The sequence below is a fragment of the Aliivibrio friggae genome (genome assembly GCF_057368515.1).
Genome location: NZ_CM170649.1, coordinates 403,700 through 461,370 on the forward strand (window position 1 = coordinate 403,700; position 57,671 = coordinate 461,370).

General features: G+C 41.0%; 34 protein-coding genes and 2 pseudogenes (2 of these 36 running past the window's edge). 13 read left to right on the plus strand and 23 right to left on the minus strand.

Annotated elements, in window-relative coordinates:
* Positions 1 to 14,218: the 5' portion of a hypothetical protein gene (locus AC2INI_RS15330; RefSeq protein ID WP_486317280.1), read on the minus strand. 4,325 nt of this gene lie to the left of the window's left edge; only the first 14,218 of its 18,543 coding nucleotides appear in the window; it begins with the start codon at positions 14,216 to 14,218; its stop codon lies beyond the left edge, outside the window.
* 550 nt (positions 14,219 to 14,768) lie between these two features.
* Between AC2INI_RS15330 and AC2INI_RS15335 the strand changes: the two genes are divergently transcribed.
* The gene (locus AC2INI_RS15335; protein ID WP_174213425.1) at positions 14,769 to 16,073 is read left to right on the plus strand and encodes a TolC family outer membrane protein; all 1,305 of its coding nucleotides are present in this window, start codon (positions 14,769 to 14,771) and stop codon (positions 16,071 to 16,073) included.
* A 2-nt stretch (positions 16,074 to 16,075) separates the two neighbouring features.
* Positions 16,076 to 16,681: an OmpA family protein gene (locus AC2INI_RS15340; protein ID WP_122032311.1), complete on the plus strand. Its 606-nt coding sequence runs from the start codon at positions 16,076 to 16,078 to the stop codon at positions 16,679 to 16,681.
* A gap of 79 nt (positions 16,682 to 16,760) precedes the next feature.
* Here the strand turns inward: AC2INI_RS15340 and AC2INI_RS15345 are convergent, their stop codons facing one another.
* The 5 genes from AC2INI_RS15345 to AC2INI_RS15365 all read right to left on the minus strand — a co-directional run bounded on the left by AC2INI_RS15345 (position 16,761) and on the right by AC2INI_RS15365 (position 25,226).
* Positions 16,761 to 18,875 (minus strand): type I secretion system permease/ATPase, encoded by a 2,115-nt coding sequence (locus AC2INI_RS15345; protein WP_122032312.1) that lies wholly within the window; start codon positions 18,873 to 18,875, stop codon positions 16,761 to 16,763.
* A 1-nt stretch (position 18,876) separates the two neighbouring features.
* Positions 18,877 to 20,802, minus strand: coding sequence for a bifunctional diguanylate cyclase/phosphodiesterase (locus AC2INI_RS15350; RefSeq protein WP_486306318.1), 1,926 nt, complete (start codon positions 20,800 to 20,802; stop codon positions 18,877 to 18,879).
* A gap of 4 nt (positions 20,803 to 20,806) precedes the next feature.
* Positions 20,807 to 21,469 (minus strand): transglutaminase-like cysteine peptidase, encoded by a 663-nt coding sequence (locus AC2INI_RS15355; protein ID WP_371413423.1) that lies wholly within the window; start codon positions 21,467 to 21,469, stop codon positions 20,807 to 20,809.
* A 30-nt stretch (positions 21,470 to 21,499) separates the two neighbouring features.
* Complete coding sequence (locus tag AC2INI_RS15360; RefSeq protein WP_122032315.1) at positions 21,500 to 22,891, minus strand: HlyD family type I secretion periplasmic adaptor subunit; 1,392 nt, start codon at positions 22,889 to 22,891, stop codon at positions 21,500 to 21,502.
* Between the two features lie 208 nt (positions 22,892 to 23,099).
* A complete protein-coding gene (locus tag AC2INI_RS15365) occupies positions 23,100 to 25,226 on the minus strand; it encodes a GNAT family N-acetyltransferase (protein WP_486306319.1) in 2,127 nt (708 codons plus the stop codon).
* A gap of 133 nt (positions 25,227 to 25,359) precedes the next feature.
* Between AC2INI_RS15365 and AC2INI_RS15370 the strand changes: the two genes are divergently transcribed.
* Positions 25,360 to 25,932, plus strand: a complete 573-nt coding sequence (locus AC2INI_RS15370) for a nucleoside triphosphate pyrophosphohydrolase family protein (RefSeq protein WP_486306320.1) — start codon at positions 25,360 to 25,362, stop codon at positions 25,930 to 25,932.
* Between the two features lie 103 nt (positions 25,933 to 26,035).
* Here the strand turns inward: AC2INI_RS15370 and AC2INI_RS15375 are convergent, their stop codons facing one another.
* Together AC2INI_RS15375 and AC2INI_RS15380 are read right to left on the minus strand one after the other, a co-directional pair.
* Complete coding sequence (locus tag AC2INI_RS15375) at positions 26,036 to 27,010, minus strand: ParB/RepB/Spo0J family partition protein (RefSeq protein WP_122032318.1); 975 nt, start codon at positions 27,008 to 27,010, stop codon at positions 26,036 to 26,038.
* A gap of 3 nt (positions 27,011 to 27,013) precedes the next feature.
* Complete coding sequence (locus tag AC2INI_RS15380) at positions 27,014 to 28,237, minus strand: ParA family protein (protein WP_105056535.1); 1,224 nt, start codon at positions 28,235 to 28,237, stop codon at positions 27,014 to 27,016.
* 1,165 nt (positions 28,238 to 29,402) lie between these two features.
* Here AC2INI_RS15380 and AC2INI_RS15385 point away from each other — a divergent pair.
* From AC2INI_RS15385 to AC2INI_RS15395, 3 genes are all read left to right on the plus strand, one after another.
* A complete protein-coding gene (locus AC2INI_RS15385; RefSeq protein ID WP_122032319.1) occupies positions 29,403 to 31,388 on the plus strand; it encodes a replication initiator protein RctB domain-containing protein in 1,986 nt (661 codons plus the stop codon).
* Between the two features lie 355 nt (positions 31,389 to 31,743).
* Positions 31,744 to 32,091, plus strand: coding sequence for a RidA family protein (locus AC2INI_RS15390; RefSeq protein ID WP_130047075.1), 348 nt, complete (start codon positions 31,744 to 31,746; stop codon positions 32,089 to 32,091).
* Positions 32,092 to 32,168: 77 nt separating this feature from the next.
* On the plus strand, positions 32,169 to 33,476 hold the full coding sequence (locus tag AC2INI_RS15395; protein ID WP_486306321.1) for an alpha/beta fold hydrolase: 1,308 nt from the start codon (positions 32,169 to 32,171) through the stop codon (positions 33,474 to 33,476).
* A gap of 64 nt (positions 33,477 to 33,540) precedes the next feature.
* On the opposite strand, the gene AC2INI_RS15400 is transcribed toward AC2INI_RS15395, so the two are convergent.
* Positions 33,541 to 34,275 (minus strand): DUF4344 domain-containing metallopeptidase, encoded by a 735-nt coding sequence (locus AC2INI_RS15400; RefSeq protein WP_486306450.1) that lies wholly within the window; start codon positions 34,273 to 34,275, stop codon positions 33,541 to 33,543.
* 244 nt (positions 34,276 to 34,519) lie between these two features.
* Here AC2INI_RS15400 and AC2INI_RS15405 point away from each other — a divergent pair, with 244 nt between their 5' ends.
* Positions 34,520 to 35,983, plus strand: a complete 1,464-nt coding sequence (locus AC2INI_RS15405; protein ID WP_486306322.1) for a DUF4832 domain-containing protein — start codon at positions 34,520 to 34,522, stop codon at positions 35,981 to 35,983.
* A 39-nt stretch (positions 35,984 to 36,022) separates the two neighbouring features.
* Here the strand turns inward: AC2INI_RS15405 and AC2INI_RS15410 are convergent, their stop codons facing one another.
* From AC2INI_RS15410 to AC2INI_RS15450, 9 genes are all read right to left on the minus strand, one after another.
* Positions 36,023 to 37,186, minus strand: coding sequence for an alpha/beta hydrolase (locus tag AC2INI_RS15410; RefSeq protein ID WP_486306323.1), 1,164 nt, complete (start codon positions 37,184 to 37,186; stop codon positions 36,023 to 36,025).
* Between the two features lie 71 nt (positions 37,187 to 37,257).
* Positions 37,258 to 37,725, minus strand: a complete 468-nt coding sequence (locus AC2INI_RS15415) for a hypothetical protein (RefSeq protein ID WP_486306324.1) — start codon at positions 37,723 to 37,725, stop codon at positions 37,258 to 37,260.
* A 2-nt stretch (positions 37,726 to 37,727) separates the two neighbouring features.
* Positions 37,728 to 38,138, minus strand: a complete 411-nt coding sequence (locus tag AC2INI_RS15420; RefSeq protein ID WP_486306325.1) for a hypothetical protein — start codon at positions 38,136 to 38,138, stop codon at positions 37,728 to 37,730.
* Positions 38,139 to 38,182: 44 nt separating this feature from the next.
* A complete protein-coding gene (locus tag AC2INI_RS15425; protein ID WP_486306326.1) occupies positions 38,183 to 38,680 on the minus strand; it encodes a hypothetical protein in 498 nt (165 codons plus the stop codon).
* 2 nt (positions 38,681 to 38,682) lie between these two features.
* On the minus strand, positions 38,683 to 39,123 hold the full coding sequence (locus AC2INI_RS15430) for a hypothetical protein (RefSeq protein WP_122032327.1): 441 nt from the start codon (positions 39,121 to 39,123) through the stop codon (positions 38,683 to 38,685).
* A 2-nt stretch (positions 39,124 to 39,125) separates the two neighbouring features.
* Positions 39,126 to 39,473 (minus strand): hypothetical protein, encoded by a 348-nt coding sequence (locus AC2INI_RS15435; protein ID WP_122032328.1) that lies wholly within the window; start codon positions 39,471 to 39,473, stop codon positions 39,126 to 39,128.
* Between the two features lie 174 nt (positions 39,474 to 39,647).
* A complete protein-coding gene (gltS, locus tag AC2INI_RS15440; RefSeq protein ID WP_486306327.1) occupies positions 39,648 to 40,874 on the minus strand; it encodes a sodium/glutamate symporter in 1,227 nt (408 codons plus the stop codon).
* 145 nt (positions 40,875 to 41,019) lie between these two features.
* On the minus strand, positions 41,020 to 41,190 hold the full coding sequence (locus AC2INI_RS15445) for a hypothetical protein (RefSeq protein WP_162922423.1): 171 nt from the start codon (positions 41,188 to 41,190) through the stop codon (positions 41,020 to 41,022).
* A gap of 119 nt (positions 41,191 to 41,309) precedes the next feature.
* Positions 41,310 to 42,200: a LysR family transcriptional regulator gene (locus tag AC2INI_RS15450; protein ID WP_486306328.1), complete on the minus strand. Its 891-nt coding sequence runs from the start codon at positions 42,198 to 42,200 to the stop codon at positions 41,310 to 41,312.
* A gap of 147 nt (positions 42,201 to 42,347) precedes the next feature.
* Between AC2INI_RS15450 and AC2INI_RS15455 the strand changes: the two genes are divergently transcribed.
* Positions 42,348 to 44,258 (plus strand): amidohydrolase, encoded by a 1,911-nt coding sequence (locus AC2INI_RS15455; RefSeq protein WP_122032331.1) that lies wholly within the window; start codon positions 42,348 to 42,350, stop codon positions 44,256 to 44,258.
* A gap of 80 nt (positions 44,259 to 44,338) precedes the next feature.
* Here AC2INI_RS15455 and AC2INI_RS15460 read toward each other — a convergent pair.
* Positions 44,339 to 44,495 (minus strand): annotated as a pseudogene (locus tag AC2INI_RS15460) (peptidase M20); the annotation flags it as partial.
* A 753-nt stretch (positions 44,496 to 45,248) separates the two neighbouring features.
* Here AC2INI_RS15460 and AC2INI_RS15465 point away from each other — a divergent pair.
* Positions 45,249 to 46,013 carry a helix-turn-helix domain-containing protein gene (locus AC2INI_RS15465; protein ID WP_122032332.1) on the plus strand — a complete coding sequence of 255 codons (765 nt, stop codon included), beginning with the start codon at positions 45,249 to 45,251 and terminating at the stop codon, positions 46,011 to 46,013.
* Between the two features lie 44 nt (positions 46,014 to 46,057).
* On the opposite strand, the pseudogene AC2INI_RS15470 reads toward AC2INI_RS15465, so the two are convergent.
* Positions 46,058 to 46,675 (minus strand): annotated as a pseudogene (locus AC2INI_RS15470) (methyl-accepting chemotaxis protein); the annotation flags it as partial.
* Positions 46,676 to 48,111: 1,436 nt separating this feature from the next.
* Between AC2INI_RS15470 and AC2INI_RS15475 the strand changes: the two are divergent.
* Positions 48,112 to 48,471 (plus strand): hypothetical protein, encoded by a 360-nt coding sequence (locus AC2INI_RS15475; protein WP_162922424.1) that lies wholly within the window; start codon positions 48,112 to 48,114, stop codon positions 48,469 to 48,471.
* Between the two features lie 45 nt (positions 48,472 to 48,516).
* Here the strand turns inward: AC2INI_RS15475 and AC2INI_RS15480 are convergent, their stop codons facing one another.
* Entirely contained in the window at positions 48,517 to 49,038 is a 522-nt protein-coding gene (locus AC2INI_RS15480) for a superoxide dismutase family protein (protein WP_122032335.1), read from the minus strand.
* Entirely contained in the window at positions 49,031 to 49,234 is a 204-nt protein-coding gene (locus AC2INI_RS15485) for a hypothetical protein (RefSeq protein ID WP_122032336.1), read from the minus strand. The genes AC2INI_RS15480 and AC2INI_RS15485 overlap by 8 nt, the downstream gene beginning before the upstream one ends.
* A gap of 290 nt (positions 49,235 to 49,524) precedes the next feature.
* Between AC2INI_RS15485 and AC2INI_RS15490 the strand changes: the two genes are divergently transcribed.
* From AC2INI_RS15490 to AC2INI_RS15500, 3 genes are all read left to right on the plus strand, one after another.
* Positions 49,525 to 50,547, plus strand: a complete 1,023-nt coding sequence (locus AC2INI_RS15490; RefSeq protein WP_122032337.1) for an OmpA family protein — start codon at positions 49,525 to 49,527, stop codon at positions 50,545 to 50,547.
* Positions 50,544 to 54,626, plus strand: coding sequence for a beta strand repeat-containing protein (locus tag AC2INI_RS15495; RefSeq protein ID WP_486306329.1), 4,083 nt, complete (start codon positions 50,544 to 50,546; stop codon positions 54,624 to 54,626). The genes AC2INI_RS15490 and AC2INI_RS15495 overlap by 4 nt, the downstream gene beginning before the upstream one ends.
* A gap of 229 nt (positions 54,627 to 54,855) precedes the next feature.
* Positions 54,856 to 56,874, plus strand: coding sequence for an Ig-like domain-containing protein (locus AC2INI_RS15500; RefSeq protein ID WP_486306330.1), 2,019 nt, complete (start codon positions 54,856 to 54,858; stop codon positions 56,872 to 56,874).
* A 246-nt stretch (positions 56,875 to 57,120) separates the two neighbouring features.
* On the opposite strand, the gene AC2INI_RS15505 is transcribed toward AC2INI_RS15500, so the two are convergent.
* Positions 57,121 to 57,671, minus strand: partial view of an EAL domain-containing protein gene (locus AC2INI_RS15505; protein WP_486306331.1) — the 3' portion only. 538 nt of this gene lie beyond the right edge of the window; 551 of the gene's 1,089 nt are visible here — the last part of the coding sequence; its start codon lies off the right edge, out of view; its stop codon occupies positions 57,121 to 57,123.

Here is a 57,671-nt window from a genome sequence, read left to right on the forward strand (position 1 = left end):
CATCGTCGCCGTCTTCACCGTAAGTCGTGTCTTTCACGACCGTGTTTGTCTTATCGGTGGTGTTGCCGTCCACGTCGGTGCTGCCCGCGGTGACCGTCAACTCGCCATCGTTCAGACCACTCACGTCTACGTCCACAACGCTGTAAGTGCCATCCTCATTGATGGTGACATTGTCGCCCGTAAGGTCGATGGTGATGCTGGTGCTGCCGTCACTGATGACCAGGCTGTCCAGCGTCGCGCCGCCCTCACCGATTGTGCCGGTGATGGTCGCTTTTTCTGTCTTGTTGATGACTTCCGCGCCATCGTCGTTGACGCCACTGTTGTCCGTGATGCTCACGCTTGCTGGCGTGATTTCATCGCCAGCATCGTCGCCGTCTTCACCGTAAGTCGTGTCTTTCACGACCGTGTTTGTCTTATCGGTGGTGTTGCCGTCCACGTCGGTGCTGCCCGCGGTGACCGTCAACTCGCCATCGTTCAGACCACTCACGTCTACGTCCACAACGCTGTAAGTGCCATCCTCATTGATGGTGACATTGTCGCCCGTAAGGTCGATGGTGATGCTGGTGCTGCCGTCACTGATGACCAGGCTGTCCAGCGTCGCGCCGCCCTCACCGATTGTGCCGGTGATGGTCGCTTTTTCTGTCTTGTTGATGACTTCCGCGCCATCGTCGTTGACGCCACTGTTGTCCGTGATGCTCACGCTTGCTGGCGTGATTTCATCGCCAGCATCGTCGCCGTCTTCACCGTAAGTCGTGTCTTTCACGACCGTGTTTGTCTTATCGGTGGTGTTGCCGTCCACGTCGGTGCTGCCCGCGGTGACCGTCAACTCGCCATCGTTCAGACCACTCACGTCTACGTCCACAACGCTGTAAGTGCCATCCTCATTGATGGTGACATTGTCGCCCGTAAGGTCGATGGTGATGCTGGTGCTGCCGTCACTGATGACCAGGCTGTCCAGCGTCGCGCCGCCCTCACCGATTGTGCCGGTGATGGTCGCTTTTTCTGTCTTGTTGATGACTTCCGCGCCATCGTCGTTGACGCCACTGTTGTCCGTGATGCTCACGCTTGCTGGCGTGATTTCATCGCCAGCATCGTCGCCGTCTTCACCGTAAGTCGTGTCTTTCACGACCGTGTTTGTCTTATCGGTGGTGTTGCCGTCCACGTCGGTGCTGCCCGCGGTGACCGTCAACTCGCCATCGTTCAGACCACTCACGTCTACGTCCACAACGCTGTAAGTGCCATCCTCATTGATGGTGACATTGTCGCCCGTAAGGTCGATGGTGATGCTGGTGCTGCCGTCACTGATGACCAGGCTGTCCAGCGTCGCGCCGCCCTCACCGATTGTGCCGGTGATGGTCGCTTTTTCTGTCTTGTTGATGACTTCCGCGCCATCGTCGTTGACGCCACTGTTGTCCGTGATGCTCACGCTTGCTGGCGTGATTTCATCGCCAGCATCGTCGCCGTCTTCACCGTAAGTCGTGTCTTTCACGACCGTGTTTGTCTTATCGGTGGTGTTGCCGTCCACGTCGGTGCTGCCCGCGGTGACCGTCAACTCGCCATCGTTCAGACCACTCACGTCTACGTCCACAACGCTGTAAGTGCCATCCTCATTGATGGTGACATTGTCGCCCGTAAGGTCGATGGTGATGCTGGTGCTGCCGTCACTGATGACCAGGCTGTCCAGCGTCGCGCCGCCCTCACCGATTGTGCCGGTGATGGTCGCTTTTTCTGTCTTGTTGATGACTTCCGCGCCATCGTCGTTGACGCCACTGTTGTCCGTGATGCTCACGCTTGCTGGCGTGATTTCATCGCCAGCATCGTCGCCGTCTTCACCGTAAGTCGTGTCTTTCACGACCGTGTTTGTCTTATCGGTGGTGTTGCCGTCCACGTCGGTGCTGCCCGCGGTGACCGTCAACTCGCCATCGTTCAGACCACTCACGTCTACGTCCACAACGCTGTAAGTGCCATCCTCATTGATGGTGACATTGTCGCCCGTAAGGTCGATGGTGATGCTGGTGCTGCCGTCACTGATGACCAGGCTGTCCAGCGTCGCGCCGCCCTCACCGATTGTGCCGGTGATGGTCGCTTTTTCTGTCTTGTTGATGACTTCCGCGCCATCGTCGTTGACGCCACTGTTGTCCGTGATGCTCACGCTTGCTGGCGTGATTTCATCGCCAGCATCGTCGCCGTCTTCACCGTAAGTCGTGTCTTTCACGACCGTGTTTGTCTTATCGGTGGTGTTGCCGTCCACGTCGGTGCTGCCCGCGGTGACCGTCAACTCGCCATCGTTCAGACCACTCACGTCTACGTCCACAACGCTGTAAGTGCCATCCTCATTGATGGTGACATTGTCGCCCGTAAGGTCGATGGTGATGCTGGTGCTGCCGTCACTGATGACCAGGCTGTCCAGCGTCGCGCCGCCCTCACCGATTGTGCCGGTGATGGTCGCTTTTTCTGTCTTGTTGATGACTTCCGCGCCATCGTCGTTGACGCCACTGTTGTCCGTGATGCTCACGCTTGCTGGCGTGATTTCATCGCCAGCATCGTCGCCGTCTTCACCGTAAGTCGTGTCTTTCACGACCGTGTTTGTCTTATCGGTGGTGTTGCCGTCCACGTCGGTGCTGCCCGCGGTGACCGTCAACTCGCCATCGTTCAGACCACTCACGTCTACGTCCACAACGCTGTAAGTGCCATCCTCATTGATGGTGACATTGTCGCCCGTAAGGTCGATGGTGATGCTGGTGCTGCCGTCACTGATGACCAGGCTGTCCAGCGTCGCGCCGCCCTCACCGATTGTGCCGGTGATGGTCGCTTTTTCTGTCTTGTTGATGACTTCCGCGCCATCGTCGTTGACGCCACTGTTGTCCGTGATGCTCACGCTTGCTGGCGTGATTTCATCGCCAGCATCGTCGCCGTCTTCACCGTAAGTCGTGTCTTTCACGACCGTGTTTGTCTTATCGGTGGTGTTGCCGTCCACGTCGGTGCTGCCCGCGGTGACCGTCAACTCGCCATCGTTCAGACCACTCACGTCTACGTCCACAACGCTGTAAGTGCCATCCTCATTGATGGTGACATTGTCGCCCGTAAGGTCGATGGTGATGCTGGTGCTGCCGTCACTGATGACCAGGCTGTCCAGCGTCGCGCCGCCCTCACCGATTGTGCCGGTGATGGTCGCTTTTTCTGTCTTGTTGATGACTTCCGCGCCATCGTCGTTGACGCCACTGTTGTCCGTGATGCTCACGCTTGCTGGCGTGATTTCATCGCCAGCATCGTCGCCGTCTTCACCGTAAGTCGTGTCTTTCACGACCGTGTTTGTCTTATCGGTGGTGTTGCCGTCCACGTCGGTGCTGCCCGCGGTGACCGTCAACTCGCCATCGTTCAGACCACTCACGTCTACGTCCACAACGCTGTAAGTGCCATCCTCATTGATGGTGACATTGTCGCCCGTAAGGTCGATGGTGATGCTGGTGCTGCCGTCACTGATGACCAGGCTGTCCAGCGTCGCGCCGCCCTCACCGATTGTGCCGGTGATGGTCGCTTTTTCTGTCTTGTTGATGACTTCCGCGCCATCGTCGTTGACGCCACTGTTGTCCGTGATGCTCACGCTTGCTGGCGTGATTTCATCGCCAGCATCGTCGCCGTCTTCACCGTAAGTCGTGTCTTTCACGACCGTGTTTGTCTTATCGGTGGTGTTGCCGTCCACGTCGGTGCTGCCCGCGGTGACCGTCAACTCGCCATCGTTCAGACCACTCACGTCTACGTCCACAACGCTGTAAGTGCCATCCTCATTGATGGTGACATTGTCGCCCGTAAGGTCGATGGTGATGCTGGTGCTGCCGTCACTGATGACCAGGCTGTCCAGCGTCGCGCCGCCCTCACCGATTGTGCCGGTGATGGTCGCTTTTTCTGTCTTGTTGATGACTTCCGCGCCATCGTCGTTGACGCCACTGTTGTCCGTGATGCTCACGCTTGCTGGCGTGATTTCATCGCCAGCATCGTCGCCGTCTTCACCGTAAGTCGTGTCTTTCACGACCGTGTTTGTCTTATCGGTGGTGTTGCCGTCCACGTCGGTGCTGCCCGCGGTGACCGTCAACTCGCCATCGTTCAGACCACTCACGTCTACGTCCACAACGCTGTAAGTGCCATCCTCATTGATGGTGACATTGTCGCCCGTAAGGTCGATGGTGATGCTGGTGCTGCCGTCACTGATGACCAGGCTGTCCAGCGTCGCGCCGCCCTCACCGATTGTGCCGGTGATGGTCGCTTTTTCTGTCTTGTTGATGACTTCCGCGCCATCGTCGTTGACGCCACTGTTGTCCGTGATGCTCACGCTTGCTGGCGTGATTTCATCGCCAGCATCGTCGCCGTCTTCACCGTAAGTCGTGTCTTTCACGACCGTGTTTGTCTTATCGGTGGTGTTGCCGTCCACGTCGGTGCTGCCCGCGGTGACCGTCAACTCGCCATCGTTCAGACCACTCACGTCTACGTCCACAACGCTGTAAGTGCCATCCTCATTGATGGTGACATTGTCGCCCGTAAGGTCGATGGTGATGCTGGTGCTGCCGTCACTGATGACCAGGCTGTCCAGCGTCGCGCCGCCCTCACCGATTGTGCCGGTGATGGTCGCTTTTTCTGTCTTGTTGATGACTTCCGCGCCATCGTCGTTGACGCCACTGTTGTCCGTGATGCTCACGCTTGCTGGCGTGATTTCATCGCCAGCATCGTCGCCGTCTTCACCGTAAGTCGTGTCTTTCACGACCGTGTTTGTCTTATCGGTGGTGTTGCCGTCCACGTCGGTGCTGCCCGCGGTGACCGTCAACTCGCCATCGTTCAGACCACTCACGTCTACGTCCACAACGCTGTAAGTGCCATCCTCATTGATGGTGACATTGTCGCCCGTAAGGTCGATGGTGATGCTGGTGCTGCCGTCACTGATGACCAGGCTGTCCAGCGTCGCGCCGCCCTCACCGATTGTGCCGGTGATGGTCGCTTTTTCTGTCTTGTTGATGACTTCCGCGCCATCGTCGTTGACGCCACTGTTGTCCGTGATGCTCACGCTTGCTGGCGTGATTTCATCGCCAGCATCGTCGCCGTCTTCACCGTAAGTCGTGTCTTTCACGACCGTGTTTGTCTTATCGGTGGTGTTGCCGTCCACGTCGGTGCTGCCCGCGGTGACCGTCAACTCGCCATCGTTCAGACCACTCACGTCTACGTCCACAACGCTGTAAGTGCCATCCTCATTGATGGTGACATTGTCGCCCGTAAGGTCGATGGTGATGCTGGTGCTGCCGTCACTGATGACCAGGCTGTCCAGCGTCGCGCCGCCCTCACCGATTGTGCCGGTGATGGTCGCTTTTTCTGTCTTGTTGATGACTTCCGCGCCATCGTCGTTGACGCCACTGTTGTCCGTGATGCTCACGCTTGCTGGCGTGATTTCATCGCCAGCATCGTCGCCGTCTTCACCGTAAGTCGTGTCTTTCACGACCGTGTTTGTCTTATCGGTGGTGTTGCCGTCCACGTCGGTGCTGCCCGCGGTGACCGTCAACTCGCCATCGTTCAGACCACTCACGTCTACGTCCACAACGCTGTAAGTGCCATCCTCATTGATGGTGACATTGTCGCCCGTAAGGTCGATGGTGATGCTGGTGCTGCCGTCACTGATGACCAGGCTGTCCAGCGTCGCGCCGCCCTCACCGATTGTGCCGGTGATGGTCGCTTTTTCTGTCTTGTTGATGACTTCCGCGCCATCGTCGTTGACGCCACTGTTGTCCGTGATGCTCACGCTTGCTGGCGTGATTTCATCGCCAGCATCGTCGCCGTCTTCACCGTAAGTCGTGTCTTTCACGACCGTGTTTGTCTTATCGGTGGTGTTGCCGTCCACGTCGGTGCTGCCCGCGGTGACCGTCAACTCGCCATCGTTCAGACCACTCACGTCTACGTCCACAACGCTGTAAGTGCCATCCTCATTGATGGTGACATTGTCGCCCGTAAGGTCGATGGTGATGCTGGTGCTGCCGTCACTGATGACCAGGCTGTCCAGCGTCGCGCCGCCCTCACCGATTGTGCCGGTGATGGTCGCTTTTTCTGTCTTGTTGATGACTTCCGCGCCATCGTCGTTGACGCCACTGTTGTCCGTGATGCTCACGCTTGCTGGCGTGATTTCATCGCCAGCATCGTCGCCGTCTTCACCGTAAGTCGTGTCTTTCACGACCGTGTTTGTCTTATCGGTGGTGTTGCCGTCCACGTCGGTGCTGCCCGCGGTGACCGTCAACTCGCCATCGTTCAGACCACTCACGTCTACGTCCACAACGCTGTAAGTGCCATCCTCATTGATGGTGACATTGTCGCCCGTAAGGTCGATGGTGATGCTGGTGCTGCCGTCACTGATGACCAGGCTGTCCAGCGTCGCGCCGCCCTCACCGATTGTGCCGGTGATGGTCGCTTTTTCTGTCTTGTTGATGACTTCCGCGCCATCGTCGTTGACGCCACTGTTGTCCGTGATGCTCACGCTTGCTGGCGTGATTTCATCGCCAGCATCGTCGCCGTCTTCACCGTAAGTCGTGTCTTTCACGACCGTGTTTGTCTTATCGGTGGTGTTGCCGTCCACGTCGGTGCTGCCCGCGGTGACCGTCAACTCGCCATCGTTCAGACCACTCACGTCTACGTCCACAACGCTGTAAGTGCCATCCTCATTGATGGTGACATTGTCGCCCGTAAGGTCGATGGTGATGCTGGTGCTGCCGTCACTGATGACCAGGCTGTCCAGCGTCGCGCCGCCCTCACCGATTGTGCCGGTGATGGTCGCTTTTTCTGTCTTGTTGATGACTTCCGCGCCATCGTCGTTGACGCCACTGTTGTCCGTGATGCTCACGCTTGCTGGCGTGATTTCATCGCCAGCATCGTCGCCGTCTTCACCGTAAGTCGTGTCTTTCACGACCGTGTTTGTCTTATCGGTGGTGTTGCCGTCCACGTCGGTGCTGCCCGCGGTGACCGTCAACTCGCCATCGTTCAGACCACTCACGTCTACGTCCACAACGCTGTAAGTGCCATCCTCATTGATGGTGACATTGTCGCCCGTAAGGTCGATGGTGATGCTGGTGCTGCCGTCACTGATGACCAGGCTGTCCAGCGTCGCGCCGCCCTCACCGATTGTGCCGGTGATGGTCGCTTTTTCTGTCTTGTTGATGACTTCCGCGCCATCGTCGTTGACGCCACTGTTGTCCGTGATGCTCACGCTTGCTGGCGTGATTTCATCGCCAGCATCGTCGCCGTCTTCACCGTAAGTCGTGTCTTTCACGACCGTGTTTGTCTTATCGGTGGTGTTGCCGTCCACGTCGGTGCTGCCCGCGGTGACCGTCAACTCGCCATCGTTCAGACCACTCACGTCTACGTCCACAACGCTGTAAGTGCCATCCTCATTGATGGTGACATTGTCGCCCGTAAGGTCGATGGTGATGCTGGTGCTGCCGTCACTGATGACCAGGCTGTCCAGCGTCGCGCCGCCCTCACCGATTGTGCCGGTGATGGTCGCTTTTTCTGTCTTGTTGATGACTTCCGCGCCATCGTCGTTGACGCCACTGTTGTCCGTGATGCTCACGCTTGCTGGCGTGATTTCATCGCCAGCATCGTCGCCGTCTTCACCGTAAGTCGTGTCTTTCACGACCGTGTTTGTCTTATCGGTGGTGTTGCCGTCCACGTCGGTGCTGCCCGCGGTGACCGTCAACTCGCCATCGTTCAGACCACTCACGTCTACGTCCACAACGCTGTAAGTGCCATCCTCATTGATGGTGACATTGTCGCCCGTAAGGTCGATGGTGATGCTGGTGCTGCCGTCACTGATGACCAGGCTGTCCAGCGTCGCGCCGCCCTCACCGATTGTGCCGGTGATGGTCGCTTTTTCTGTCTTGTTGATGACTTCCGCGCCATCGTCGTTGACGCCACTGTTGTCCGTGATGCTCACGCTTGCTGGCGTGATTTCATCGCCAGCATCGTCGCCGTCTTCACCGTAAGTCGTGTCTTTCACGACCGTGTTTGTCTTATCGGTGGTGTTGCCGTCCACGTCGGTGCTGCCCGCGGTGACCGTCAACTCGCCATCGTTCAGACCACTCACGTCTACGTCCACAACGCTGTAAGTGCCATCCTCATTGATGGTGACATTGTCGCCCGTAAGGTCGATGGTGATGCTGGTGCTGCCGTCACTGATGACCAGGCTGTCCAGCGTCGCGCCGCCCTCACCGATTGTGCCGGTGATGGTCGCTTTTTCTGTCTTGTTGATGACTTCCGCGCCATCGTCGTTGACGCCACTGTTGTCCGTGATGCTCACGCTTGCTGGCGTGATTTCATCGCCAGCATCGTCGCCGTCTTCACCGTAAGTCGTGTCTTTCACGACCGTGTTTGTCTTATCGGTGGTGTTGCCGTCCACGTCGGTGCTGCCCGCGGTGACCGTCAACTCGCCATCGTTCAGACCACTCACGTCTACGTCCACAACGCTGTAAGTGCCATCCTCATTGATGGTGACATTGTCGCCCGTAAGGTCGATGGTGATGCTGGTGCTGCCGTCACTGATGACCAGGCTGTCCAGCGTCGCGCCGCCCTCACCGATTGTGCCGGTGATGGTCGCTTTTTCTGTCTTGTTGATGACTTCCGCGCCATCGTCGTTGACGCCACTGTTGTCCGTGATGCTCACGCTTGCTGGCGTGATTTCATCGCCAGCATCGTCGCCGTCTTCACCGTAAGTCGTGTCTTTCACGACCGTGTTTGTCTTATCGGTGGTGTTGCCGTCCACGTCGGTGCTGCCCGCGGTGACCGTCAACTCGCCATCGTTCAGACCACTCACGTCTACGTCCACAACGCTGTAAGTGCCATCCTCATTGATGGTGACATTGTCGCCCGTAAGGTCGATGGTGATGCTGGTGCTGCCGTCACTGATGACCAGGCTGTCCAGCGTCGCGCCGCCCTCACCGATTGTGCCGGTGATGGTCGCTTTTTCTGTCTTGTTGATGACTTCCGCGCCATCGTCGTTGACGCCACTGTTGTCCGTGATGCTCACGCTTGCTGGCGTGATTTCATCGCCAGCATCGTCGCCGTCTTCACCGTAAGTCGTGTCTTTCACGACCGTGTTTGTCTTATCGGTGGTGTTGCCGTCCACGTCGGTGCTGCCCGCGGTGACCGTCAACTCGCCATCGTTCAGACCACTCACGTCTACGTCCACAACGCTGTAAGTGCCATCCTCATTGATGGTGACATTGTCGCCCGTAAGGTCGATGGTGATGCTGGTGCTGCCGTCACTGATGACCAGGCTGTCCAGCGTCGCGCCGCCCTCACCGATTGTGCCGGTGATGGTCGCTTTTTCTGTCTTGTTGATGACTTCCGCGCCATCGTCGTTGACGCCACTGTTGTCCGTGATGCTCACGCTTGCTGGCGTGATTTCATCGCCAGCATCGTCGCCGTCTTCACCGTAAGTCGTGTCTTTCACGACCGTGTTTGTCTTATCGGTGGTGTTGCCGTCCACGTCGGTGCTGCCCGCGGTGACCGTCAACTCGCCATCGTTCAGACCACTCACGTCTACGTCCACAACGCTGTAAGTGCCATCCTCATTGATGGTGACATTGTCGCCCGTAAGGTCGATGGTGATGCTGGTGCTGCCGTCACTGATGACCAGGCTGTCCAGCGTCGCGCCGCCCTCACCGATTGTGCCGGTGATGGTCGCTTTTTCTGTCTTGTTGATGACTTCCGCGCCATCGTCGTTGACGCCACTGTTGTCCGTGATGCTCACGCTTGCTGGCGTGATTTCATCGCCAGCATCGTCGCCGTCTTCACCGTAAGTCGTGTCTTTCACGACCGTGTTTGTCTTATCGGTGGTGTTGCCGTCCACGTCGGTGCTGCCCGCGGTGACCGTCAACTCGCCATCGTTCAGACCACTCACGTCTACGTCCACAACGCTGTAAGTGCCATCCTCATTGATGGTGACATTGTCGCCCGTAAGGTCGATGGTGATGCTGGTGCTGCCGTCACTGATGACCAGGCTGTCCAGCGTCGCGCCGCCCTCACCGATTGTGCCGGTGATGGTCGCTTTTTCTGTCTTGTTGATGACTTCCGCGCCATCGTCGTTGACGCCACTGTTGTCCGTGATGCTCACGCTTGCTGGCGTGATTTCATCGCCAGCATCGTCGCCGTCTTCACCGTAAGTCGTGTCTTTCACGACCGTGTTTGTCTTATCGGTGGTGTTGCCGTCCACGTCGGTGCTGCCCGCGGTGACCGTCAACTCGCCATCGTTCAGACCACTCACGTCTACGTCCACAACGCTGTAAGTGCCATCCTCATTGATGGTGACATTGTCGCCCGTAAGGTCGATGGTGATGCTGGTGCTGCCGTCACTGATGACCAGGCTGTCCAGCGTCGCGCCGCCCTCACCGATTGTGCCGGTGATGGTCGCTTTTTCTGTCTTGTTGATGACTTCCGCGCCATCGTCGTTGACGCCACTGTTGTCCGTGATGCTCACGCTTGCTGGCGTGATTTCATCGCCAGCATCGTCGCCGTCTTCACCGTAAGTCGTGTCTTTCACGACCGTGTTTGTCTTATCGGTGGTGTTGCCGTCCACGTCGGTGCTGCCCGCGGTGACCGTCAACTCGCCATCGTTCAGACCACTCACGTCTACGTCCACAACGCTGTAAGTGCCATCCTCATTGATGGTGACATTGTCGCCCGTAAGGTCGATGGTGATGCTGGTGCTGCCGTCACTGATGACCAGGCTGTCCAGCGTCGCGCCGCCCTCACCGATTGTGCCGGTGATGGTCGCTTTTTCTGTCTTGTTGATGACTTCCGCGCCATCGTCGTTGACGCCACTGTTGTCCGTGATGCTCACGCTTGCTGGCGTGATTTCATCGCCAGCATCGTCGCCGTCTTCACCGTAAGTCGTGTCTTTCACGACCGTGTTTGTCTTATCGGTGGTGTTGCCGTCCACGTCGGTGCTGCCCGCGGTGACCGTCAACTCGCCATCGTTCAGACCACTCACGTCTACGTCCACAACGCTGTAAGTGCCATCCTCATTGATGGTGACATTGTCGCCCGTAAGGTCGATGGTGATGCTGGTGCTGCCGTCACTGATGACCAGGCTGTCCAGCGTCGCGCCGCCCTCACCGATTGTGCCGGTGATGGTCGCTTTTTCTGTCTTGTTGATGACTTCCGCGCCATCGTCGTTGACGCCACTGTTGTCCGTGATGCTCACGCTTGCTGGCGTGATTTCATCGCCAGCATCGTCGCCGTCTTCACCGTAAGTCGTGTCTTTCACGACCGTGTTTGTCTTATCGGTGGTGTTGCCGTCCACGTCGGTGCTGCCCGCGGTGACCGTCAACTCGCCATCGTTCAGACCACTCACGTCTACGTCCACAACGCTGTAAGTGCCATCCTCATTGATGGTGACATTGTCGCCCGTAAGGTCGATGGTGATGCTGGTGCTGCCGTCACTGATGACCAGGCTGTCCAGCGTCGCGCCGCCCTCACCGATTGTGCCGGTGATGGTCGCTTTTTCTGTCTTGTTGATGACTTCCGCGCCATCGTCGTTGACGCCACTGTTGTCCGTGATGCTCACGCTTGCTGGCGTGATTTCATCGCCAGCATCGTCGCCGTCTTCACCGTAAGTCGTGTCTTTCACGACCGTGTTTGTCTTATCGGTGGTGTTGCCGTCCACGTCGGTGCTGCCCGCGGTGACCGTCAACTCGCCATCGTTCAGACCACTCACGTCTACGTCCACAACGCTGTAAGTGCCATCCTCATTGATGGTGACATTGTCGCCCGTAAGGTCGATGGTGATGCTGGTGCTGCCGTCACTGATGACCAGGCTGTCCAGCGTCGCGCCGCCCTCACCGATTGTGCCGGTGATGGTCGCTTTTTCTGTCTTGTTGATGACTTCCGCGCCATCGTCGTTGACGCCACTGTTGTCCGTGATGCTCACGCTTGCTGGCGTGATTTCATCGCCAGCATCGTCGCCGTCTTCACCGTAAGTCGTGTCTTTCACGACCGTGTTTGTCTTATCGGTGGTGTTGCCGTCCACGTCGGTGCTGCCCGCGGTGACCGTCAACTCGCCATCGTTCAGACCACTCACGTCTACGTCCACAACGCTGTAAGTGCCATCCTCATTGATGGTGACATTGTCGCCCGTAAGGTCGATGGTGATGCTGGTGCTGCCGTCACTGATGACCAGGCTGTCCAGCGTCGCGCCGCCCTCACCGATTGTGCCGGTGATGGTCGCTTTTTCTGTCTTGTTGATGACTTCCGCGCCATCGTCGTTGACGCCACTGTTGTCCGTGATGCTCACGCTTGCTGGCGTGATTTCATCGCCAGCATCGTCGCCGTCTTCACCGTAAGTCGTGTCTTTCACGACCGTGTTTGTCTTATCGGTGGTGTTGCCGTCCACGTCGGTGCTGCCCGCGGTGACCGTCAACTCGCCATCGTTCAGACCACTCACGTCTACGTCCACAACGCTGTAAGTGCCATCCTCATTGATGGTGACATTGTCGCCCGTAAGGTCGATGGTGATGCTGGTGCTGCCGTCACTGATGACCAGGCTGTCCAGCGTCGCGCCGCCCTCACCGATTGTGCCGGTGATGGTCGCTTTTTCTGTCTTGTTGATGACTTCCGCGCCATCGTCGTTGACGCCACTGTTGTCCGTGATGCTCACGCTTGCTGGCGTGATTTCATCGCCAGCATCGTCGCCGTCTTCACCGTAAGTCGTGTCTTTCACGACCGTGTTTGTCTTATCGGTGGTGTTGCCGTCCACGTCGGTGCTGCCCGCGGTGACCGTCAACTCGCCATCGTTCAGACCACTCACGTCTACGTCCACAACGCTGTAAGTGCCATCCTCATTGATGGTGACATTGTCGCCCGTAAGGTCGATGGTGATGCTGGTGCTGCCGTCACTGATGACCAGGCTGTCCAGCGTCGCGCCGCCCTCACCGATTGTGCCGGTGATGGTCGCTTTTTCTGTCTTGTTGATGACTTCCGCGCCATCGTCGTTGACGCCACTGTTGTCCGTGATGCTCACGCTTGCTGGCGTGATTTCATCGCCAGCATCGTCGCCGTCTTCACCGTAAGTCGTGTCTTTCACGACCGTGTTTGTCTTATCGGTGGTGTTGCCGTCCACGTCGGTGCTGCCCGCGGTGACCGTCAACTCGCCATCGTTCAGACCACTCACGTCTACGTCCACAACGCTGTAAGTGCCATCCTCATTGATGGTGACATTGTCGCCCGTAAGGTCGATGGTGATGCTGGTGCTGCCGTCACTGATGACCAGGCTGTCCAGCGTCGCGCCGCCCTCACCGATTGTGCCGGTGATGGTCGCTTTTTCTGTCTTGTTGATGACTTCCGCGCCATCGTCGTTGACGCCACTGTTGTCCGTGATGCTCACGCTTGCTGGCGTGATTTCATCGCCAGCATCGTCGCCGTCTTCACCGTAAGTGATGTCCAACTCAAACTCAACTTTATTAGAACTTGGGCCGGTATCACCACTTGGATCAGTAATATCAGCAACATATTCATAGTCACCATCATTCTCTACCGTTGGTACGGTGATCTCCACTTTACCGCTCGTGATGTCATCTTCGGTGATTAGGTGTGTCCCTACCACATTATTTGCACCATCACGTAGCTCAATAATGTCGGCTTTCTCTGTCCCTGTAGGTAGCGTCACTTCAACTTGAATACCATTCGCAGCACTCTCTTCATTAATCACGCCATTTGCATCAATTTCAGCAATAGAAATACTTGGCGCTGTTTTAACTAGACCATTACTTGGATCAGGAACCTGAAGATCTCCAGTCTCCCTATACACCTTATATTGTTCTAGTAATGTTAAACTTTGGGTTTTTGATAAACCTATGGACTCTAGAGAAGAGGTGTCAAAACTAGTTTCAGCAACAGTGCTTTTTCCTATTCTTTCAATCTCAGTAGAAGCTGTTAAGCTTGAACCGCTGTCTTCACCGGCAGCCGGGGCCTCAGTAACTAAACTTGGGTCTTCTCCATCAGAAATCGCATCTAAAATTGCATTAACATCATCATTTTTTCCTGGAAAATCAGAAGCTTCTACTGAAAAATCACCTAATTCATTTCCAATAACGATTTCACCTGGTAAAAGCGGTTCGCCCGCATTAATCAGTTTTAAATTACCATTCTTATCAATTACAATGTTTTGTTTAGTATTTTCTGATGTTTTAGAAGCCATGACGTTAATTCCCAAATCCATTTACCAGTAGCACCACTTTGCAATGCAGACATTAATATTATCAATGAAATTTATCACATAGTTAACACTGTAGCTACATATGAGAATTACTAATAAATGGCGAAATATCGAATATCATGGCTTAAAAATCATTTTAATTTATAAAAATATTACACTCATCACAAAATGTGACATTAATTCCATAATTCGTGTATCAAAAAACAAATAAAAACAGATCTAGAAACAAATTATAAAATTTAACTTTGCACAATCTTAATTTTAAGACTTCTTTTATTCGGATTTATATTGCGAATTTCAAAAGTTCATCAAATAAACAGATTTAAAAACGTGAGAGACTATTAAATTAATAAGATTCAATAACTTGATTTTTGCTTTTTAATTAGACATGACGTAGCATTTATTTAATAAACATAAAACAAAGCACACACATTGGTTTAACGCTAAATAATTACCTATATTAATCCTGTGCATTTTAACCGTCACGTTCAGAAAAGAAGATACGATGATTAGGAGAAACACTTTGAAATGGATGAAACTTGCAACCAGTAGTTTGCTTGTTTTGAGCGTATCTACTCAAGCTCAAACGTTAGAGCAAGCAATCTCTCAAACTCTAACAACAAACCCAGAAGTAAAAAAAGCATATAATTCTTATTTGAGCTTTGTTGCGGATAGTGAGAGTGTCTCAGGTAATTACTTACCATCGATTGATTTAGATGCCGGTATTGGATTGGAAAGCATCAACCCTGCAGATGGTAGCTCTACAGATATGACCCGAAAAGATGCAACTTTATCGTTAACCCAATTAATTTGGGATGGTTCAAATACAATTAATGATATGGATCGAACAGAGGCTGAATCAGAATCAGCTCGCTTGCAACTTATCTCTCTAGCTGAAAATAAAGCACTTGATGTTTCACAAGTCTATTTAGATGCAGTAAAAGCGACCGAGATCCTCGCGCTTTCTGAAAGTAATCTCGCTATTCATAAGAAAATCTACAAAGATATTAAGAAAAGAGCAAACTCTGGTGTAGGCTCAACTGCAGATGTATCTCAAGTAGAAGCACGTATTGCTCGAGCACACGGTAATTTACTTGCTGCTCAAAACAACTTATTTGATACACATACCGTCTTTACACAAATTGTAGGCTCACCTCCTCAAAGTCTTATTTATCCTCGAGCTGATTCAAGAACCTTACCCTTGAGTTTGCAGGACGGTATTGAACGAGCTTACGAACATCATCCTGTCATCTTAACGGCTCAGTCAGATATTAAAGCCGCTAAGTTTCAATATGCTCAATCAAAAAGTGCAAATTACCCAACCTTCTCAATTGAAGCCGCCCAAACATGGCGCGATGATGCTGGTGGTATAGAGGGTAATAGTGATGAGTTTTCTGCGATGGTCAGAATGCGTTACAACCTATATAACGGTGGTAGTGACAGTGCAAGATCAGATAAAAGTGCTTATCAATTAAACATGGCAAAAGATCTTCGTGACAGTGCTTATCGTAATGTTGAAGAAGGATTTCGACTTTCTTGGAGTGCCTTAGATTTAACTCTACAACAAAAAGAATTTCTAGCCGATCATGTTGATGCAGCCTCAGATACCGTCATTGCATACGAAAAACAATATCGTATAGGAAAGCGTACACTACTTGATTTATTAAATACTGAAAATGAGTTGTTTGAAGCTCGTAAATCCTACTTAGACGCTCACTATTCAGAGCAATTTGCTAAATTCAGAGTATTACATGCAACAGGAACACTGTTACCTTCATTGTTAATCGATACACCAAAAGAATGGGATTCTACGCAATCCAAAAAAGAGGATAAATAATAATGAAAACAGTAATTTACCCTGCAATTATTGCTTCTCTCTTTTTGACTGGTTGCGTCTCAGGTGATAAAGATTACATTGAAACGCCTAAGTCAGATCAAATCGCCGATCTAAGAGATGATGATTATGATGGTGTTATTAATGCTCGAGATATTTGCCCAGGTACACCGCGTGGTGCAGAAATAGATAACGATGGTTGTGCTGAATATGTAGAACATTCGGATAAAAAAGATCTTAAGATCCTTTTTGCTAATGATTCATCAGAGATCTCTCCGATCTTTAAAACAGAGATCAGAACAATGGCTGAGTTTCTTACTGAATATTCAGACACATCCATTCAACTTCAAGGTTTTGCGAGCCAACAAGGTAACGCTGAATATAATATCCACTTATCAAAACTACGTGCAGCAGCAGTTCGCGTTGCTTTAATTGAATACGGTGTTGATCCCGATAGAATTGAAACTATTGGTTTTGGAGACACGCTATTAACCGCGAAAGGTGATTCAGCAGTAAGCCATGCATTAAACCGTCGTGTTGTTGCAACGGTTGTAGGTTTTAAAGGTGATGTAGTAAACGAGTGGAATATATTTACACGTAAAAAGAAATAACCTCTCTAAATTTACTAAATCGAGTTAATAAAAAAGGCAGTGAGTTATCACTGCCTTTTTGTTTTCCAAAAGCAAAATATTAACTAGCTGCTTTTACTTTTCCCGTTTTCAACTCATTAAGCACCTGATTTTTAGGCCCATCAGCAATTATGTGCCCTTTTTCCATCACTATAATTCTATCTACAACTTCTAACATAGATGATTTATGAGTAATTAGTATCAAGGTTTCTGATGGTTTTAGGTGAGATAACTGATTCTTAAATAACAACTCAGATCGGTTATCCATACTACTGGTTGGCTCATCCATTAGTAATACGGGTGGACGACCAATTAGAGCACGAGCAATAGCCACTGACTGACGCTGACCACCTGATAATAACAAACCACCCTCACCTACTTGACGCTCTAACCCCGCAGGATCTTGTTGAGTAAATGCGGTAACACCAGCACGGTTTGCAGCATCCATCATTTCGGCATCATCAGATAATTCTCGCCCTAAAATGATGTTTTCTCTGATTGAACCATAAAACAAAGTAATATCTTGCGGAACACAGCCTATATTACGTCGTACGTCGACATGATGAAGTTGGGATATGTCGGTATCATCTATTCGAACAGAGCCCTCTGTGGCTTGATACAGGCCCATAATTAGCCTTTCTAAAGTCGTCTTACCTGAACCAATTCGGCCAATGATCGCTACCTTTTCTCCAGGATTAATAGTAAGACTAATATCTCGAACCGCAGAGACTTGAGATTCAGGGTAGTTAAAGCTCACTTTATCTAACTCAACTTTCCCTTGAAGAATTGGACGATGAATATAGCGCTTATCTTCCTCTTGTTCATCAGGCATTGCCATTAATTGTTCAATGATAGTCATAGATGATTTAGCTTGATTATAACGTGTTGATAATAGAGAAATTTGAACGAGTGGGCCAATAGCTTTACCACTCAGCATAGTTGATGCTATCAATGCTCCCATCGTCAGATCACCATTAGCAATCAGATAAACACCAACAATGATCATACCTATATTAACGGCCTGTTGTACAAAGCCCGCCATATTCTGAATTGAATCCGTAATTCGTCGACTTTTAATACTCCAATTCGAGATATGAGTAACCGCCTCTTCCCATTTATATTGAAATTTACTTTGAGCATTGAAGATTTTTAGTGTTTCTAAGCCAACTAAGCTCTCAATTAAATTAGCGTACTTTTGAGAAGCAAGTCGTGAGCCTTCTTCAATTGTTTTCTTTAATGGTCCTTGAATAATCGCCGCATGAATAAGTAGTAATAGGATCCCAACAATCGGTACTAAGACAATTGGGCCCGCAATTAGATAAATCACGAATAAGAAAAGTAAAGCAAAGGGTAAATCAATAAGAGACGCGATGGTTGCTGACGTAAAGAATTCTCGGATCGATTCAAACTCTTGTAGGTGTCGAGCAAAAGCACCAACCGAAGGAGGACGAGCCTCCATTCTAATCCCCAATATTTTCTGAAATAATTTAGACGATATCAATACATCCGATTTTTTCCCTGCGATATCAATGAAATATCCTCGAACGTATTTAAGAATAAAATCAAAAATAAAGACAACAAAAATACCAGAAGCTAATACCCATAGAGATTCAAATGCAAGGTTAGGCACGACTTTGTCATAAACAAGACGAGTAAACATAGGTGTTGCAATCGCAAATATATTAATCAAGATAGAAGCAATAAACACATCACGATAAATATGTTTAGATTCTAATAAAGTACTCCAGAACCAGTGGCCTTCACGTTTCTTTAGTATCTCAGGGGAGCGTTCATCGTATCTAAATTGTTTTTTAAGTAAAAAGTATCGCCCAATATATTGCGATTCTAACTCTTCAATTGAGATAGAAATCGGCAACATATCTGAACTTTCAGTAATGATTTCAGCCTGCTTATTTTCAGCATCAAAGCCAATTAATACACACGACTCTCCTCCCTGAAGTAACAAAACAACAGGTAAAACTAAGCGTGGAATACTTAATAAAGGTGCTTGATTTTCCTTTGCCACTAATCCTGCGCGCTCTGCAGCACGAGAAAACAAGTAAGGGGTTAATTTACCATCTTGTAAGGGTAAACCATTAATCAATGCTTCAGGCGAGTTTACCTGGCCGTAATAGCGCCCTACGTAGCATAAAGAGTGTAATAGTGAATCTTTCATATTATTGACCCTTCACTTTTTCATTAACAAAAAATCCTTGGAAAATATCAATATTATGTTCAGCTAGTAACTCTAACTGCTGTTTGTTTTCTACTCGTGAGGCAATAGTAATGATCCCTAGATTTTGTGCTGTTCTTGAAATAGATGCCAAAATAAAACGTTGTTTTTCATCATCTAATTGGTGAGTGAATAAATAATCAAGTTTTACATATTTTGGCCTAAATAACTTAATGTATTCAAGAGATTCAAAATTACGTCCAAAATTATCAACGCCAAACTCTGCCCCTGAAGAACGGATCACATTACATAATAAAGCAGTATAATCTTCATTCTCAATAAATGATGATTCTTGAATTTCAAAATGAAGTAATGAAGCAATAGGTTTATGTTTTTTAAGTAAACTAGTTAACCAACGGACAAAGCTAGGGTTTTCAATACTGCTATTTGCCAAGTTAATTGCAACTGGTTGAGTTATTTCTTCAGCAAGAATACGTTCAACCATCGTGCGTATAACAAATTGATCAAACGAGGTAGTTTCATTTAGTTGTTCAAGTGCAAATAAGTATTGATTCGCAGAATACCGTTTGTTATCTTTTTCAATTGCTGAAAAGACTTCTTGATGGAAAATACTTCCCGATTGAGTTGTGGCTAGCTGTAATGTGAAATTAAATAAATGCTCATTAATTGCCTCATCAACAAACTGTTTCCATTGCTGTTTACCCATCAGTTCATGGGCACTTTCATCAGCAATATAACCAAATAATAACTCAGGCGTAGAGTGTGCTTGAGCTAGCGCATTATCAGCAAGTGAAAGGATCTCTGTTGATGTTTTTCTTGATTCATTAAATATAACGCCTAAGTCAGCATCAATAGGAGCCGTAGCTGTCGGATCACCTTTAATATCTTGCGTATAAGCAATGATATTTTCAGCAGTTACTTTTAACTCTTCTTCTTCAATGCTTGGGAAGATAAAACCAAATTCATAAGTATTTAATCGTGTCATTATGATGTTCGATGAAGGCAGTGTCGCTTTTAATAAATCAGATAACTCTTTAACTTTTTTATCTCCAGCTTCATACCCTTCTTCCTCATATACTTTATTAATAAAATTTACGCGAAATAAAGCAATACCACCTTTTGAAGATTCAGATAACCATGTATTTAACTGCGCCATAAAAAACGACCGGTTACCTAATCCAGAAGTTGGGTCGAGGTAGACTTTGTCTCTTAGCTTCTCAGCTTCTTTTGCTTGTGATTGGAAACTTTGCGCTATCTGTAATGACATCGTATTAATACCATTAATTACCGCTTCTAAGTCTTTCGTTTTTGGTTTAGCTAATTCATTACTAAAATTATTTTCTGCGACTTCTTTCATTTTTATAATGATCTGCTGTAAAGGTGCTAATGCTCGCTTCACAACAAACGAAATAATAATAATGCCTAATCCAATTACGATAGCAAAAGTAAACGCCAACTCAGTTAATGCCTTCCAAAGTTGTTGATAAGCATAACCTGGGTGAGTCACAATTTCGACCTCAGCCAATTGTAACCATCCACTCGTTATAACTCTGCTTTCAGAAATAGTTCTGAATAAATTAAAATCTAAAAACCATTCAGGCACAGAATCTACCGTTAATGGATAAACACGAACAATTTCATCATTAGTGTTAAACAACGTTAATCGTACTGCAGAATAGTAACTACCATCAAATAGCGCATTAATCACAGACTCTGCAGCAACCTTATCCTCATTTTCTAAATAAGGCGCAAGAGCAAGCCCTACCGTATTAATCGTATTATTCACTTCTGAACGCTGCTGGTTTTCTAGAAACGTTTGTGTACTACGAAATTCAATCGCAAAGACAGAGATCATCAATAGTAAAAAGACGGCTGTCATCCATGAAACTAGCTGTTTATATAATGTCATATCGCTACTCATCATAATTTATAATTGGGTGGTTTAATCTCAGGCCTTTGTTTCTTGCTCGTAAATCATTCCATAAACTTAATCGAGATGATTTTCCTGCCTGCTGTCCGTTTCCTTTACCTTTCATTAGCCATAGATGTTGACCATTAAAACTATAAATTGGTAATAGATCGGTACGCTCTGTTGCTGGTTTTATTTCTTTATCAATGTTATCCAAAATCAATGGTACTGAAGATGGTGTTGGGTAATAAGCAAGTACCATATGAAATTGATTCAAATCTAAAGCTTTAAGGTAAATCAATCTTAATTTTTTATCGGGGACACCAAGCTCTAATAAGGAAAAATATTTCGCAATGGTAAAGTCTTCACAATCTCCGGCGTTACTTCCTAAAAACTCCAGAGGCGTTGCCCAATAATCTTTCTTTCCCCATAACCGAATATCATCGACAAAATAAAGTTGATTGAAAAATAGATTAATTTCTTCAAGCTGTTTTCTTTCATTTTTATTATCAAGCGTTGCTATCAGCTCACGCCATGCAGTCACTCGCCTCGATGCTCTCTCACCATACTCATCTTTTACGGCTTTAATCCAACTGTTGTCTTGCTTGGTTAAAGCGATAGATGTGAGTGAGAATATGGCAAGAGGTAAAATGAACAACCATTTTATCCTCATCTGTTTTTACTCTCTCTATCCATACTATTCTTTTAATGCCGAGCTTTTTGCTTGAATAATAGGTTTAAGTAGATAATCAAGAATACTGCGCTTTCCTGTAATGATATCTACCGACGTTGTCATTCCTGGGATAATGTAGAATTGAGTTTTCTCAGCTAAGTCATCTTGTGATGTTCTAACACGAACTAAATAAAAACTGTTTCCTTCCTCATCTTGAATCGTATCCGCACTAATATGCTCTAGTGTTCCTTTTAAACCACCATAACGAGTAAAGTCATAAGCACTGAATTTAACTATCGCTGCTAACCCAGGACGAAGAAATGCAATATCTTGTGGGGCTATCTTGGCTTCAATCAATAATGTATCTTCGGTAGGAACAATCTCAATCAGATCCATACCAGGCTGAATAACCCCCCCTACCGTATTAATATAAATTTTCTTGATGGTTCCCGTCACAGGAGAAAGAACAACGGTTCGATTAACTTTATCTTTTAGGCCCACTTGTGATTCAGTTAATGCCGAAAGCTTATCTTGAATGCTGTTCAATTTTTCTTGCTGTTCAGAGCGAAACTTAAGGGCTGCATCAATTCGGTTTAACACAGCTTCTTGAATAGCAGAGCTTAACACTGGGATTTTTAATTCTGTTGAGGTTAGCTCTCGCTTAGTATCATTAACTTGACGCTGTAGTTTAAGTAACTCTATTCGAGGGACGACACCTTCATCAGCCAATGGTTTTGTTATATCAAATTCTTTTCTCGCTAAACCATAACTTGCTTTCAAGCTTCTCACTCGAGATTTAATTTCAACAAGCTCTTGCTGCTTTTGACTGACTTGCTGGTCAAATACAAAAATACGGTTTTTTAAGTTATTCATATCCGCGTTATATTCAGCTAACTGTCTTTTGACTACGATTGGATTTTCTTCCATAAACTCAGCATCAAATTTCAACTTACCTTTTGAGATAATGACAGAATCTTTCCAACGCTTACGACTATTAATATCTTGAATTAAAATACTGTCCATTGATGCTGATAATTGCATAGCGCTTGCCGTCAAATTGACGAGTTGTTTTTTACGCTCTCTAAAGTCAGAACGAAAACGAGTATCATCAATTAATAATAGCTGTTGACCTTTTTTGACTTGATCCCCTTCTTTAACCAACATCTCCTTTACTAAACCACCCTCAAGGTTTTGTACTACTTGCAATTGAGATGATGGAATTACCTTTCCTTGTCCAACGGTTACCTTATCTATTTCAGCCCATGAAGCCCAAGCAATAGCGATACAGAAAAAGACGGCAATAATCCACAGGAGAATTTTAGCGTTTGTTGGGGTGTTAAGAAGTAGCGCTGCCGTTTTGTCATCAACAAATTCCAGCTCTTCTTTATTAAGGCGATTCAATCCCTTTTCATTCATTTCCAATTCCCTAGACTACCGTGTTAATGAATAACATTTCCATTACATTAGAATATCGTATTTCACTGTAACTCACTAAGGTTTATTAGTTATATTTTGAAGCTTGAATCATTTCTGAAGAAGTAAGAAGGTATGATTTACAGTGTAAATTGAGTGTAGGTTATAAATTCAATTTACACTGTAAATTAGGACAGTAGAATGAGTGGGTTTACAATTTACACTGTAAATTATCTAACATACATTTAATGAGCTCTCTCAATTGCAACTCCGCATTTTTTCTACCAATTAAATTGCATTCTTCTATAACGACAGACCATTCTTTGGTTTGAATGATTTTGGTCACTGCCAGTTCTTTTTGAGGCTCAGATAAATCAATAAGCATTGATAGATTACTAAGAATGAATTGACGTAGTTCATATTGAAGTAATTCATATCCTAAGCCACCTAACGCAAAAGTAGTCAGTCGTTTAATAATTAAAGGTGACATAGTATCTTTGATTGAAACGCCACCTAAAAGACTAAGTACATCCTTGTATGGCAGTTCAGAAAATGTCGACATTAACTGCTCAGGGAATGAGGTATAAAAATACTCATCGCCAATAGAGACCCAATTAATACTTTTTTGACTTAATGGTTTCATTGCTAATAAAGAGTGTGTTCCACTCGCTTTGTCTTTTGTTATACCTAAACGAACAAAGTGAAAGCCAAGAGCTTGCCAAAAATAATTCAACTCCGCAGTCGAACCAAAACTGGTACTAAGGTAATCCAACCCCTCTTGTTTATATTTATTTTCTATCGCCCGAATAAATTCCGAGCCAATGCCTCGTTGTTGAAAACTTGGATCGACAGCAATTCGCATAATACGAAAACTCGATTGAATGGCTGGCTCATCAATACATAATGTTTGAGTTAGTGATATCGCAGCTAAATGCCCTTTTGGTCGTCGCTTTCCAAGTTGAGCTGCATGAATTAAATCGAGTTCTAACTCTCCCTCTTTAGACATTAAAGCACAGCACACTAACTGGCTATTGCTTCTTTCTATTCCAACCCAACAGAACAACGTTGGATCTGTTAATAAAGATATCCAATCATTTGGCGATGTTTGGTAATGAGCCGATACTAAAAGAGAAAATAAAGCCTGAGAAAGCGTACTGTCATTAACTAACTGAGACACAGATAAACAGTGATAATCAATCTTTGCTAAAGGTTCAATTGTCTGAACAGAATCTACATCTCTATTGTGGTTAAGTAAAAATACAGACGATAACCACTCTTCTAACGGATCGTTATTATTCCAGCGAATAGGTTGCTTCATTTCAATTGAACGATAATTTGGTCTTTTCTTATAAAGTTGTTTATTGAACTTAATCTCAAAACCTCGCCCGGTACCTTCATAGCCATTAATAGTGGTAGAAAAAACCATGCGAGAATATTGTTCGACTAATGAAAGTAACATTGGAGCAGGGATTGCGGCCGCTTCATCAACGCATAATAAATCCAGCGTCTGGGGATTTCGAAGTAACTCATCGGGTGCAAGATAAATAATCTGAGAGTCATTAATCATTAACTGATTTTTTTGTTTCGTTACAACAGTAAAGTTAAGCTGGGCAATACGTTCAGCATGTATAAATATTTCATCAACACTTGCACGCTGTGGTGCGGTTACGCCAATAATTAACGGTCGTTCCATCGCTAACTCAGCAATGGCTATTCCAATCGCTGATGACTTTCCTCTTCCGCGATCTGCCGTCATTACAAGTGGACGCTTTGTATGGCCAGAAACGACTTTTTGAATCGCTTTTACTGCTAATTCTTGATCCGCAGAACGATAAACCGCGTCATGCCATTTAGAGATATTATCGAGAGAAAGAGGACGCTCAGGTAATACGTAGTCAGTATCCGTTTCTTTTAAGCACACCATTTGAGTCATAAAGTGCGATAGCCACTGACTAATCGATAAAGAAAGTGAAGAGCTATCAGTACGAATAAAAAAAACGAGCCCCCCACCAACAACGGTTCCACATATTGCATTAATGGCATTCGCATTAAATTCATGGGAAATATCAATCACCAAACAATCGGTTTCTTGACCTAACTTCTTTAAAGCAGACTTAATAGGAAAAGGAACATACTCAGGAATAGTCAAATCACCGTACAACTCAACGTTGGCAAATCGTGAACTTTGCTGAGAAAAAAAAGAGTCTAATAATGATTCACACCATTGCTTTGAACCTTCAAGCAGAATGGGATAACGGATATAACCACTAGCAGCATAAGAAGATACCGAATTTAGAAATGACAGCGCAGAAAGCATTGCAGAAAAGTCCATTAACATAAGAAGATATTATGCGTAAATTGTAGCATGAGATGAATATTTTCTATCTATTAAGAAAAGAAAGTATGACGAGACAAATCGGGAGAAGGTATAATGCTTGCTACATTTAAGCCTTCATCATTTAGGAATGACCATGCATTTAAGTCAACTTACTCAACCTATCTACCAAAAGCTATATCAAGACATCGAACAATTTAGAAGTACCTTTGACTTAGCAGTAGAAGCACCTGAATCATTAGATGAAAAAAATGACTTATTACACACCTCGTTAGCGATCGAAGAGTTAACAGAATTAGCAGAAGCAGACAGCAAGATTGAACAAGCTGATGCCATTGTGGATACAGTTTATGTCTTAATGGGACGTGCGGTACATTTAGGAACGAAGAATTTAGAAGACAATCTAAGTATCTCGTACTTAATTGACCTTCTCTTAAACGTTGCAAAAAACTTAGATATCGATTTTGTACCATGTTGGGATGAAGTACATTCAAGCAACATGAGTAAAGTGTGTAAAACAGAAGATGAATACCAAGCGACAAAAACATTCTATGCAGAGCAAGGAATTGAACTGATGTCGACTGAAAAAGGTGGATTCATCATCGCTAAATGCGCTAAAAACGTAGAATTAGATAACAAAGTAATTAAGCAAGGTAAGGTTTTAAAATCAGTAAACTACCGACCGGCAGATCTTGCGCCGTTAGTATAATCTAAGAATAAAAAAAACAACGATTCAAATACAAAAAAGAGCCCGGCTTAGTTAACTAAATCGGGCTCTTTTTTATTATTATAATTAATGGCTAAAAAACGTATTAAGATACTTTTTGACTAATGTACGCCAAAATATCTTCCATTAATGCATCATCGACTTTTTTCAAATTCAGAGTCAAAGCCGAACCTTTACGTTTATATGAAGCTCGGCCTTTTACCAATTCAGTACTTAATGGCTTAGCCGCTTCTCTTTTTGGTAATAAATCTTCAACCCAAACTTCAATAAGTTCTGTCACTTCTTTCGTCATTCTACTCACGCCAAGCGCAGTAGAACGCGTCCAAACCGCTCCTTGCTCGCCAGCACATTGTCCAAGTAAGGTTTTTTGTTCCTCGTCAGACAACGTATTATAGAGCTTATGAAGCTTAACAACGGTTGGACGACCAATTTCACTCACACTTGGATACGCTTGTAGCAATTCTAAAGGTAATGTCGCCGCTTTTAATGCGCCACTCACTAATGCTTCACTGCACTGGCATACTTTCGCTAGCTCTTTTTGATCAGCTACGTCACCACGAGCAAGCATTGCATGCATCTCTTTACCACGTTCGTACAGTGATAATGGCTTATGAGCATTCGCTACATCAGAAAGAAATTTAGCGTGTTTGGTATTAATGCCTTCGGCGACATAAATTAAGAAGTCTTGTTCTGCCAAAATACATGACATACGACGACGACTACCGTCAAGAACCTCAATTTTTCCGCCTTCAACAATACGACCCACAGCTGGGTATTGCTGACCACGATCACGCAGTGTAGTTAAAATATCCGATAAAGCATGTTCGGTTAAAAATGATTGTTCACGAGCATTTTCAGCAAAAACAACCGTAGAGTTACGTACGTCTTTTGCTGGAATTTTACGTAACTCAAAAGTCACCATATCTTCACCAGCAACCGCAAGTTCAATCACTTGAGCTTGCGATTTTGCTGCTTTTTGAGCTTCAACTGGTGTTGTTGCACGGCGTTTATTTGTCTTACCAAATAGCTTTGCATTTAAATCAGAAGTTTTAATTGCCATGGATTAGTACTCCCCTTTATTTAACGAATTCCAGTGACTATGAAGAACACGCTCAAATTCTAATGCACTTTTCTTAACTGCATCTTGAGCAACAGCCAATGTCTTCTTACCACCTTCAAAATCTGCCGCTGTTAAGTCAAAAACCGTACTATAAGTATCAGCACAAATTTCAAATGCACGGCTACGTGGAATAGTCGCCATCATCACTTGATCAGCCAATAAATAATTCATTTCAGTTAATACTGAAACTTGTTTTTTATTGTCATCTTCAAACATCGTAGGCATAAGACGAACAAACTCTAATCCATGCCAATCTTCAGGGAACATTTCATACACAGTTGGTAAATGTTGGAAAAAGTTTACTGTTGATGCCCAGTCTAAACGTTTTGCAGCACATGGAATTAACAGTGAGTTTGATGCGTACATTGCGTTCCAAACTAATGGATCAACGTGCGGACCTGTATCAATCATGATCACATCAAATTGATCAGCAATTGGGTCAATAACCTTTTCTTTTAATAACTTAACAATATCAAGAGAACCATTAGTTGATAAATCCTGCCACGCTTCTGCATTAAACATCGCATCTTCAGGGAAAGCAGAAATGGTTTTTAAATTTGGATATTGCGTATTAAGAAGTACATTTTTAGCCATAAACTGACCATCAATAACTTCATTTTCAGGGACATTATCCAACATAATATCTACAGCTGAATAGATGGTGTCCTGCTCTGAAACACTAATTTGAGGGTTTAAGAAAAGGCGAAGTGACCCTTGAGGATCTAAATCGATTAAACAAATACGGTAACGCTTTTCTAAATTTAGAGCTAAACAAGCAGCAAGGTGCACAGCACTCATTGACTTACCTGTACCACCTTTTTGGTTTTGAACATTTACAACCCAAGGCTTATTGTTCACATTTTTTTTCTGTTCATGAAACGCTGGCATTCCTGCCGCATCCATCAACATATGTGCTTCTGTTAATGAAATCGAATAATGATTTGCATTATTCTTCGTAAATTGATGACCCTCAGACTCTAAACGAGTAATTGCTTCATCAAGTTTTCTTCTTGTTAAGCCAGAACGAGTTTCCATCATTGCTTTTGACATTGGAGGGAAATGTTCGTTATTTCTTTCTTCAAGAACCAGTTCGATACGGTCGGATTGTACCTGTTGGGTCTGCTCTGCCAATGCAGCTAAATTAGCAATGGTTTTTTCTCTGTTCATAATATTCGCCATTAATGTAACTATGAAATTAATTGTACAGCAATGAAGGTCAATTACAACAAATTGGTGAACGTGAATTTAATAATGTGATATACATTAAAAAGAGATAATTATACTAACAAAGCTGTCATTTATGTTAAATACAGACTTAATATTTAGGCTATAACTCGGTACGAACATCACAAAAATTAAAATGTTACAGCGTCACATAGTAGTAAATTTACAGTGTAAATTTACGGAAGCGTGAAAAATATCAAACAAATTACGGGGTATGTATTTTCAATATAAAAAGTGAAAATAATATTAAAAAACATCTTTAATTAGAAATTTTTACCGCTAATAATAAAATTAATCTACAACTTAAATTCTCACTTATTAGAAATAAAATGAATTATTACCCAAACCAGGTTAGTAGAGGCGGTCTCACGAAGGAAATAATGAAGCATGATCAAGGGCAAAATAATCGCATTGAGAAGCAATATTCCCTGTAAATTGAATTGTAATTAAAGGAAGCATGATCAAGATAAAATTAATCACGGAAGCATGATAAGAGCTATATAAATTACAGAAAATGTATATTCTATAAGGGTTAACGCAAGATCAATAAAAAAATAGAGAAATAGATCCAGTTAATGAATTACTTGATCATTCTTCTGGATCTAGATTAGCTTTAACTATGTACAAAAAAATGGTGTAAAACATCCAATAAAATAGCAAGAACACAGAAACGAACAAAAACACTCTTTAAATAAACTCAAAAATCATCATTTTAGATAAGAATAAGATCATAAACCCAATCATCAAGATCATATCTGTGGATAAGTTGTGTTTAGACCTTGATCATTCTTCACAAAAATGATGATCATTGATTCAATAGGCTTATGATCATGCTTTTAGTCGTTTTGTGATCATAGATCCGAGCCAATAATGATCATGCTTTCAAAAAAACCTTGATCATGCTTTCATTGCGCAATAAAAATAGTTCTTTATATACAATAACTTGCAAGCAAAAAACCGTTCAGATCATAGATCAATATAATCATATAGATCAGTATTAATCATAAAGATCAGTTTAAAAGAATAATAATTTTTTTCTTTCTTTAAAGATCTAATTCCTTTAATCTATACGAAAGAATGATTAAAATACAATGAATGTCAGTTGAAAATGAATCATATAAAAACAGCAGATAACGAAAAGATCTACATCCCTCTTCCAAGAGATCACAAGGGTGGACACTTATTCGAAATACCAACAAACCTTGTTGATTGGATCACTCAATATCAACATTTTAAAGGTGTTACGAAAAGTATTTTAGAATTAATGAATTTAATTTCATTAAAAGGATTCTCTTCGCCTGATGGTTTAGTTTCAACAACTGAAGTTATCGAAACAACAGATGGACATCTAACACGAGCAGCTATCCAGCAACGATTACGAACTGCCGTAAGTATCGGATTATTTGAGCAATATCCGGTTCGTTTTGAGCAAGGATTAGCTGGAAAAACAATGCTACATAAGTTTATTAATCCGTCCTCGTTAATTTCGACATTAGGTATTACAAGTTTAAAATCTGAACAAAGTCATGAACAAGAAAAACAAAAACGCTCTAAAGCACTTGCTCAGACCCAAGTAAATCGTCAATTTCTTACTGAGCATGGTTTAGGTATCCCACCAAGCATGAGGGATGAAGCTGATCAATTTGTTGTATCTCCGACGAATTGGGCAGGGATCATAGATCAAGCTTTAGCGCCACCACGTACTCGTAAGAACTATCAAAAAGCAATGGTTGCCATTTCAGGTACTAAAGCGATCATTGAAACAAGATCATCAAAAAATATTATGACTGTTGATGATCTGATGACGTTGTTTGCTCTGTTCACTCTAACAGTCCAATATCATGATCACCATCAAGATGATTATCATATTCAAACCAAAACAATGGGTAATAAAACACCGATTTATATTACCGATATCTTAACATTACGTGGTAAGAAAGATTCTGGACCTGCACGTGATTCTATCCGCGAAAGTATTGATCGTATTGAATTTACAGACTTTCAACTACATGAACTTACTGGCCGTTGGCTAAGTGAGAATATGCCTAAAGGCTTTAAAAGTGATCGATTTCGTTTCTTAGCTCGAACTATTACCGCATCTGATGAAGCGCCAAAAGAAGGCAAAGATGGCGAGATCAAAATTAAGCCTAACTTGTATATTTTGGTGTGGGAACCTTCGTTTTACGATGAATTACTAACCAAAGATTACTTCTTTTTATTCCCACCTGAGATCTTAAAGCAACATACGTTGGTATTTCAGCTCTATAGCTTCTTCAGAAGCCGTCTAGCGCGTCGAATGACTGATAACTTACTCCTAAGTGAAATAAATCAGAAACTCGCCCGTAACGTCGAATGGAGACGATTTTCATTAGATCTTATTCGTGAGTTAAAAAAATTAGCTAAAGATAAAGTCACTGATGAATTATTTATTGTGAACTTATGGGGTTATCACCTTACGATCTCGATGCTGGATAGCAATGAAAAATTACCAGATTATCAAGTAGATATTCGCTGTGATCCTGAAGAAGTGATCCGTTATTCGCGAGCAAGAACGACAAATGCTGGTAAACGTAATATGGCACCAACAATGCCAAACCCATTACGTAATGAGATCATGCCAAAACAAGCGATAGATCAACTGTCAACGATCATCGATGGTGAGTTTGAACCCATTAAACGAAATACTCTTAATAAATCAGGTCGTTTAGGTCGCAGAGTGAAGCTCCGTAAACATTCTGCTGAGATTAATGCGGATGAATTAACGATCACATTGACTAAATATACATCTGAGCAAGCATTAGAAAGAAGTATCACTGCATTATCAGCGATGACTGGCCACAGTTCTTCATCCATTTCAGAGGAGTGTAAAGAACTGTTGGAAAAATTAGATTATTTGCAGGTGGCAGGTGAGGTTTTACCTTATGAGACACTGAGTAAGACAATTGAATTCTATAATAGCCAAGATCATGGTAAGCACTTATCAATCGAGAACTTGATCGCAGGTTTAGCGGTACGAAGAAAGATCTGTAAATTAGTGTTTTCACAGAACTATGATCAAGATGTATTACGCGCATTGGACGAGATGGCAGGATAGTCAAACTATTGACAGCTTTATAGCCTTACCCTGACAAAGCGATGACAAAACAATATGCTCAAAGGTTATTATCTCTAACGAATAGACAACCTTTGTCCTTTACCAATCGAAAGATTGGCTCATATTGTTACACATCTTAACTTTTATTGGTTTCAATAATCGTATTGGCGAGCCTAGTGCTCGCCGTTTTTTTATCTGCTAATAAATCCTTACCGCACTTCCCGTATCTTATGGGACCATGATCATTCTTCCATTATGAAATAAGGCTTTAACGCGAAGAGTCCTCGTATTTTCTTTCATTTTTTATTACTCTAGCACTCTAAATTACACCTTAATATTTTAGAAGTAGGTAAGCATGATTGAACGTCAAGAAACAAAGCAGCGTATGAGTCGTATCGTTAAACATAACGGGACGGTTTATCTATGTGGTCAAGTTTGTGCAGATGCGACGAAGGGCATAGCAGAACAGACGCAAACCATGCTTGATAAAGTAGATCTACTGTTAGATCAAGCAGGCAGCTCTCGTGAGCATATGTTGTCAGCCACGATCTACATTAAAGATATGAAAGATTTTGCTGAAATGAATGCGGTTTGGGATGCATGGGTACCAGAAGGTCACGCTCCAGCGCGTGCATGTGTTGAAGCGAGCATGGCTCGTGAAGCGCTTCTTGTTGAAATATCAGTAGTTGCCGCTGAAAAATAATAAAAATAGATAACTAAAATAATAACTTACTTAGCTTATCTTTGGGTAGCTAAGTAAGCTTGATATAAGGAAGTGTCATGCTCAATCATTCAGAACCCGCGTTTTATCTTGACGGTGTAAAGTATCAATCTCATCATTTTTCTTTGCCTCTTAATTATGATGATTACACCGCTACCCCTGATCATGTTTCCGTTTATGCTCGAGAATTAGTAAAAGCAGAAAATAGCGATCTTGATCTTCCGTATTTAGTTTATTTTCAAGGTGGGCCTGGTTTTCCTGCTGCTCGTCCACTCAGTAATTCTGGTTGGTTAAAGCGTGCCTTAGAACAATATCGTGTGATCTTATTGGATCAGCGTGGTACTGGATTAAGCTCTCCGATCACAACTCAAACGATCCAACACTTAGATCCGATAAAACAAGCAGAATATTTAAGCCACTTTCGAGCAGATAACATTGTTCGTGATGCTGAAGCGATTAGAAAGCATTTTAACGTTGATAAGTGGGCGATTATTGGCCAGAGTTTTGGTGGGTTCTGCTCACTAACTTACTTATCATTATTTCCTGATAGTTTACTGGCTTCGTATATTACAGGTGGGATCCCTTCTATTACACGTAATATTGATGATGTTTACCATGCGACATATAAGCGAACGTTAGATAAAAATAGTGAATTCTTTGCTCGCTTTCCACGAGCGCAAGAGCTGTGTGATCGCATTGCGAACAGCTTACTAGATCACTCGGTTACTTTGCCTAATGGCCAGATCTTCACCGTTGAGCAATTTCAACAAATGGGGATCTGTTTTGGTATGGCGGGAGGAGCAGAAGAGCTCTATTTCCAATTAGAAACGGCTTTTGTCGATGTAAATGGCCAACAAGAGCTAGGTTATGGTTTTTTAAATTATGTACTTTCACAACAAGCGCATTTAACTAATCCACTGTATGCGATTTTACATGAGTCGATTTATTGTCAACATAATGCTTCAAAATGGTCAGCACATCGAGTGAGAGGGAGTTATCCTCAATTTAACCACCAGAAAGGCGCTCCACTGCGTTTTACCGGCGAAATGGTCTATCCATGGTTCTTTGACCAGCTTGAAACCTTAAAGCCATTAAAAGAAGCTGCAGAGCTTTTGGCGGCAAAGTCTGATTGGCCAAATTTATACAATATTGAGCAATTAGCAAAGAATACGGTTCCCATGGCTGCGGCAACGTATGTCAATGATATGTTTGTTGAGTTTGATTTCTCTCGTGAAACGTTAAAGTCTATTCCTAACTCTAGAGCATGGATGACCAGTGAGTATGAGCATAATGGCTTGCGAGTCGATGGGGAGAAGATCTTATCAACTCTAATATCAATGGCTGAAGATATTAAAGCCATTCAATAAGCTTTTTTATTGATCCAGAAGCATGATCAAGTAGGATTCGATCCCTTGATCATGCTTCTTATATTTAGTTTGTTTGCTTAAAATAATGATCCCAACTTTGACTTAATGAATCAAATTGAAACTCACAAAACTCTTTTCTATCCTTCAAATAATCGTTTTCGACTTCATCCAATAAATTACTTTGCTTTTTTGGATCACTACCATAAACAAGGCATAAGGTAGAGAAATAGCGCTGTAAATCAAAGCTGTGCTCATCTATGTACTCTCCGAAATCGTAGTAATCAGGTCTATCCTCAGACTCAAATGCAAACATATCTGCCGCACTTATCGCAATATCATCACCATTATTTACGTAGTTTAATAATAAGATGGTTGCAAAGTTATCGACGGCATCTTCTTCTTTTCCTAAAACCGGAATGTTCTGATCAGCGATAAAAGCATGACCTGCCTCATGTAATAAAGTATGAAGTAGAGTATCAAGGGCACCTAACTGCGGTGATTTATTAAAGCGTTCTTGGTATTTATTTTTTGAAAAATAATCGAGTGATTCTTGATAAAACGAATAAGGGATCTGTATCGTATGAAAGTTAGGATCATAGAGAGGCCCTTCCGTGCTTCCATATTGAATGGTGACTGTTTTATTAAATGGGAAATAGTTGTTAGAAAGAGCTATCAATGTGTCATTAATATCACTTTCTTTTATTGTTTTCTGAATTGCAATTTCTTGCTGATTTAAAGGCTTTGAATATTGTATTGATATATTAGGGTTTTCAGCAAAGCTACATAAACTGATGCCCATTAAGGTAATGAAGAGAGGGGAGTGGGTATCTGTTTTCATAGTTAGTCCATTAATCATATCTTGAGTTAGTTGTAGCATAGTATAAGTAAATTAAGGATCCAGAAGAATGCCCCCTTGATCATGCTTCTGATTTGAACTCTATTTTCTTTATTAGAAGTAAGAATAAAGGAAGATCTGACAGAGGATTTACATGTTTTATCTTTTACTTTGTAAACTTTAGTTAGTTTATCTGTTTGGTTTATTTATGTATTTCTTAAAAGTATCTCCTTTCTTATTGTCGTTATTTTTAGTGGGTTGTGGCTCTGAATCTGGGGATTCTAGTTCTTTAGGAACGACTACGATCCAACCTAAAATAAGTAATGCTGTTTTAGTTAACCCTGATATTGGTTTTAGTGATTTTCATTCAATATCGATTCATGATTATGAATACGGTGCAATCCCATCTTACCCAGAAACAAGTACTGTCTATTTTCGGTGGTATTGGTCTGAATTAGAAAAAAGTGATGGTGTTTATAATTTTGCTTTGATAGATAAGCAATTAAATGATGCTAAAGCGGCGGGTAAAAAATTAATGTTTCGAGTTATGGCCATGGGTAAGACTGATACAGGTGAAAACTCAATACCTTTATGGTTTACAGCTAAAGGACAAAGCGTAGTTGTGAATGAAGGGAAAACTGTATTTGTACCTGATTACACATCAAGTGATTTTCAAACTCAAATTCAAGATTTACTTGCTGCATTAAGCACTAAATATAATGATCCAGATGATATTACGAGTATAGATATTGGTGTTATAGGCTCTTGGGCTGAATGGCATTTAGAAGAGGCTTATCCGAATGAGCCAGCCTTAGGAGCGCATTTAAATGATAGTACTCTTTTTGAATCGCCATCTGCTTTTACTAAATATGTAACGATGCATCAATCTAGCTTTACGCGTGTTCCAACTGTGATGTTAATTGGATCTGAAGATAAGAGAGAGACATTTTTAGCTAGTGCTGTAGCAAATGGTTCAGGGTGGAGGGCTGATTGTTTAGGAGATAAAGAAGGCTATTATGGTCCAGGTTGGAATCACATGGTAGATGGCTATCCTCATGCTCTTGATAACGCCAATGCTCACGATGCATGGAAACAAGCTCCCGTTCAATTTGAAACTTGTAACGACATGACATTGTGGAAAACAGATCATAATTTTACTGAAAAAGATGTTACTGAGGTATTTGATTATGCTCTTGACCACCACGCATCCCTAATTAATGCGAAATCAAAACCTATTCCTGATGAGTTTCAGCCTGCAGTTCAAGACGTTCTTAAAAAGCTAGGCTATCGTTTTGAGCTAACCTCTTTAACGCATTCTAAAGAGGTTAATTCATCAAGTACGATGACTATTACCTCTGAATGGAAAAACAGTGGTGTAGCACCTTCTTACTACCCATATCGACTTGCTTATCGTTTTGTTGATGCATCAGGGAAAGTAGAGATAACTCAAGAGACCTCAAGAAACGTTTTAGATTGGTTACCGGCAGAGACTAGAGTAAGAGATGCTCCTGTGCTTAATATTGATGATGAAATAACCGTCCCTGCTTTAGCTGGTGAGTATGATTTACAAATTGCTTTAGTTAATGATCTTGGAGAGGCGAAAATCAAGCTCGCGATAGATATGCCACAGAAAGAAAATTGGTACACAATCTCTAATATTCAGGTAAATTAATAAAAGTAGGCCCGTATACCGATTGAATACGGGCTTATTTTATTTTTCAGACATAACATGATCTAACATTGCCATGCTTTGTTCAAAGTAAGGGTTATAAGTTAAACGTGCAAAAATCTTACCTTCTTCTTTAATTCCATAAGCAGAAAACCATACATCAGCGCCTTCTTCACAAGCAAATTCTTGTTCTTCTGTCTGCCCATTACTGCAAATTCTTACGGTTCCTTTTTCTCCGTATTCTGGGTTATTTGGAGAGAAAAGTAATCCCATATGAGAGCCATCAACTATTTTTAAATCTGGTCTATTCATACTGAATGTCGTGGTATTGGTTGAAGTCAATTCATTCTCCCCTTGCCATACTAGCTGGTTTTTAGCACTTGTGAATTTGGTTTCAAATACTGTTGTAGCAAATTTAGTATCAATAACTTTGTCGCTTTCGCTAGCAATCATAAATACAGGCTTTGTGTAATTTTTATTTTTAAGATCTTTTTGAACAATTTTGGCCGTATCATAATAAATCGCAGCACCATGCATAGGGAGTGAGTTATAACGAATAGGGTTAGTTTCAGGATCTTGATCTGCCCACGTTACAAAATAGCTTGCGATTTTTGCAAACTTAACGGTGGATGATCCCGGCTTAAACGCAGGAGAAAACAAAAGTAATCCTGCGATATTATCGTCTTTAAGTGCTTCAGAGGTAACAAGGTTCGCCCCTGTCGAATAACCACCAAGCCACACTTCATCTGTTTGAGCTTTAAGTAATTGGGTATGATGATGAACGACATTTTGCCAGTCTTCTAAACTAGGCAGCATGAGATCTCCCACTTTACTGCCATGACCAGGAAGTAATATTGAGCGAACTAAATAACCTTGTTCAGCTAGGTGCTGGGCAACATCGATAAAAGAAAAAGGGGAGTCACCCAAACCATGAACTAAAAGCACACCTTTTCCGTTTGGCTTATGTGGCTTTATTTCAAAAGGTAAATTAACAGCAAGTTCTTTTTCTAGATCGTTACTTTTAAATACTCGATGTTCAGTTAACCACTGTTTGGTTTCATCCATGTACTGTTGAAAGCTGCTTTGTGAGTAGTTAGGTAGAGTATCGGATGGTACATAATTAGCATTTGTGGTGGATTGGCTACATGCGCCTAATATTGTTAGAGATCCAATGACTGCAAAGCGCGAAAATAATGATGAAATCACGTAAATGGCCTGTTGAACGATAATAAGATGAGATTAGTATAATCTAGTAAGAATGAACAGAGTGTGAATACTTATAGGCACTCCAATGACCACTCCATGTTCAGGCGTATATCGCCTGCTGGTAAGGATAATTCAGGTTTATTTATGCGTGCTCGGATATAAACGTCTTTAGTATTATTTAAGCGAGGTGCTGATATCTCAACCCCTTGTCGCCAGTAATCGATATTACCCTCATAATAATTTGGGGTCTCTAACCTAAAATAAACGTGATTATTTGGAATCTCACCAGACAAATCCCCTAAATCAAAATGGCTTAAACGAAGGAGTAATCGCGCATGTTTTTTGTTGGATATGAGTTTAAGCATTATGGCTTGTTCATCATAATCACGACCAAAATTGAGCCCACCAGAGTCTTCAACAACAATCAGCCCACAGCGCTCTTTTATCTGTTTCTTAAAGCTGAGGGTTGAGTGAGTATTATTGGCGCTTGCAAACGGTGAGATGAGTAGCATCAATAAGAATAGGGTTAGATGATTCATGATTAGTTCACCATAACTTGCACAATAAAATCAGTAATGGCTTTTTCAGTAACTGCAACACGGCTGATTGTTTGATTATTTTCTGGTGATACCTGATAGCTTGAATTTAAAACGATATCTTTATCGTCATACAGGTAATTGATAACAAGATCACAAGCCAGAAGTCCACTGCCTTCATTTTTTCCTAAGACGGTATCTGTGTAATTTAAGCGACTGGTAGTATCAACCAGCTTTATTTTCGACCAATTTATGTACTCAGAATTCGATAAAGCATCAAAGATCCGGCGTTCATGGTTATTTGATGCATCAACACACTGTTTATTGAAGTCCAGAACTTCGTTTTTATCTAAACCAGAACTGAGTGAATAAGAGCTTATAAAGGGAAAACTAAGAATTAATAGATATTTTTTCATGGTTTCTTCTTATAAAAATAAGCCCTTATAAAGGGCTTACAAAGTTAATGACACTCAATCGTCCAAGTTGTTTTTATTTCATAGTTATCATTAGCATCAAGATCTTCTTCATCAATATTTACTCGTGCTAATAGGTCTATATTATTGTTTTCTTTGATGTCTTCACGCTTAATGGTGATATCTTCCAGCCATTCGTCTGCATTTTGGTCTACATTGATCGTTCCTGCGGCTTTGAAATGCACATCTTGTAATTCGATTTGGTTGCCGAATGAATCAAGATCAATAGAAGACGCTTTAAACTTAACGTGTCTACTGCTGTTACTTATTATTTTAACTGTTGCATTTGATTGATTATAAGTGTCCCCAAAGGCTAGATCAGCAGTTGGTTGTGTCGCTTCAATACCACACTGTTCTTCTACTTTTGCCGAAAAAGTCACATCACCTGTTGTGCTAGAAGGGTGATCGGGTGGACTTGCATAAACAGTGAGTGCCGTTAGTAAAGAAGCCGTAGCAATCACTAGTGTCTGTTTTTTATTTTGCATATTTACTCCGAGAAGGTTGTGTTAGTTTGTTTCATTTTAAGTAATCGATATTTTTCAGCTTCGATTTGTAAAAGCTTAAGTTCATGCTCTGCTTGAGCTAATTCTTCTTCTCGAGTGCGATCGCGAAGTTCGAGTTCATAAAGCCTCGTACAATCCACGCGGTCTTCTCCACCAAACTGAAAGGTTACAGCAGCATAAATACCGGCTTCATCTTGATTTTGGTGATAATAATTATTGTAATAATTGTCACTGTCTTCATTACCTGATGAGCCATAAGTGCCTACTTGAAATGTTTTTCCTGTGGCTATGGCTTGTTCACAAGATGATCCCCCAGAGGTTCTTATCCTGTCTGTACCTGATGGGTTTGAAAGGCTAGGAATAGGATTAGCAAATACAGGGATCGCTAAAGAGAGCCCTAAAAGGCCACTTAATAAGTAGCGCATAATTAATGCCTTTTAAATGATAGATTGGTACACACTTCATAGCTGTTTGGTGAGTCTGATACCATGCGAGTACACACTTTTTTCTTTGTGGTTTGGCTCGGGGGTGTTTTTACTGTTATATCAAGCTCAACCTCTTGGTTAGGCTTTAACGTAATCTTTGTAGGAAATGATTTATTATCAATTCTTAAATAGTAATCAGCGGATTGGTTATAACGATTAACTAAGACAAACTGAACTTGGGTTTTATCTGAATAAGTTTCGAATGTTTTGTTTTTCCATTTATGAACATTGGCGTGAACGAAAGTCGTGCTGAATAAAAACAGGCAAGCAATAAATGATATAGCTTTCATGGCAATCTCCTAAATAAATTTAATAAGGAGGTATGTTATAAATTTAAGAAAATGATACTTACCATTTTACGCCAGAAGAAATTTTAGTGCTTTTATTTGATTTTGAGCGTAAAAAATAGCCAGATTTTAGGTCTGACTATTTTTAAGTGAAGAGCTTTCTAGAAGAGGGAAGTGTTATCCGACGATACCAATAAAATAAGGAATAATAAGTGCGTTAGCGAGATCGATAAAAAAGGCACAAACCAAAGGCACGATAATAAAGGCTTGGTGTGAATTACCATATTTCTGCGCTACTGCTGACATGTTTGCCATCGCTGTTGGGGTAGACCCTAGTGATATGCCTCCAAACCCTGCACACACTACCGCTGCATCGTATGTTTTTCCCATAAGAGGGAAGACAACAAAAATGGCAATACATATTGCAATAAAGAACTGAGCAGCCAAAATAATAAAGATAGGGCCAGCTAAGTCGACTAACGCCCATAATTGCATACTCATTAAAGACATCGATAAAAATGCCCCTAATGCCATATCTGCTATTAGAGCAACCGCAGGTTTACGAGCAGGCCAACGAGTGCCTGTTAATCGAGGGTAAGAGGTTGGTATTAAATTAGAAATTAAAATACCGGCAAATAAGCAACTCACAAATAAAGGAAGATCCAACCCAAGCCCAGAAACCACTTCATTTAAGATAGCTCCTAAGATAATACAGATGTGAATCGCGAGCATAGCATCTAAGAAATCATAAGAAGTAATGTGAGTTTGTTTAGAATCTTGCTGAGTTCCAACGTCAACCTTTTCGCCTTCAGTCGCTTTTAAATTGTGTTTATTAATTAAATATTTTGCAATTGGTCCGCCCATTAAACTGGCAAGAATAAGCCCAAAGGTGGCACTTGCTATGCCTATCTCCATAGCGGTATTTAAATCGAACTGCTCTCCAATTTTTGGCGCCCATGCGATGGCTGTTCCATGCCCGCCGATTAAAGATACCGAGCCACTTAACAAACCAAAAACGGCTGGTTGATCAAGCAGCAAAGCGAACCCTATGCCGGTGAGGTTTTGAATGAACATGTATCCGATGGTGATGGTTAATAAAATGATGAGAGGTTTACCCCCTTTAAACAGATCTTTTAGGCTGGCATTAATACCAATAGTGGTAAAGAAATAAACCAGTAAAAGATCACGAGTAGCTAAATCAAAAGAGACATCAATTTGTGTTGCGTAATGAAGAATGGCGAAAAGAACCGAAACAAGAATACCGCCAGAAACGGGTTCTGGAATACTAAATTCTTTTAGCCAATAGCTCATCTGTGTTAGTCGACGACCTAAGAAAAGAACAATTATCCCGAGAGTAATAGCTAAAAATGATTCGATGTGTAGTACACCATCAACGAAGTTCATAAATAATCCTTTAATATGAAAATATCGTAAAAAGGTATCATAACTGGGTTTGATGACGGCTTTTCTTCTCTAAGGTAATTCCGTGAACTGTTTCTAATTTTATCCTGTTCTTTTACTGGCTATAAGCACTCAAGAGATGAATATATTAACGTTGATTAAAGAGTAAATAGTCGTAGATATGATTTGTTTCTGATTGAGTAGGGACGTGTTCATTTATCTGGATTAATTGTTGTTTAATCGTATAGATTCGAAAACCAACAACCAAAATAAGAACAAATGCGACGACATAAATAATTCCATTAGTTGATATGTTCATGCTGCACCACCTTATTGAAAAACAATGATAATGACCGCTGAAATAACTATAGGTTAATTATTATTCATTTACTAATGCATCATGATGGGATAAATCCAACATCTTACTTTTATCATTTTTTAATTTAAATTCTGCTGAGCATATTGACGTAAAAACGTCGTTAACTCTTGTATTTCCTCATTTGATTCAATAGTTAAAGGGTAAAAGAAGGAAATCCCAATTTGTAGATCATTGGATAACTCTTTTATTTTAAGCTCAATCAATTCGTTACTTTCAATATAAGGTTGAGCCAACCCTTTACTCATTAATGCCCAGCCATCGTGTCTTACAAGTTTAAGTAATACATCATTGTTACTTATTAAACGTAAATCGGTCGATACAGCGAAGAGTTCAGGCATGGTGTTGTAATGATTTTCACTGATGTATTGCTTTTCTAATTGTAAATCAAGTAGGGATAGCTCTGATAATTTAGTAAGAGAGTGTTTAGGGCGGCAATAGGCTGAAAAACTGTGTGTACCTAAATTCAAAAAACCAACTGGGAATTGTGTTTCATTCGATGGTTTATTTTGCATGATAGCTAACTGATGCTTACCTTCAACCAGAGATGAAAGGGCCTGATCTCTATTACGGTGAAGCCAATGAATTTTAATATGAGGGAATGTATTAGTTATAAATTCTTCAACTAATAGAATTAAAGAATTCGGCACAATAATATCGTGAAATATATCTAACTGAGTGATCGGCTGTTGGTAATTATTCATCATGCGTAAATTGAGTTTTTCACTGTTTTTAACCAACAGTTTTGCTTGCTTATAGATAGCAAGTCCTGCCGGTGAAGCAATGGCTTTTTTTCCTTGAATATTAAACAATTCAATTGCATAGCTGTCTTCTAATGCTTTGATTTGTTCTCTAATCGTTGTGCGATCTTTTCCTAGTTTTCGAGCTGCTTGGCTATAGCTGCCCTCTTCAACGGTAGCGCAAAATGAGGTTAGGTGTTCATAAGAAAACATAGTCACTCCAATGTTGGGTATCTCCCATCATAATGCATTATTTAGAACGCCGATTCATAAGTAATATGGCTTTATTACAGAGCGCGACGCTGAAGTATGCAGTGGCTCACAAGTTGAAATTGAAATTTATTATGAAAGGCCAAAATTATGAATCGATTCTTTAAAGTTTCTTCTATTGCCATTGCGCTCTCTGCTCTGATCGGCTGCACACAAACGAAAACACCGACTTATGACGCTTCTGTTGTTAGCCAAAATCCGATAATTCTCTATTCTTCAAATGAATTACTTACCATGTCAGACAAGACGCCAATAGGTGCAAATTCTGTGGTGGTACAAGAAGGGAAAATTGTTGATTTAGGGAAAAAAGAAACATTGATTGCAAAGTATCAATCGCACCCAAGCTTTACGATTGATGATCAATTTGAAGATAAGGTAATCACTCCTGGTTTTGTTGAACCACACATTCATTTATGGCTCAGTGCTATTTTATTGGGTTCTGAATTTATTACGCCTGCAGATTGGAATTTTCCATGGGGAAATGTAGAAGGAATACAAGGCCATGATGCTTATTTCGCTCGCTTAACAGAAATCGAATCTGAAATGAAAGATAAAGAAACCCCTTTATTGACATGGGGTTATCATAATTACTTTCATGGCAGTGAAATGAGTAAAGAGAAATTGAATGCGATCTCTAATACTCGCCCAATTATTGTTTGGCACCGTAGTTTTCACGAGTTGTATTTTAATGATGCAGCAATGGAAATGTTTGGCTGGAGTGAAGCCTCATGGACGGGAGAAGGGCAAGGTTACGCGCAATTAGATTGGGATAAAGGGCATGCCTATGAAAATGGTGCCAAAGTAATCTTGAATGACGTTTTAGAGTTTATGGTAGAAAGTGGTTTATTTGCCACAGGTATGGAGCGTACTCGGGATTATGTTCAGGCGGGGGGGATCACAACAGCTATTGATCCCGGTGTGGTAGTGACTCCTGAAATGTATGATCAAATGATTGATATTCTAATGGAAGATACACTTGCTTTGGATTATTGGTTGATCCCTGCGGGTAACTTTACTTATGCCATGGGAGGATATGACGCAGAAAAAGGCAAAGTAATTGCAGAGACTCAAACTCAAACTTACAGTGAGAATGAACAAATCCGTTGGTTACCAAAATACGTTAAGTTATTTACAGATGGTGCGATGTATAGCCAATTGATGCATTTAAAAGAGGGTTATATTGATGGACATGAAGGTGAGTGGTTACAAACCCCACAAGAGCTTGAAGACAGCATGCGCCCCTATTGGAAAGATGATTATACGGTTGTCATACACGCGAATGGTGATGTTGGATTTGAAACCGCTGTTGATATTGTTGAAACATTAAATTCGGAGGTGCCGCGTAGCGATCATAGAACGGGGTTTCATCATTTAGGTATTACAGATAAAGATGATATACCAAGGGCGGTCGAAGCGGGAGCTAACTTCAGTGTTAATCCATATTACACGCATATCTTAGCTGAATTATATGGTGAACAAGGGGTAGGTAAAGAGCGAGCGGAAGTGATGTCAAGAGGACGCTCATTTATTGATGCGGGTGGCATGTTATCTTTGCATTCAGATGCACCTATGGCACCAGCTCAACCGTTAAGTTTAGTCTGGGCTGCCGTGAATCGTATTGGTTTATCAGGTGAAACGGTTCAAGGCCCGCAAGAGCGCATTACGGTTGATGAAGCGATGAAAGCAATCACTATTAACGCTGCTTATACTGCCAGACTAGAAGAGACGGTAGGATCGATTGAAATAGGCAAATTTGCTGATTTTGCTGTATTGGATGAGAGCCCTTACAGCGTAAAACCGGAAACAATTGATGATATTAATATTACCGCCACAGTATATCGAGGCGTGCCAAAAATGATTGATAGTGGCAAAATTGGAATGCAACTAACGGCGAAAAGCCAAGCAGTAATGAATTATTTGAACCAGCACGAAGGGCATTCGCATGATCATGATATTTGTGAAACCAGTTTGTTGTTTCAACAAATCATGATCGGAAAATAAAATCACGTAGATCATTTATAAAAAAGAGCCACTCTAATTAAAGTGGCTCTTTTGTTTATATTCTATAACAATGAGGAAACTTAACGAGTCAAATATGCCGCGACAAAGCGCGTAATGTCTACCATATCTGATACTTTAATGAACTCTTCCGTAGTATGAACTCGCCATACCTGTAGAAAGGTTAACCGTTGTTAAGCCCCTTTCATTAAATACGTTTGCATCAGAGCCGCCACCAGTAGAGTTTTAGCTAGGATAATATTTGTTAAGGCCACCATGCCATGGGTATTTTGGGGAACGAGACCTTTCATTTCGATTACAGTAATTGGGGGTATATTTTATGTAAAATAAAGATTGCGTCGTTATACTGCTATTTTTAATTATATAAGGTTAATTGTACAGAGTCATTATCATCAAATATGGGAATTATGATTTTATTAATGTCGGTTTAGTAAGTAATATTATTAATACATATCGTTATTTATATATTTAATGTTGATTATTTAAAATAACAAAATACTTCAATTGTTAATATTAAACTCAAAGCAAACGATTACATTTTTCCACATATAAAATACTCACAATATATATGAATTTTCTATTGTTAATAGGTCTAAGTAATTATTTTTTTATATATTAATGTTTGTATATATAAGTATACTCTTAGGTACATATTTATAATTATGAAAAAATACATTTCATTATTAACAAAGTGTAACTGGTTAGGTGAAAATTGTAACAATGCGAAAGTCTGCACATTTCGTTATGTTTTTTGCACGTAAATCATTTGCATCTGATTTATGATACAGGTCACTCCTTTGTGAAAAAGAGCGCTGATTAATGTTAATTTAGTTATGAAGCATTTAAAAATAAGTGAATAGCAGTATGAAGTCATTTTATAGCTATCATTCATTAGCACTAGCAATTAATAATAGCTAATTTAGTGGATATTCGCATATTACCTACATTATTTTGTATTGTGTGAGTTTTAGTATGAAAGAAAAAACACATGAGTCCTCTTTTGAGGTTTTGACTTATAGAAAAAATAGAATAATATTAGAGCCAATTGAGGATAAGTATTTCTTTATTATAGATAAAAATGAAAATAGGTTTTCGTTATCTTTTAAAGACCAAAAATATGGAGCATTTGTATCATATCAATCAAGTGATGGAGATGACGTAAATGCTTTTTTTTTACCTGTTATTAATTTACCAATATATATTGAGACTAATGGAAAACAAGGAATTATTATACTATTTCCATTGTCAAAAGAAGTATCTGATTGGAGTGAGAGTAAGAAAATAAATGTTGTTTATGAAAGTATAATTAATAAATTGAGAAATAATTTTTCTGAAGATGATTATAAAAGGTCTGTTGAAGTTAATGCGATAATCTGCTTGGTACTAATATCATTAATTGAATCAGAAAAAGAAAAGGTAATAGATAAAATTATTGAATTTATTAAGTTGAACATTTCAAACAACAAACTATCTCTTGATTATTTAGCTCAAAATCTATATATGTCAAAAAGAAAATTACAATATATCTTTTCAAAGAATAAAACGACGTATAAAAAAACGTTAAATGAGGTAAAAGTTGATTTATTGATATCTAGCATTAATGATAATCCTGATGTTAGTATTAAATATATATTGTCTAAGTGTGGTTTCAATTCCCACTCATCAGCTAGTAATGCATTTAAAATAGCAAAAGGGGAAACTCTTTATCAATATAAGAAAAAAATAATGAAAGCATAAATAAAAAAGCCTAGTTTCTAGGCTTTTTTATGTGTTCTAAAATACTAAATTTTAAAGTAGGATAACTCTTCTCTCTGAGATATAGCCAAAGATGAGAGATCCTTTGATGCTTGCTGTGCTTGATTTATTGCTGCTACATTTTCATTTACTAAATCAAATGTGTTCGTAACATTGATTGCTATTTCTTCTGTTACGTTAAATTGCTCTTGAGAAGCAGTAGCAACTAATGTATTTACATCTGAAATGGATTTTGCTGAATTAACAATTTTATCAAAAGAAAATTTTACTTCTTCAGATAATGATACCGATTCTTGAATCAATAATACGTTTTCAATCATATTTCGATTTGCTATTTCTGATTGAGCTTGTAGTTTCACAATAATTTCTTGGATGTTTATTGTTGATTTTTGCGTTTTTTCAGCAAGGCTACGGACTTCATCAGCAACAACAGCAAAACCCCTTCCTTGCTCACCTGCGCGAGCAGCTTCAATCGCTGCATTTAATGCGAGAAGGTTAGTTTGTTCTGAAATTGTACTAATCACATTTGTCACTTCGCCTATATCAATTGCATCAATTCTTAATTCCGCAATCATATCTGCGGTTTGTTGAACCGAATCATTGATGTTTTTAGTTAGGTGTATTGATTTATCTAGAGTTGAATTACCTATTTCAATATCATTAATTGCTTTTTGAGTTTCATTTTCAGCATCAAAAGCATTTGCTGTGACTTCTTTTGAAGTACTAGATAATTCACTTATTGCTGCGGATATTCCTTCAATTTGAGCTAATTCGTTTTGAGAGTTTTTCGTGGTGTCGGTCATTACATAGCTTAGTTCTTCTGATGCCGAAGACACATTATCAGCGACAGCAAGACTATTTTTTACTATGGCAGATAGCTTTTCATTTAATATCAGCATTGATGCGTATATACCTGTATCTTTTTTCGATTTTATTAATTCCTGAGATAGATCTCCATTTGCGATGTTAGATAATATTAAAGAGATTGAACTTGGTTCACCTCCTACGTTCATCATCACATTTTTAACTAGGTATATTATGAGTATAATTGTGAAAATTATAGATGATAATAACAAAAATAAGCTCTTTAAACTTATATCAGCGATGACATTGAAGGTAAAAGTTGTTATTTTATTATTTAAGTAAGATAGATCTTTCATCACTTTACTTTCTGTTTGCTGAGCATTTTCTAAATGAGATTTTTTCATTGCGTCTGATGTTGAATTGAAAATATTTAGAATACTACTTTCGTATGCTGCGATGTCTTTTGATATAATATCTAGGCGGTTTTTATTTTCATTTGAGATCATGTAGGATTTTACTTCACTAATAGTGTCTTTATTTTTAGCCATGCTTAGTTTGAAGTCTTCTATTTTATTATGACTTTTGCTTATTTGAAACGTTAGATTTTCGATAATTGAATCTCTAATCTCAATTTCTACGTCAGAGATACCATTTAATACTCTTGTTTGATTTTTTATAAATTCAAAATTTGAGTTTATAAATACTATCATTATAATGTTTATTAAAATAACTAACAGGGTTGTTATAAAGCTTAATTTTTTTAATGTCATAACAGGGTACTCATGATTTTTTGTTGATGTGATTTAAATTGAAATTATGAGGAATTTATATGTAAAATTGCGCATTTAAAAGGCGTAAATGCGCAAAGTATTTATGGAAAGTGCATTATTTTTATCGATAATTTATGCTACTTTTTCGTATGGGTTCAATAATAAAGTGACGATGTCCAATGTTATATTGGGATTCAATAATAGAGCGTAGAGATAGAAATCCTCTTTTATCTATGGCTTTTTCAAAGCATGTTATTATTTTTCTTTCAAGACTATTATTGTAAGTTTTCAAAATTTAACCTTTAAATTTTAGCTGTTATTCTGTAACTAAATGTATATTTTGATTGGTCAGTATTTTTAATAAATTTAACTTATTTAATAAATGTGCAAAAAAATATTTTAATGTGCAGGTTTTGTGTTTTTATGCTCCTTTGTAACTAGTAAAAATTTTTTTATATAGTATAAAATACCTACGTTTTATAATGAATGTTAACCTATAGAAGCCAATGATGAATAAAAATGAAATCTTTGCGTTCATGAATTCCTATCCTCAACCATCAGTATTAACTACGACTAGTGGAATTATGGTTTATGCGAATTCTTCATATAAGTCTCAATTTTATTGTGGAGTAAGTAATGAAGAATATAGCGTAATTGATAATATTATAGGAATGACAAATGATCCGTTAATAAAAGCAAATGCATTATACTGTAAACATCTAGAATCAGTATTTTTAGTAAATAGGCAAACATGCATAAAAAGAGAACTCTTTTTTTATAAAAAATACATCACATTAAGAACTATAATATTCTTAAATGAGGTTGAGTATATTTTACTTTTAATTGTTGAAGAGATAAAAGAATAAATAAAAACTTATTAAAATAAGGGTTTGTATACAAACCCTTATTACTTAGTTTATTATTACACCACATGAAATACGATCATATCCCCCTCCAAGAGGTGCAGGGTGATCTGAATGATTATCCGAGCCTTTATGCACCATTATGGACTTTCCTTTTAACTCTTTAATCTTTATACGAGGAGCAAGGACGGGGTTTGTCGCATCGCCATTATTATCTACATATAATGGTGGTAGGTCCCCCTTATGATTATCTGTCGTCCATGGAAAACCGTGTTTTTTTGCCTTTTCTGGGTCATAATGACCACCAGCTTTTCCTCCTAATATATATATTCCATTCATAAGAGCTGTACCACAATCTCCTTTTTCGTGAATATGAAAACCATGTAACCCTGGTTCTAAATTTATTAGATTTGGTGTAAATACTACACCGTATAAACTACTTTTTATTGTTATATCTCCTATTAACTCACCAGTTTTTAGATCTTTCATTTTTACGCTAATATCATTAGTTGATCCAATCGAATAAAATGGTAATAAAGTTATAAAATAGAAAAATAATATCTTATTCATTTTTTTCTTTCACTTGTATTGATTCATAAATAAAAATCGCATTGTTGTATTCTACTAGTAGTTCTTTTATCCGTTTATTTTTTTTACTATCATTCTCTTTTGCTATCTCACTAATAAGTGTCATCTTTATTTTCATTATCCTTTCTTTTGCTTGATTTTTTAGTTTAATCTGGTCCTTTATTTCTTTTATTTTCATAATAAGCCTCTAATCGAAATTTATGATTTATTGTAAGCTAGCTAACTTTATAAAAATAAGAGGGTGGAAAGATATTACTTTTTATTGTTTTAATAAACCTTTCATAAAATTGCATGAAATTTTATATATTTAAAAAAAATTTATTGTTTATTTTATTGTTTTATTGTATGTGGTTTGGTTAGTGTTTTTGTGCGTAATTACATGATGTTTTTGCATGTTTTATTGTTTTTATTTGCCTTTTACTTATTTAATATCGGTGGGAATTTATTAGAAACATAGGTGATTATCTAATGTGTACTTCTCTTTCCATTAAAGTAGTGTCGGCTTTATCTGTTTTTTTAGTTTTTTCTGCTAAAGCAGAAATTGTTTATCCAAGTTATTTTATCGGTGGAAATCTGAGTTATCAGTTTGCTGATGATGATAATTATAGTTATTCAGATCCTAGTGCACCGTCTTTTGGCGTTAGCTCTGGAGTTCAGTTTAATGATGCTTGGCGTTGGGATATTGGTTACCAATATTCAGGAGGCCTTAAAGCTCGTGAAAATAATATAGAAATTAATCCTATGTGGTTTGAAACTGCACTTCGCTATGATTGGGTATTACAGCAAAACTATAAAGCCTACGCGAGAATAGGTGTGGCTTATTGGGATGTTGATAAGCATATTCAAGGAGCTGAAACACGTTCAACACAAGGTGTTTCTCCACTAGGTGAGGTTGGTATTAGTTATGCGGTGACGCCTAATATTGATATTGAAGGTGGCTTTAAATATATAAATGAAATTGGTGATAAATATACTGGTAGATATGATAATAATTCCTTTGTTATTAATTTAAATTATAAATTTTTTAATGAAAAGAAAGTGATTGCTGAGAAAAAAATCATAGTTAAAAAGGAGCCTAAAATTTTACCTCCAGTACCTGTTGTCATTCCGGTTAAAAAGACAATTACTACAAATGAAGAATCGTATGTAACGTATTTTTCATTTGCTAGCAGTAAGGTTGATACGGGAAGTCTTGAACTGAAAAAAGTGTTGGATATTCTTAATAAATATCCACAAAGTAATCTGATTTTAACCGGTAATACAGACTCCATTGGTTCTTATGCTGCTAATCAAAGATTATCGCAAAAACGTGCAAATAGTGTGGCGCGTTTTTTCACTGATAGAGGTATTTCAATATCTAGAATAACGGTTCGTGCAGATGGTGAAACAAATCCTGTTGCGAGCAATATGACAGCAGTAGGAAGAAGTCAGAACCTTCGTGTTGATATGAATATTCCTAGTTTCTCTTATGAAGTAGTGGCCTCAAAATGATTAAATCTATAACCATAATGGGTGTTAAGTTACTTACTCTATTTCTAACAACCATAAGCCTATTTGGATGTAATGCTGAAGATGCGTTTAGTGTTCCTCCAACAAATGATGGTGTCGATAAAGTATTAGTTAGTATTCAAATAGCACCTGCTGAAAAATTAAGTTTTGGTAGAAGTGACTTGCAGGTTGCAAAAGGAAATAAATTACCGTTAATCGCAACTGGAGCTTATAGCGACGGCTCAAATGAAAATATTACTGATAAGGTTGATTGGGTAAGTTCAGAACAGTTAATCGTTAGTGTCTCTAATGTTGGTATTACTAGAGGGGTAGCAGAAGGTCAAAGTGAAATTGTTGCTACTCTTGGGAATATCGTAAGTAATGAGCTTGTTATTTTAGTCAATCCAGCAGAAGCCGTTTCTATTCAGATTACGCCAGCAATGAAGAATATTCCTTTAGGTAGTTTTCAGCAATATGAAGCTGTGGCGACTTACACTGATGGAACAACAATGATTATTAATAATCATGATCGTATTGAGTGGTTCGTTTCAAGCCCAACAAAAGTGACTATGACACCAACAGGTAAAGCAACTGCCGTTGGTACAGGAAACATGGCAATTTTTGCCATGTTAGGAGACATAAAAAGTAACGTAGCGGATTTGATAGTAACTAATGCAGCAATAACTTCTATTCAGATTGAGCCTGCAGTTAAAGTGATAGCTAAGGGAAATAAACAACAATACACAGCAGTAGGTACGTTAAGTGATAATACAACTCAAGATATTACTAATGATGTTAGTTGGGTTGTTACTGGTGATGGTGTTTCTATCTCTGAGCGTGGTTTGGCTTCTGGCGACGAAATTGGAGACGTTAATATTCAAGCCTCTATTGGCGGGATTAAAAGTAATAATGCCTCTTTAGAAATTACGGATGCAGTTGTCACAGTTCTTAATATTACTCCTTTAAATGTCAGTATTGCTAAGGGTAATTCTCAAAAATATGAAGCTTTGGCTACTTATTCTGATGGAAAAAAAACAGATGTGACAGCTCGGGCTACTTGGAATAGCTCTGATACTCGTACTGCAACAATAACTAATGGAGTTGCTAATGGAATAGCGATTGGAAGTTCTACTATTAACGCTATTTTTGGTGGTATTAATAGTGAAAATGCAGCTTTATCTGTCACTGCTGCTGAAGTTGTTAGTCTTCAGGTTTCCCCTGCTGTTTATAGTATTGCAAAAGGTACATCTCATCAATATACAGCAACAGCGACTTATACTGATGGTAGTTTTGCTGTTGTTAATGACAATGTTAGTTGGCTAAGCTCGGATTCAGCAATTGCGACAGTGAGTGTTGGTGGGTTAGGCTCTGGTGTTAAAGTTGGCCAAGTTACGGTGACTGCATCTTTGGATTCTGTAGTAAGTAACGATTCAGAATTAACGGTGACTTCTGCTGAACTGCAATCAATTCAAATTACGCCCGCAAGAAAAAGCATAGCAAAAGGTAATACTCAGCAATATGAGGCATTAGGTACATATACTGATGGTAAGGTGCAAGATATCAGCACGCTAGTAAGTTGGTCTAGTTCTGATAAAAATGTAGCTACTATTTCTATTCACGGCCTAGCTTCTGGGGTTGCTATAGGTAGTAATATAGATATTAAAGCTACTTTGGGGAAAATCATAAGTAATACCGCAGTGTTAAATGTTGCGGCGGCGGATGTTATATCAATTCAAATAACACCACCGAGTGCAAGTGTCGCAAAAGGTAATACACAACAATATATCGCGACTGCTACTTATACGGATAATACAACTGTTGATATTAGTAGTTCAGTCAGCTGGTTTAGTTCTGATACTTTGCTTGCCTCGATTACATCAGTTGGTTTAGCGACTGGTGTTAGCGAGGGCGAAGTTAATGTTCATGCTACATTTAATTCTGTTACTAGTAATAATGTAACTTTAACTGTGACTGCTGCAGAGTTAGAGTCTATACAAATTACGCCTCCTGAAGTCAGTATTGCAAAGGGTAATGCACAACAGTATACCGCTGTGGGTTACTATAGTGATGATCAGAATGTAGATATTACAGATTCTGTTACTTGGAGTAGTTCCAACCCGGCTTTAGTTACTATTTCTTCTGGAGTATCTGGCGGTTTAGCGAGTGGCGATCATGAAGGCCAAGTTAAAATTTTAGCTGAATTAAATTCGAATGTTAGTAATCAAGCTACCTTATCAGTAACTGTGGCTGAACTTGTTTCTATCCAGATAACTCCAGCAACAGTAAGTATTGCAGAAGGTAATACTCAACGGTATTTAGCTACTGCAACCTATACGGATGGCCATACCGCCGATGTCACTAACTTGGTTAGTTGGTCTAGTTCTGATACGGGTTTAGCAACTATTAATACTCAAGGTTTAGCAACAGGTGTTAGTCTTGGAGAGGTTCAGATTTTTGCAAGACAGGATGAAGTTTCAAGTAATGAAGCGACATTAACAGTTATAAGTGCAAGTGTTGTTTCTATTCAGGTCACACCTCCTACGAAGAGTATTGCTAAAGGTGATACCCAACAATATGTTGCGGTGGCCACTTATAATAACAACACAACAAAAGATGTTAGTGATAGTGTCAGTTGGTCTAGTTCTAATACTGGAGTTGCAACAATTAGTTCTGAAGGCTTAGGGACCGGTGTTACTGAGGGAGTGGTAACGATACAAGCAACATTGAACGGTGTAAGTAGCAATTCAGCAACATTAACAATAACTTCAGCTGTTGTGCGTTCTTTGCAGATAACGCCAGCAATGCAAAGTATCCCTAAGGGTAATCAACAGCAATATACGGCAGTTGCTACATATTCTGATAACTCGACATTGGATGTTACAGGACGAATTAATTGGAATTCATCAGATAGAAGTATTGCAACGATTACAAATGTTGGTTTAGCGCAGGGTGTTATTGAAGGTAATGTTACAATAACTGGTTCTTTAAATGGGATTAATAGTAACGAGGCTACATTGACAGTAACCGCTGCGATCCTTGAGAGAATCGAATTAACTCCTTTAAATGTTAGTCTTGCGAAGGGTAATAACCAACAATATGTTACGACGGGTTATTATAGTGACGATAGTCATCGTGATATTAGCTCAGAAGTTTCATGGCAAAGTACAGTAACAGCGGTTGCGACCATTAGTAGTAGTGGTCTTGCTGTGGGGGTTGATATAGGGAATTCAACAATAAAGGCCTCAAAAGATAGTATTGTTAGTAATGATTCAGTAATCAATGTTACAGCTGCAATTCTTAGAAGTATTGAATTGTCACCGTCAAACGCGGACATTACTGTAAGTAATAATCAACAATATATTGCGACAGGGGTTTATAGTGACGGTAGCTCCCGTGCTATCTCTAATGATGTATCATGGATGAGTGATGATACGAGGGTAGCAACAGTTAGTCAAACAGGGTTAGCTATTGGTGTGGGGGTAGGGAGTACAACGATAAGTGCTGCAAAAGATGGTATCGTTAGTAATGATTCTGAGCTAAATGTTATAGGGGTAGTTCTTGAAAGTATTCAGATTACTCCTTCGACAATTACCATTAGTGATGGCGATGAGCTGCAGTATGTAGCAACAGGATCTTATAGTGATAATACGAGTCGTGATATTACTAATGAAGTTTCATGGACTAGTGGGAATGCAAATGTTGCGACGATTAGTACAGAAGGACTTGCTGTGGGTGTGCGTAATGGCAGTACGATAATTACAGCGACAAAAGATGGTATCAGTGGCCGTGCTAATGTGACAGTTGCTCGTCCTTTTGTAAGCGTTTCGCCTAGAAATCAGTTTGTTACGACTGGTAGTCAATTGCAACTTAAGGCTGAAGCTCAGTATGGAGATGGCCGAGTTGTAGATATAACTAATCAAGCAACTTGGGCAAGCAGTGCTCCGCAAGACATCACTGTTGATCAGACTGGAATGGTAACTGCAGTTAGTTCGAACGAAGGAAATGCCGCAAGAATATCGGCTACTTTTCATCATAACTCGGTAATCTGGGGAGAAACGCTTGTGTTTGTTCGTGCTAAATAGATTTTATATAGTAAAAACATTCTAAATTAAATTTGTTTTATAAAAACCGAGTATATTTAATATGTACTCGGTTTTTTTTATTTTTATTTCTGATAATAAAAATGCTTTTAATTAATCAATATTATTTTCTTTGCACTTATTGTGGTTATTTTGCACTTTTACATAGATCTTTTTTATGGCCTATTGTTAATACTTATTGCTCTTTATTGAAAAAGTAGGCTAGGTATATATGAATAAAATAAAGCGTGATTACATTTTTAATTCGGAAATAAACTATTATTTTCTTCGAAGTTTAGTTTTATCTGTTATTTTGCTCTTTTTATATGGATGTAATTCTGAGGGGGCTTTTGATGACAATATTATTGAAAATGAAAAAGTATTAGTTAATATTCAAATATTGCCAGTTAAAAATTTAACTTTAGGGGTAAGTGATTTACAAATAGTGAAAGGTAGTTATCAAGCGTTTGTTGCTATTGGTTTTTATAGCGATGATTCGAGTGAAAATATTAGTGATAAGGTTTCTTGGAGTAGTACATTTCCAGAAATTGCAATGATAACAGAAATTGGAATTGCGAAGGGAGGTGCTGTAGGTCTCGCATCAATTAAAGCCACAAAAAATGGAATTATAAGTAATGAATTGAGTTTAACGGTAACGGCAGCTGCTCTAGAAAGCATTCAGATAACGCCAGCGGTAGTCAGTCTTGCTAAGGGTGATCGACAGCAGTACATGGCGGTGGGTTTTTACAGTGACGATACTAGTCGAAATATCTCCAATGAGGTGTCGTGGCGCAGTAGCGAAACAAGGGTTGCGACCATCAGCGAGCAAGGGATGGCTGTTGGCATAAATGTTGGTGAAACTATTATCAGCGCGATAATTAATGGAGTGGTGGGTAATGAGGCTAGTTTAACTGTGACCGCGGCAGTAGTTGAACGCATTCAGATCAGCCCAGTAGTCGTGAGCCTTGCTAAGGGGGATCGACAGCAGTACACGGCGGTGGGTTTTTACAGTGACGATACTAGTCGAAATATCTCCAATGAGGTGTCGTGGCGCAGTAGCGAAACAAGGGTTGCGACCATCAGCGAGCAAGGGATGGCTGTTGGCATAAATGTTGGTGAAACTATTATCAGCGCGATAATTAATGGAGTGGTGGGTAATGAGGCTAGTTTAACTGTGACCGCGGCAGTAGTTGAACGCATTCAGATCAGCCCAGTAGTCGTGAGCCTTGCTAAGGGGGATCGACAGCAGTACACGGCGGTGGGTTTTTACAGTGACGATACTAGTCGAAATATCTCCAATGAGGTGTCGTGGCGCAGTAGCGAAACAAGGGTTGCGACCATCAGCGAGCAAGGGATGGCTGTTGGCATAAATGTTGGTGAAACTATCATTAGTGCAGTAAAAGATGGAGTCATGAGTAACCGAGTCAATCTTATTGTTAATGAAGCAGTTTTGGAATCAATTACAATTTCTCCTATGAGTGCATCAGTAATCAAAGGCAGTACATTACAGTATGCTGCCACAGGGATTTACAGTGATGGTAACTCAATTAATATTAGCCGTAGTGTTGATTGGCACATGTCATCAACAGAATTAGCAACAATCAGTCTAACTGGTGAAGTGACTGGTGTTGATGTTGGCTCTGTTATTGTGATGGCTACTAAGGGAGGAATCACAAGTAATAACGCTCATTTGGATGTAACACCAATCCCTCTTCCTGTTAATTACGTTGTTAATGTGAGGCCTAAACATACAGTCATATTTGTTGGGAGTACCCAGCAATTTGAGGCAGAACTCATTTATGATGATGGCTCTAAAGAGATCTTGTCAAATGATAGAGTGATATGGAATAGCTCGGCATTTAATATTGCAACGATAACGAATAATGGTCGAGCCAAAGGCATTGTGGATGGTGGAACTCGAATAAAAGCGATATTAATTGATAATATTAATGTTTGGGGGGAAACAACACTAAGTGTTATTAATATTCAAACATTATTTTCGTATACTATGAATATATCTGGAGGTAATGTTCTAAATGTTGGTGATAAATCAGGCTTAACAGTTAATGGTTTGTACAGTTTATTAAATGGTGGATTTGTTGACTTAAGCTACTCTTCTATATGGACCAGTTCTAACCCAAACGTTATTAGAATGGATGGGCCAATAATGTATGCAGTAGGTTCTGGTTCTGCAACTATTACAGCAAGTTATGAAGGTAGAGTTAGTTCAGGTGAGTTTATAGTAAGGTAATTATTATGTATAAAGCCGTTTTTATAAGCGGCTTTTTTATATATTGAACTTATCCTTGGATTTATTTTTGTGGTGATAATCGATTAAGGAACTATCTATCAGTGTAAAAACAGGCTATGAAAAATGGGGTGATTTAAAGGTGATTTTATCAGTGTTTTAAGCAGTTTCTACTAATTTTAATTCATGCGAATAGAGCCCAAAAACTTGTCGGTTTAACGGGAATATATGATATAAAAATATAGTTTCTTAATTATTGCGTAACTTTTCAAATGCTTCATTAGGAGAATCAAAAATGAACCCTTGAACATAATCAATATTAATTTCTCTGATTATTTTTAATTGTTCCAAATTTTCAATGCCTTCCGCTAGTACTTTTCCTCCATTATTATGAATGTCTTCTGTTACTAGTTTTAGTTTTTTGATTATATCGTAATTATGGCTAATTTTGTCTATTAGAGTCATTCCAATTTTTGTTAACTCAGGATTAACTATTTTAATTGTTTCGAAGTTAAAGTATCCGCATCCAACATCATCAAGCCAAAACTCAAACCCTTCCATTCTGTATTTATTCATAGCAGAGATTATTTCCTCCCAACAAGGAATGAAAATATGCTCTGTTAGTTCTAATTTTACTTTAAATTTATTATCAATAGAGTCTAATAGAAATTTTACATTATTATCTAATAGCATATATGGTGAAATATTTATGGATATAAATTGGTCATCATTTATATATTCAATTAGATTTAATATTCGCTCTAAGCATATTAACTCTAGTTCATAAGTTGCATCTTGTG

Coding starts and splice junctions, on each gene's coding strand:
- AC2INI_RS15335 (WP_174213425.1), top strand. CDS start 14,769: ATGAAACTTGCAACCAGTAGTTTGCTTGTTTTGAGCGTATCTACTCAA.
- AC2INI_RS15340 (WP_122032311.1), top strand. CDS start 16,076: ATGAAAACAGTAATTTACCCTGCAATTATTGCTTCTCTCTTTTTGACT.
- AC2INI_RS15345 (WP_122032312.1), bottom strand. CDS start 18,875: ATGAAAGATTCACTATTACACTCTTTATGCTACGTAGGGCGCTATTAC.
- AC2INI_RS15350 (WP_486306318.1), bottom strand. CDS start 20,802: ATGACATTATATAAACAGCTAGTTTCATGGATGACAGCCGTCTTTTTA.
- AC2INI_RS15360 (WP_122032315.1), bottom strand. CDS start 22,891: ATGAATGAAAAGGGATTGAATCGCCTTAATAAAGAAGAGCTGGAATTT.
- AC2INI_RS15365 (WP_486306319.1), bottom strand. CDS start 25,226: ATGTTAATGGACTTTTCTGCAATGCTTTCTGCGCTGTCATTTCTAAAT.
- AC2INI_RS15370 (WP_486306320.1), top strand. CDS start 25,360: ATGCATTTAAGTCAACTTACTCAACCTATCTACCAAAAGCTATATCAA.
- AC2INI_RS15375 (WP_122032318.1), bottom strand. CDS start 27,010: ATGGCAATTAAAACTTCTGATTTAAATGCAAAGCTATTTGGTAAGACA.
- AC2INI_RS15380 (WP_105056535.1), bottom strand. CDS start 28,237: ATGAACAGAGAAAAAACCATTGCTAATTTAGCTGCATTGGCAGAGCAG.
- AC2INI_RS15385 (WP_122032319.1), top strand. CDS start 29,403: ATGAATCATATAAAAACAGCAGATAACGAAAAGATCTACATCCCTCTT.
- AC2INI_RS15390 (WP_130047075.1), top strand. CDS start 31,744: ATGATTGAACGTCAAGAAACAAAGCAGCGTATGAGTCGTATCGTTAAA.
- AC2INI_RS15395 (WP_486306321.1), top strand. CDS start 32,169: ATGCTCAATCATTCAGAACCCGCGTTTTATCTTGACGGTGTAAAGTAT.
- AC2INI_RS15400 (WP_486306450.1), bottom strand. CDS start 34,275: ATGGGCATCAGTTTATGTAGCTTTGCTGAAAACCCTAATATATCAATA.
- AC2INI_RS15405 (WP_486306322.1), top strand. CDS start 34,520: ATGTATTTCTTAAAAGTATCTCCTTTCTTATTGTCGTTATTTTTAGTG.
- AC2INI_RS15415 (WP_486306324.1), bottom strand. CDS start 37,725: ATGAATCATCTAACCCTATTCTTATTGATGCTACTCATCTCACCGTTT.
- AC2INI_RS15420 (WP_486306325.1), bottom strand. CDS start 38,138: ATGAAAAAATATCTATTAATTCTTAGTTTTCCCTTTATAAGCTCTTAT.
- AC2INI_RS15425 (WP_486306326.1), bottom strand. CDS start 38,680: ATGCAAAATAAAAAACAGACACTAGTGATTGCTACGGCTTCTTTACTA.
- AC2INI_RS15430 (WP_122032327.1), bottom strand. CDS start 39,123: ATGCGCTACTTATTAAGTGGCCTTTTAGGGCTCTCTTTAGCGATCCCT.
- AC2INI_RS15435 (WP_122032328.1), bottom strand. CDS start 39,473: ATGAAAGCTATATCATTTATTGCTTGCCTGTTTTTATTCAGCACGACT.
- gltS (WP_486306327.1), bottom strand. CDS start 40,874: ATGAACTTCGTTGATGGTGTACTACACATCGAATCATTTTTAGCTATT.
- AC2INI_RS15445 (WP_162922423.1), bottom strand. CDS start 41,190: ATGAACATATCAACTAATGGAATTATTTATGTCGTCGCATTTGTTCTT.
- AC2INI_RS15450 (WP_486306328.1), bottom strand. CDS start 42,200: ATGTTTTCTTATGAACACCTAACCTCATTTTGCGCTACCGTTGAAGAG.
- AC2INI_RS15455 (WP_122032331.1), top strand. CDS start 42,348: ATGAATCGATTCTTTAAAGTTTCTTCTATTGCCATTGCGCTCTCTGCT.
- AC2INI_RS15465 (WP_122032332.1), top strand. CDS start 45,249: ATGAAAGAAAAAACACATGAGTCCTCTTTTGAGGTTTTGACTTATAGA.
- AC2INI_RS15475 (WP_162922424.1), top strand. CDS start 48,112: ATGATGAATAAAAATGAAATCTTTGCGTTCATGAATTCCTATCCTCAA.
- AC2INI_RS15480 (WP_122032335.1), bottom strand. CDS start 49,038: ATGAATAAGATATTATTTTTCTATTTTATAACTTTATTACCATTTTAT.
- AC2INI_RS15485 (WP_122032336.1), bottom strand. CDS start 49,234: ATGAAAATAAAAGAAATAAAGGACCAGATTAAACTAAAAAATCAAGCA.
- AC2INI_RS15490 (WP_122032337.1), top strand. CDS start 49,525: ATGTGTACTTCTCTTTCCATTAAAGTAGTGTCGGCTTTATCTGTTTTT.
- AC2INI_RS15495 (WP_486306329.1), top strand. CDS start 50,544: ATGATTAAATCTATAACCATAATGGGTGTTAAGTTACTTACTCTATTT.
- AC2INI_RS15500 (WP_486306330.1), top strand. CDS start 54,856: ATGAATAAAATAAAGCGTGATTACATTTTTAATTCGGAAATAAACTAT.